44 protein-coding genes and 1 tRNA gene (1 of these 45 only partly in view) are annotated in these 42,497 nt (G+C 69.7%); 25 read left to right on the top strand and 20 right to left on the bottom strand.

From position 1 onward, the window contains the following. Positions 1 to 118: 118 nt before the first annotated feature. Entirely contained in the window at positions 119 to 1,117 is a 999-nt protein-coding gene (locus tag BMY74_RS30935; RefSeq protein WP_143091745.1) for an IS481 family transposase, read from the top strand. On the opposite strand, the gene BMY74_RS30930 is transcribed toward BMY74_RS30935, so the two are convergent. Next, positions 1,114 to 1,740 carry a TetR/AcrR family transcriptional regulator C-terminal domain-containing protein gene (locus tag BMY74_RS30930; RefSeq protein ID WP_089922007.1) on the bottom strand — a complete coding sequence of 209 codons (627 nt, stop codon included), beginning with the start codon at positions 1,738 to 1,740 and terminating at the stop codon, positions 1,114 to 1,116. The two genes, BMY74_RS30935 and BMY74_RS30930, sit on opposite strands and share 4 nt — an antisense overlap. 68 nt (positions 1,741 to 1,808) lie before the next feature. Here BMY74_RS30930 and BMY74_RS30925 point away from each other — a divergent pair, with 68 nt between their 5' ends. Then, a complete protein-coding gene (locus BMY74_RS30925; RefSeq protein ID WP_089922006.1) occupies positions 1,809 to 2,249 on the top strand; it encodes an ester cyclase in 441 nt (146 codons plus the stop codon). On the opposite strand, the gene BMY74_RS30920 is transcribed toward BMY74_RS30925, so the two are convergent. The 5 genes from BMY74_RS30920 to BMY74_RS30900 form a co-directional block, all read right to left on the bottom strand. Then, a complete protein-coding gene (locus tag BMY74_RS30920; protein ID WP_089922005.1) occupies positions 2,246 to 3,145 on the bottom strand; it encodes an asparaginase in 900 nt (299 codons plus the stop codon). The genes BMY74_RS30925 and BMY74_RS30920 overlap by 4 nt on opposite strands. After that, a complete protein-coding gene (locus BMY74_RS30915; RefSeq protein ID WP_089922004.1) occupies positions 3,126 to 3,893 on the bottom strand; it encodes an amino acid ABC transporter permease in 768 nt (255 codons plus the stop codon). The genes BMY74_RS30920 and BMY74_RS30915 overlap by 20 nt, the downstream gene beginning before the upstream one ends. After that, complete coding sequence (locus tag BMY74_RS30910) at positions 3,893 to 4,507, bottom strand: amino acid ABC transporter permease (protein WP_089922003.1); 615 nt, start codon at positions 4,505 to 4,507, stop codon at positions 3,893 to 3,895. Before BMY74_RS30910 ends, BMY74_RS30915 begins: the two co-directional genes overlap by 1 nt. Next, positions 4,504 to 5,382 carry a glutamate ABC transporter substrate-binding protein gene (locus BMY74_RS30905; RefSeq protein WP_089922002.1) on the bottom strand — a complete coding sequence of 293 codons (879 nt, stop codon included), beginning with the start codon at positions 5,380 to 5,382 and terminating at the stop codon, positions 4,504 to 4,506. Before BMY74_RS30905 ends, BMY74_RS30910 begins: the two co-directional genes overlap by 4 nt. 110 nt (positions 5,383 to 5,492) lie before the next feature. Further along, positions 5,493 to 5,699: a cold-shock protein gene (locus BMY74_RS30900; RefSeq protein ID WP_030468404.1), complete on the bottom strand. Its 207-nt coding sequence runs from the start codon at positions 5,697 to 5,699 to the stop codon at positions 5,493 to 5,495. A 363-nt stretch (positions 5,700 to 6,062) separates the two neighbouring features. On the opposite strand from BMY74_RS30900, the gene BMY74_RS30895 reads away from it, so the two are divergent. Then, positions 6,063 to 6,815 (top strand): hypothetical protein, encoded by a 753-nt coding sequence (locus tag BMY74_RS30895; RefSeq protein ID WP_089922001.1) that lies wholly within the window; start codon positions 6,063 to 6,065, stop codon positions 6,813 to 6,815. 16 nt (positions 6,816 to 6,831) lie between these two features. Here BMY74_RS30895 and BMY74_RS30890 read toward each other — a convergent pair whose 3' ends face one another. Next, positions 6,832 to 7,914 carry a sugar ABC transporter substrate-binding protein gene (locus BMY74_RS30890; RefSeq protein WP_342718250.1) on the bottom strand — a complete coding sequence of 361 codons (1,083 nt, stop codon included), beginning with the start codon at positions 7,912 to 7,914 and terminating at the stop codon, positions 6,832 to 6,834. A gap of 244 nt (positions 7,915 to 8,158) precedes the next feature. On the opposite strand from BMY74_RS30890, the gene BMY74_RS30885 reads away from it, so the two are divergent. From BMY74_RS30885 to BMY74_RS30870, 4 genes are all read left to right on the top strand, one after another. Then, positions 8,159 to 9,862, top strand: coding sequence for a S8 family serine peptidase (locus tag BMY74_RS30885; RefSeq protein WP_089921999.1), 1,704 nt, complete (start codon positions 8,159 to 8,161; stop codon positions 9,860 to 9,862). A 171-nt stretch (positions 9,863 to 10,033) separates the two neighbouring features. After that, positions 10,034 to 10,750 carry a MerR family transcriptional regulator gene (locus BMY74_RS30880; protein ID WP_089921998.1) on the top strand — a complete coding sequence of 239 codons (717 nt, stop codon included), beginning with the start codon at positions 10,034 to 10,036 and terminating at the stop codon, positions 10,748 to 10,750. A gap of 54 nt (positions 10,751 to 10,804) precedes the next feature. After that, positions 10,805 to 12,265, top strand: a complete 1,461-nt coding sequence (locus BMY74_RS30875; RefSeq protein WP_089921997.1) for an alpha/beta hydrolase — start codon at positions 10,805 to 10,807, stop codon at positions 12,263 to 12,265. 222 nt (positions 12,266 to 12,487) lie between these two features. Then, positions 12,488 to 13,258: a chitosanase gene (locus BMY74_RS30870; protein WP_425434871.1), complete on the top strand. Its 771-nt coding sequence runs from the start codon at positions 12,488 to 12,490 to the stop codon at positions 13,256 to 13,258. 63 nt (positions 13,259 to 13,321) lie between these two features. On the opposite strand, the gene BMY74_RS30865 is transcribed toward BMY74_RS30870, so the two are convergent. Further along, complete coding sequence (locus BMY74_RS30865) at positions 13,322 to 16,252, bottom strand: glycine--tRNA ligase (protein WP_089922042.1); 2,931 nt, start codon at positions 16,250 to 16,252, stop codon at positions 13,322 to 13,324. 152 nt (positions 16,253 to 16,404) lie between these two features. Here BMY74_RS30865 and BMY74_RS30860 point away from each other — a divergent pair, with 152 nt between their 5' ends. From BMY74_RS30860 to BMY74_RS30845, 4 genes are all read left to right on the top strand, one after another. Beyond that, positions 16,405 to 18,366 (top strand): LCP family protein, encoded by a 1,962-nt coding sequence (locus BMY74_RS30860; protein WP_245786452.1) that lies wholly within the window; start codon positions 16,405 to 16,407, stop codon positions 18,364 to 18,366. 116 nt (positions 18,367 to 18,482) lie between these two features. After that, positions 18,483 to 18,968, top strand: coding sequence for a helix-turn-helix domain-containing protein (locus BMY74_RS30855; protein WP_245786451.1), 486 nt, complete (start codon positions 18,483 to 18,485; stop codon positions 18,966 to 18,968). A 90-nt stretch (positions 18,969 to 19,058) separates the two neighbouring features. Beyond that, a complete protein-coding gene (locus BMY74_RS30850) occupies positions 19,059 to 20,306 on the top strand; it encodes a MurT ligase domain-containing protein (RefSeq protein WP_245786450.1) in 1,248 nt (415 codons plus the stop codon). Further along, entirely contained in the window at positions 20,299 to 21,006 is a 708-nt protein-coding gene (locus BMY74_RS30845; protein WP_089922038.1) for a type 1 glutamine amidotransferase, read from the top strand. Before BMY74_RS30850 ends, BMY74_RS30845 begins: the two co-directional genes overlap by 8 nt. Here the strand turns inward: BMY74_RS30845 and BMY74_RS30840 are convergent. Beyond that, entirely contained in the window at positions 20,972 to 21,565 is a 594-nt protein-coding gene (locus BMY74_RS30840) for a TetR/AcrR family transcriptional regulator (RefSeq protein WP_089921996.1), read from the bottom strand. The genes BMY74_RS30845 and BMY74_RS30840 overlap by 35 nt on opposite strands. 97 nt (positions 21,566 to 21,662) lie before the next feature. Here BMY74_RS30840 and BMY74_RS30835 point away from each other — a divergent pair, with 97 nt between their 5' ends. Continuing rightward, positions 21,663 to 23,135 (top strand): flavin-containing monooxygenase, encoded by a 1,473-nt coding sequence (locus tag BMY74_RS30835; protein WP_089921995.1) that lies wholly within the window; start codon positions 21,663 to 21,665, stop codon positions 23,133 to 23,135. Here the strand turns inward: BMY74_RS30835 and BMY74_RS30830 are convergent. Then, the gene (locus tag BMY74_RS30830; RefSeq protein WP_089921994.1) at positions 23,119 to 24,153 is read right to left on the bottom strand and encodes a zinc-dependent alcohol dehydrogenase family protein; all 1,035 of its coding nucleotides are present in this window, start codon (positions 24,151 to 24,153) and stop codon (positions 23,119 to 23,121) included. The two genes, BMY74_RS30835 and BMY74_RS30830, sit on opposite strands and share 17 nt — an antisense overlap. A 109-nt stretch (positions 24,154 to 24,262) precedes the next feature. On the opposite strand from BMY74_RS30830, the gene BMY74_RS30825 reads away from it, so the two are divergent. The 3 genes from BMY74_RS30825 to BMY74_RS30815 all read left to right on the top strand — a co-directional run bounded on the left by BMY74_RS30825 (position 24,263) and on the right by BMY74_RS30815 (position 26,908). Then, complete coding sequence (locus tag BMY74_RS30825; RefSeq protein ID WP_089921993.1) at positions 24,263 to 25,399, top strand: carboxylesterase family protein; 1,137 nt, start codon at positions 24,263 to 24,265, stop codon at positions 25,397 to 25,399. Then, on the top strand, positions 25,396 to 26,148 hold the full coding sequence (locus tag BMY74_RS30820) for a class I SAM-dependent methyltransferase (RefSeq protein ID WP_089921992.1): 753 nt from the start codon (positions 25,396 to 25,398) through the stop codon (positions 26,146 to 26,148). The genes BMY74_RS30825 and BMY74_RS30820 overlap by 4 nt, the downstream gene beginning before the upstream one ends. Positions 26,149 to 26,293: 145 nt before the next feature. After that, entirely contained in the window at positions 26,294 to 26,908 is a 615-nt protein-coding gene (locus BMY74_RS30815) for a TetR/AcrR family transcriptional regulator (protein ID WP_245786449.1), read from the top strand. Here the strand turns inward: BMY74_RS30815 and BMY74_RS30810 are convergent. Beyond that, positions 26,905 to 27,126 (bottom strand): DUF3618 domain-containing protein, encoded by a 222-nt coding sequence (locus BMY74_RS30810; RefSeq protein ID WP_030469566.1) that lies wholly within the window; start codon positions 27,124 to 27,126, stop codon positions 26,905 to 26,907. The genes BMY74_RS30815 and BMY74_RS30810 overlap by 4 nt on opposite strands. 109 nt (positions 27,127 to 27,235) lie before the next feature. Here BMY74_RS30810 and BMY74_RS30805 point away from each other — a divergent pair. Continuing rightward, a tRNA-Leu gene (locus tag BMY74_RS30805) sits at positions 27,236 to 27,309 on the top strand. 13 nt (positions 27,310 to 27,322) lie between these two features. Here BMY74_RS30805 and BMY74_RS30800 read toward each other — a convergent pair. Next, a complete protein-coding gene (locus tag BMY74_RS30800; RefSeq protein ID WP_089921991.1) occupies positions 27,323 to 28,390 on the bottom strand; it encodes an ATP-binding protein in 1,068 nt (355 codons plus the stop codon). Between the two features lie 222 nt (positions 28,391 to 28,612). Here BMY74_RS30800 and BMY74_RS30795 point away from each other — a divergent pair, with 222 nt between their 5' ends. Further along, a complete protein-coding gene (locus BMY74_RS30795; RefSeq protein ID WP_245786448.1) occupies positions 28,613 to 29,227 on the top strand; it encodes a DedA family protein in 615 nt (204 codons plus the stop codon). A gap of 7 nt (positions 29,228 to 29,234) precedes the next feature. Here the strand turns inward: BMY74_RS30795 and BMY74_RS30790 are convergent, their stop codons facing one another. Beyond that, on the bottom strand, positions 29,235 to 30,281 hold the full coding sequence (locus BMY74_RS30790) for an FAD-dependent oxidoreductase (protein WP_245786447.1): 1,047 nt from the start codon (positions 30,279 to 30,281) through the stop codon (positions 29,235 to 29,237). A 94-nt stretch (positions 30,282 to 30,375) separates the two neighbouring features. Between BMY74_RS30790 and BMY74_RS30785 the strand changes: the two genes are divergently transcribed. From BMY74_RS30785 to BMY74_RS30760, 6 genes are all read left to right on the top strand, one after another. Beyond that, a complete protein-coding gene (locus tag BMY74_RS30785; RefSeq protein WP_245786446.1) occupies positions 30,376 to 31,125 on the top strand; it encodes a hypothetical protein in 750 nt (249 codons plus the stop codon). A 7-nt stretch (positions 31,126 to 31,132) separates the two neighbouring features. After that, the gene (locus BMY74_RS30780; protein WP_089921987.1) at positions 31,133 to 32,161 is read left to right on the top strand and encodes an LLM class flavin-dependent oxidoreductase; all 1,029 of its coding nucleotides are present in this window, start codon (positions 31,133 to 31,135) and stop codon (positions 32,159 to 32,161) included. A gap of 337 nt (positions 32,162 to 32,498) precedes the next feature. Further along, positions 32,499 to 33,026 (top strand): hypothetical protein, encoded by a 528-nt coding sequence (locus tag BMY74_RS30775; RefSeq protein ID WP_089921986.1) that lies wholly within the window; start codon positions 32,499 to 32,501, stop codon positions 33,024 to 33,026. Between the two features lie 22 nt (positions 33,027 to 33,048). Next, positions 33,049 to 33,516 carry a thioredoxin-dependent thiol peroxidase gene (gene bcp / locus BMY74_RS30770; protein WP_177229999.1) on the top strand — a complete coding sequence of 156 codons (468 nt, stop codon included), beginning with the start codon at positions 33,049 to 33,051 and terminating at the stop codon, positions 33,514 to 33,516. Between the two features lie 284 nt (positions 33,517 to 33,800). Beyond that, positions 33,801 to 34,139, top strand: coding sequence for a DMT family transporter (locus BMY74_RS30765; protein WP_089921984.1), 339 nt, complete (start codon positions 33,801 to 33,803; stop codon positions 34,137 to 34,139). Between the two features lie 10 nt (positions 34,140 to 34,149). Next, the gene (locus tag BMY74_RS30760; RefSeq protein WP_089921983.1) at positions 34,150 to 37,002 is read left to right on the top strand and encodes an NACHT domain-containing protein; all 2,853 of its coding nucleotides are present in this window, start codon (positions 34,150 to 34,152) and stop codon (positions 37,000 to 37,002) included. Here the strand turns inward: BMY74_RS30760 and rdgB are convergent. Together rdgB and rph are read right to left on the bottom strand one after the other, a co-directional pair. After that, a complete protein-coding gene (rdgB, locus tag BMY74_RS30755; RefSeq protein WP_089921982.1) occupies positions 36,999 to 37,598 on the bottom strand; it encodes an RdgB/HAM1 family non-canonical purine NTP pyrophosphatase in 600 nt (199 codons plus the stop codon). The genes BMY74_RS30760 and rdgB overlap by 4 nt on opposite strands. After that, positions 37,595 to 38,359, bottom strand: coding sequence for a ribonuclease PH (gene rph, locus BMY74_RS30750; protein WP_089921981.1), 765 nt, complete (start codon positions 38,357 to 38,359; stop codon positions 37,595 to 37,597). The genes rdgB and rph overlap by 4 nt, the downstream gene beginning before the upstream one ends. Before the next feature lie 49 nt (positions 38,360 to 38,408). On the opposite strand from rph, the gene BMY74_RS30745 reads away from it, so the two are divergent. Beyond that, on the top strand, positions 38,409 to 38,903 hold the full coding sequence (locus BMY74_RS30745; RefSeq protein ID WP_245786445.1) for a DUF2231 domain-containing protein: 495 nt from the start codon (positions 38,409 to 38,411) through the stop codon (positions 38,901 to 38,903). Here the strand turns inward: BMY74_RS30745 and BMY74_RS30740 are convergent. The 4 genes from BMY74_RS30740 to BMY74_RS30725 are packed head-to-tail and all read right to left on the bottom strand — an operon-like array spanning position 38,861 to position 41,415. Continuing rightward, positions 38,861 to 39,277 carry an OsmC family protein gene (locus tag BMY74_RS30740; RefSeq protein WP_089921979.1) on the bottom strand — a complete coding sequence of 139 codons (417 nt, stop codon included), beginning with the start codon at positions 39,275 to 39,277 and terminating at the stop codon, positions 38,861 to 38,863. The genes BMY74_RS30745 and BMY74_RS30740 overlap by 43 nt on opposite strands. Then, positions 39,274 to 40,041, bottom strand: a complete 768-nt coding sequence (locus BMY74_RS30735; RefSeq protein ID WP_089921978.1) for an MBL fold metallo-hydrolase — start codon at positions 40,039 to 40,041, stop codon at positions 39,274 to 39,276. Before BMY74_RS30735 ends, BMY74_RS30740 begins: the two co-directional genes overlap by 4 nt. 1 nt (position 40,042) lies before the next feature. Beyond that, positions 40,043 to 40,792, bottom strand: coding sequence for a glutamate racemase (gene murI / locus BMY74_RS30730; protein WP_218159796.1), 750 nt, complete (start codon positions 40,790 to 40,792; stop codon positions 40,043 to 40,045). Between the two features lie 11 nt (positions 40,793 to 40,803). Beyond that, positions 40,804 to 41,415 carry a rhomboid family intramembrane serine protease gene (locus tag BMY74_RS30725; RefSeq protein ID WP_089921976.1) on the bottom strand — a complete coding sequence of 204 codons (612 nt, stop codon included), beginning with the start codon at positions 41,413 to 41,415 and terminating at the stop codon, positions 40,804 to 40,806. 33 nt (positions 41,416 to 41,448) lie between these two features. Here BMY74_RS30725 and BMY74_RS30720 point away from each other — a divergent pair, with 33 nt between their 5' ends. After that, complete coding sequence (locus BMY74_RS30720; RefSeq protein ID WP_089921975.1) at positions 41,449 to 42,309, top strand: SMP-30/gluconolactonase/LRE family protein; 861 nt, start codon at positions 41,449 to 41,451, stop codon at positions 42,307 to 42,309. A gap of 3 nt (positions 42,310 to 42,312) precedes the next feature. Here the strand turns inward: BMY74_RS30720 and BMY74_RS30715 are convergent, their stop codons facing one another. Beyond that, a protein-coding gene (locus BMY74_RS30715; RefSeq protein WP_089921974.1) for a maleylpyruvate isomerase N-terminal domain-containing protein crosses the window boundary here: on the bottom strand, positions 42,313 to 42,497 show its 3' portion. Its footprint extends 394 nt past the window's final position; only the last 185 of its 579 coding nucleotides appear in the window; its start codon lies off the right edge, out of view — the gene reads right to left on this strand; its stop codon occupies positions 42,313 to 42,315.

Below are 42,497 nucleotides of genomic sequence, written 5' to 3'. Positions count from 1 at the left end.
CTAGGTGTGATGTCCAGGGACGTTGTTCCGGATGTGATGGCCTGTCGTGAAGACAGGTGAAGGCCTCCGGGTGTGAAGTGGAACTGCTGAGGAACCGCTTCACGGCCTGGAGGCCTTCGTGTCCCACCCTAACGCGACGCTGACCCCACGCACCCGGTTACGACTGGCACGTCTGATCGTCGAACAGAACTGGCGCCCGGCCGAGGCGGCGAAGATGTTCATGGTCGCCGAGAGAACCGCCCGGAAATGGGCCCAGCGCTACCGCGACGAAGGCCCGGCGGGCATGACCGACCGGAGTTCCCGCCCGCACCACAGCCCGGCCCGCACCACCGAACCTGTCGTGCGGCGAATCGTGACCCTGCGATGGAGGCATCGGCTGGGACCGGTCCAGATCGCGGGCCAGCCCGGAATCGCGGCCTCGACCGTGCACGCCGTCCTGGTCCGCTGCCGAATCAACCGCCTGTCCCACATCGACCGCGTCACCGCCGAACCGTTACGCCGCTACGAACACCCGCATCCCGGTTCGCTGATCCACGTCGACGTCACCAAGTTCGGCAACATCCCCGACGGCGGCGGACACCGCTTCGTCGGCCGCCAGCAAGGCAAACGCAACCGCGAGGCCACCGCCACCCGCACCGGCCGGCGCCACGCCCACTACCGGCCCGCCGTCGGCACCGCGGTCCTGCACACCGTGATCGACGACCACTCCCGCGTCGCCTACGCCGAAATCCACACCGACGAAACCGCGGCCACGGCCATCGCGGTCCTAAGACGAGCCGTCGCCTGGTTCACCGACCGCGGAGTGACCGTCGAGCGAGTCCTGTCCGACAACGGCGCCTGCTACAAGTCCCACGCCTGGCGAGACGCCTGCACCGAACTCGGCATCCGGCACAAACGCACGCGTCCTTACCGGCCCCAGACCAACGGCAAGATCGAACGCTTCCACCGCACACTCGCCGACGGCTGGGCCTACGCACGCCACTACACCTCAGAAACCCAACGCCGAACCGCCCTACCCGGCTGGATCCATTTCTACAATCACCACCGAGCCCACTCCGCCCCCGCAGGCCAGCCACCCATCACCCGGCTGACCAACCTCCCCGGACATCACACCTAGGACTGGTAGCGCTCCAACGCCGCGATCATGAGTTCGAGCCCGAACTCGAACTCGTGATCGTGGTCGTAGGTCCCCAGCTCGTCCATCACCTCCGCGGACAGCGGGAACGCCGACACGTCGACGTCGGAGTACGGCGACAACGCGATCCCGCCGAGCTCCGGCGACGTCGCGACCTCCCGCATCAACGTACCGAGCAGGTACGACACCATCGCCCGCATCATCCCGACGGCGATCTCGCCCCGGAACCCCGCGCGGTCGAAGTTCACCAACGCCGCCTCGATCGTCCGGAACCCCGCCTCGCTGCTCAGCCGCCGCGTCGCCAGCATCACGAACGCGCGGGGGTGCCGGCGGGCCAGTTCCCGCACCGCACGGGCGTGCGCCCGGATGTGGTCACGCCAGTCGTCGCTGTCCACGTGGTACGGACGCGCCTCGGCCATGATCCGCTCGGCCGCGAGGTCGACCAGCACGGCCTTGTTCGGCACGTGGTTGTACAACGACATCGTGCCCGCGCCCAGCTCGGCCGCGAGGCGCCGCATCGAGACGGCCTCGACGCCTTCTCGCTCGATCAACCGCACCGCCGCATCCACGATGCGGGTGCGGGTCAGCGGTTCACGGGACGACACTGGCGAAGACCCCGTGACGTGGAGTAGCTTCCCTGCGACGTACGGCGTACGTAGGAGGGTCGGCCGGAATGACCGAGTCCAAGGCGCTCAGAGCGCTGCGTGAAGCGATCGTCTTGGAGCACATGGAGTCGCAGAACGAGCACGACTTCGACACCTCTCTGAACACGTTTCCGCACCCCCGTTACGAGATCATGGCGTCCGGCCAGGTCTTCGAAGGCGTGGACGCCGTGCGCGGCTACTGGCAGCGCACCCGCGCGGCGTTCCCCGACCAGCGCAACAAGGTCATGGACGTCCACCACGCGGACGACGCCGTGATCCTCGAGTTCGAGCTGGAGGGCACCCACCTCGGCAGCCTCACCGGCGAAGAGGTCACCGGACGGTCGTTCAAGGTGAGGATGGTCGGTTTCTTCCTGTTCGACAAGGACGTCCTCACCTGTCAGCGCGTCTACGGCGACACGGCGACCGTGATGGCCCAGCTCGGCCTGCTCGACGTCCCCGAGAAGTTCTAGATCACCACCCGGACCTCTCCGACGACCTGCCCGCCGCCGAGCACGGGCACCGAGAGCAGCTCCTTCGCGGGCGACACGTCGTACCCCATCGCCGCCAGCGCGGTCAGCCCCACGGCCGTGGTGGCGCGGGGGTTCCCGTCGAGCACCTTCACCGCGACGGCGTGCCCGGCGGCGGACGCAAGCACCAGCACGCCCTCAGCGCCACCCTTCGCCACGACCCCCGGCAACCGCTGCATGACCAGGGTGTTCACGTGCCCGGTCCCGCCGACGTACTCGGGGAACTCCCGCATGGCCTCGGCCACCGGAGTGCGCACCAACCCCTGCATCGCGCGCGCCAGGCCGTGCAACGACAACCCGTACACGGGGGCACCACAGCCGTCGATCGCCGTGTGCGCAACGGACTCAAAGGACAAATCCTCCACCGTGCGCATCACCGCCTGCTGCAACGGATGCGAAACCTCCAGATAGGTCTCCACGGGCCACCCCGCCGCCACACACGCCGCCAGCATCGCCGCGTGTTTGCCGGAACAGTTCATCCGCACCCGAGACGGCTTCTCGAGCCGTGCACGCGTCTCCTCGTCCTCAGGCCAGGAGGCAGGGCACCGCAACGAGTCCGGGGACAGCCCGCCGAGCAGCCGCGACACCACCTCGACGTGCCGGTCCTCCCCCGTGTGCGACCCGGCCGCGATCGCCAGGCCGGGCCCGGCCAACGGGGCGCCCGCCGACAGGCACGCCAGCGCCTGGAACGGTTTCATGCACGACCGCGGCAGCACCACGTCCCGCACGGAGCCGAGGGAGACGCCCACCTCACCGGACGGCAGCAGGCCGACGACGCTGCCGTGGTGCAGGCTCTCGACGAACCCCGACCGGGTCACCTCAGCGAGCAGTGCGGGCACGGGCGGCCTCCAGCCGGTGGGCCAGCCTGGACAGCCCCAGGTTGACCACGAGGTAGACGAACGCGACGACGATGAAGGTCTGGATCAGCAGACCGTTGTAGTTGGCGAGCACACGGCCGTTGAACAACAACTCCGTGTAGGACACGACATACCCCAGCGAGGTGTCCTTCAACAGGCTCACGGCCTGAGTGACGAGCAACGGCGTCATGTGCCGCACGGCCTGTGGCAGCACCACGAACCGCGTCACCACCCCGTCCGGCATCCCGAGCGACAACCCGGCCTCGCGCTGACCCGGATCGACCGACGAGACACCGGCCCGGAAGATCACCGCGTAGGACGCCGCGTGCGACAGCGCCAGCGGCACCACGAGCTTCCAGAACAGCGGCAGGTTCACACCGAACGACGGCAGCACGAACAGCATCACGTACACGAGCAGCAGCACCGGGACTGTGCGCATGACCTCGGCGTAGGCACGGGTGAACCGGTTGGGCCGCAACGCGAGCACCAGCCCTCCCGCCGCCGCGAGCACGCCCGTCGCACACGCCGCCAGCACCGTCGACCCCAGACCGTCCAGCAGGTAACGCCACACGGGCCAGGTCAGGTAGGGCCTCCACCGCGCGGGGTCCAGCTGCCCGTTCAGCGCGAACTGCCGCAACCCCAGCGCCACCAGCCCGGCCAGCACCGAGGCGGACACCGCGGAGACCCAGAAGACCCTGCGGCGGGACCGGGGGCCGGGAGCGTCGAACATCAGGCCAGCCGCCGTTCCAGCGCACGGGCCCCGAACCCGATCCCGGCCGCCATCACCAGGTAGCAGAGCCCGACACCGGTGAAGACCAGCAACGGCTGCGCGAGCTCCAGGTTGATCCGTTGCGCCGCACGGGTCATGTCCACCACGCCGACCACACCGGCCAGCGCAGTGGCCATCGTCAACGCGATCGCGATGTTCGCCAGCGGCTGCACGACGCGCCGCGAGGCCTGGGGCAGGACCACGTGCCGCAACGACTGCCGCAACGACAGCCCCAGCGCCCGCGCGGCCTCGCCCTGACCGGACGCCACCGAGTTCACGCCCGAGCGCAGCGCCTCCGCCACGAAAGCCGCCTCGTACAGCGAGATCGCCAGGAAAGCGGTCCAGAACAACGGCATCGTCACGCCCACCTCGGGCAGCCCGAACACGAACAGCACCAGCCACGCGAGCAGCGGGATGTTCCGCCACACCTCGACGTAGACGGCTCCGATGGCCCTCAACAGGGGCACGGGCACGATCCTCAGCACGGCTACGAGCAGGCCGACCAGCAACGCGCCGCAGAACGACAGCAGGGTCAGCGCCACGGTGTTCAGAAAGCCTTCGAGGACGAGGCTCATGAGGCGATCGCGGGTGGCGCCGGCGCGTCGCCGGTGACCACGGTGCCGATCGTCTGCTTCCAGACCTCCTGCCAGAGGCCGGACTCACCGATCTCGCGCAGCCAGTCGTTGACGAACGCCGTGAACTCGGCGTCGCCGTGCCTGATCCCGATGCCGTACAGGTCCTCGGTGAACGGCTCGCCGACGAGCTGCAGCTCGCCGTCCTTCGACGCGTCGGCCACCAGGATCGCCTGGTCCTGCACGTAGGCCTCGCCGCGGCCCTGCTTCAACGCCGTCACGCACTCGGGGTCGGAGCCGAACTCGACGACCTCCGCGGTGGGCGCCGCGTCCCGCACCGCCTTCACACCCGGCGTGTTCGCGCCGACGATGACGGTCCTGCCGACGAGGTCGGCGGGTTTCGCGATGCCGGACGTGCCCTTGCGGACCGCGATCGACTGTCCGGACCGGTAATAGGGCCCGGCGAACGACACGCGCTCCTGGCGAGCCGGCGTGATCGTGTAGGTCTGGATGATCACGTCGACCGTGCCGTTGGCCAGCAACGGTTCGCGCGTCTCGGAGGTCGCGGTGAGCAGCTCCGTCGAGGGCTTGCCGACGACGTAGTGCGCGAGCAGCTTGCCGAGGTAGGCGTCGAAGCCGGTGAGCTCACCGCTGATCGGGTCGAGCTGCGAGAGCAGCGGGGCGTCCTGGGAGCCGCCGATGAGCAGCTCGCCGCGCTTCCTGATGCGGTCGACGGCCGAACCAGGAGTGACCTCACCTGCGTAAACAGGGGCTTTGGCCAGCAGCGCGTCGATCTTGCCCGCGCCGGGAACGGCCTCGGTACCGCCGGAGCACCCGGCCACGAAGAGCAACAGAGCGGCTACGAACAGTCTCCCCATGCGCCGAAGCTACTGATCGTGTTCGGCCCGGCACAAGACGCACCGAAGCCGTCTGTCCGATACAGGACAGACGGCTTCGGTGTCAGATCAGATGTGCTGACCAGTCAGACTCAGACGGCGCGAACGCCCTGGGCCTGCGGGCCCTTCTGGCCCTGACCGATCTCGAACTCGACCCGCTGGTTCTCCTCGAGAGCCTTGTAGCCGTTCATCTGGATCTCGGAGTAGTGGACGAACACGTCGGCGCCACCGTTGTCGGGGGAGATGAAGCCGAAGCCCTTCTCCGCGTTGAACCACTTGACGGTGCCCTGTACTGCCATCTTGCTACTTCTCCTCTAACAGGTGCCGGATCGCGCTCGCGACCACCGGGTCAAGTCGAAGCAGCGTGAACTCCGGAACCTGGAGAACCCGCACACTCGCGACCTCGTTCCGCGAGCGGGGTGATTCCACGAACACGAAACGTACGACCGAAGACAGTCAACCACGGCTCCCCGCCCTCAGTCGAGCCATCGATTTCGCTGCTGCCGTGAGATCCCGAACGCCCCGCGGAAGGGCCGCGGCGAGGGGCCGTGGTCAACGAGTCCACGGGCGACGTTCACGGCACCCCGTACCAGATCGGCCACGTGCACAACATGAACCCGCGGGACGGCCGGTAACCTGGAGGGTCGTAAACCCAGGGGGCCGTGGCTTTGACCGGCAGCGAACGACTGCTCTTCTTCTTCATCGGCTTGGTGACCACGTTCGTGTTCATCCGCATCAGCGTGCGCATGATCAGGGCGAAGGTGCGCTGGTGGCCGGGCAACATCGTGGCCGGCGACACGCACGTGCACCACGTCGTGTTCGGCACGGTGCTGCTGCTCCTGTCGAGCGTCACGAGCCTCGTCATCCCGGACGACCTGCACGGCGCGCGGCTGGCCGCCGCGGCCGGGCTCGGGGTGGGCGCGGCGCTCGTGCTGGACGAGTTCGCGCTGATCCTGCACCTGAGGGACGTGTACTGGACCAAGGCGGGCCGGCTGTCCGTCGACGCCGTGTTCCTCGCCGTGGGTCTCACCGGGACGTTCCTGCTGGGCGCACGCCCGTTCGGCTACGACGAGGTGCTCTCGCTCAACCCGGACACCACCCCCGCGTCCACGTTCACGCTCCGGGTGATCACCATCGGCGTGAACCTGTGCTTCGCGATAGTGGCGCTGCTCAAGGGCAAGATCTGGACCGGTCTGCTGGGCCTGCTGGTACCGGTGGTGCCCGCCGTGGGCGCCGTGCGGCTGGCCAGGCCCGGCTCACCGTGGGCGCGCTGGCGCTACCCGGAGGGCTCGCGCAAGCTGAGCCGCGCCTACCGCCGGGAGGCGCGAATCCGGCAGCCGATCATCCGGGCGAAGATCGCCGTGCAGGAGTTCATCTCGGGGCGTCACGACCTGCCTGATCAAGACAGGCCGTGACGGGTCCGAGCGTCGGCTAACCGCCGACGATGTCCTGCTGGGCGCAGACCGGGGCGAGCTCACCGGCGCACAGCTCCGCCGGCTTGACGATGCCCTCCGTGACCAGCGTCCGGACGGTGTCCTTCTTGATGAGCGTCGCGCCGAGCAGCACCGACTTGATGTCGCGCCGCGCGACGGGGTCCCTGAGGTTGCCGGTGGCGAGGTCGTCGGCACCCTCGAGGTCTCCGCGGGCGATGGCGATCGCCAGCCTGGCGGCGGCCTCGGCCTCGTCGCGCACCGGCTTGTAGACGGTGACGCACTGGTCGCCGCCGAGCACGGCCCGCAGACCGTCCACAGTGGCGTCCTGGCCGGTGACCGGGACCCTGATGCCCTTCTTCTTGAGCACGCCGATGACCGCGCCCGCGAGACCGTCGTTGGCCGCGACGACGCCGTCGACCTTGCCGCCGTTCTCGGTGAGGATCTGCTCGAACAGCTTGCCGCCGAGCTCGTTGTTCCAGTCGGCGACCGGCTGCGTCTTCACGAGCTTCAGCGAACCGCTGTCGTACTTCGGCGCGAGCCTCGACTTCTGGCCCTGGGCGAAGAGCGTGGCGTTGTGGTCCGTCGGCGCGCCCTGGATCTCGATGATCTGGGCACCCGGCTTCTCACCGAGGCAGCCGAGCAGGCCGTCCGCCTGCAGCTGGCCGACGTTCACGCTGTCGAAACCGACGTGGTACTCCGCCTGGCCGCCGAGCGTCACGCGGTCGTAGTCGATGACCGGGATGCCCGCGGCCTTCGCCTTCTTCTGCACCGCGAGCCCGCCCGCCGCCGACAACGGGGTGATCATCATGACCTTCACCTTGCGGCGGATCATCTCGTCGGCGATCTGCGCGAACTTCGCCTCGTCGCCCTCGGCGTTCTCCATGAACGGTTCGATGTCCGCGTAGTTGAACGCCTGTGTGAGCAGGGGGCGGTCTTGCTCTTCCCAACGCGCGGATGTCGTTCGGTCGGGAAGGATTACCCCGACGATTGGTTTGGGACCGCGCGTAGGCAGCGTCGGAGAGCCCTGACCAGCATCACCACAAGCAGTCAGGAGAAAGAGCAGGCACGCCGACGATGCCATTACCCGTCTTCGCATAAACGCGGAGTTCAGTCCTTGAATCTTGTTAAGTCAAGATTTCTTCTCATAACATCACGCTCCGCTTCCGTTCGGCTACAGTTCGATTCCGTACGAAAGGCGCTGATGCAGGGCGCTTTTTCGTGTCAGTGTGTCGGACTTGGGCGGCGAACGGGGGCCGTTCCGTGTTGTTGGATCCAGCCCTGACCGGGTGTGAGGAGACAGCTAGGTGAGAACGCGCAGAACCGTGATGGCGGTGGCGGCAACGGTGTCGCTGATCGCGGCGGGCACATCGGCGGCGGGGGCCGCTCCGGCCTCCACGGGGCCGACCACGGAGTACACCGTCCTCCTGGAGGAACCCGGAAACCGCGACTTCGCGATCGACGCCGTGGAGGCGGCGGGTGGCGAGGTCGTGCGGAGCAACGACGCCGTCGGCCTGCTGACGGTCAAGGCGCCCGCGACCGGCTTCGCGGAGAAGGTCTCCGCTTCGAGCGCGATCGTCGGTGCCGCTCGGTCCAAGCCGATCGGGCACGCGCCCGCGGCGAAGAAGGCCGAGAAGACCAAGCGCGACAACGTCGAGAAGGAGAACAAGGGCGAGAAGCCGAACAAGGCTCCCGCCCAGCAGGGGTCGACCGCCGGCATGGACCCGCTCGACGGGGACCTGTGGGGCCTGAACCTCGTCCGCTCCAACATCGCGCGGGCCAAGCAGGCCGGCGACAAGCGCGTGTACGTCGGAATCCTCGACACCGGTGTGGACGGTTCCCACCCGGACATCGCGCCGAACTTCAACAACGAGCTCTCGCGCAACTTCACCGTCGACATCCCGAACGACTCCGACGGTGGCGAGTTCGACGGCCCGTGTGAGTTCCGCGGTTGCGTCGACCCGGCCAACTGGGACGACGGCGGCCACGGCACGCACGTGGCCGGCACCATCGGCGCCGCTGCCAACGGCTTCGGCATCTCCGGTGTCGCACCGGGCGTGTCACTGGTCAACATCCGCGGCGGCCAGGACGCGGGCTCGTTCTTCCTGACGCCCGTCGTCGACGCGCTCACCTACGGCGCCGACATCGGCCTGGACGTCATCAACATGTCGTTCTACGTCGACCCCTGGTACATGAACTGCGCCAACGACCCCACGGCCTCGGCCGAGGAGCAGCTGGAGCAGCGCACGATCATCGCGACCGTGCAGCGCGCGCTGAACTACGCGCACCGCAAGGGCGTCACGCTGATCGGTGCCGGTGGCAACAACCACGAGGACCTGGGCAAGCCGCGCCAGGACACCGTGAGCCCGAACTACCCGCCGGGCCACAACCGTCCGCGGCCGGTCGACAACGCGACCTGCCTCAACCTGCCGACCGAGGGAAACCACGTCATCTCCGTGTCGTCCCTCGGCCCGTCGACCAACAAGGCCGACTACTCGAACTACGGCGTCGAGCAGACCGCGCTCTCGGCTCCCGGTGGTTACTTCCGCGACTACTTCGGCACGCCGTGGTACCGCACCAACGAGAACATGATCCTGTCGACCTACCCGCGCAACGTCGCTCTCGCCGAAGGCGCGATCGACGAGGCCGGCAACATCACCGACATCGGCCTCGGCGCCGGTGTCAAGAAGGCCGTGCAGGGCGACAAGGTCGGCTACTACCAGTACCTGCAGGGCACCTCGATGGCCGCCCCGCACGCCGCTGGTGTCGCCGCGCTGGTCGTCAGCGAGTACGGCAAGAAGGACAAGAAGAATCCCGGTCTGACCCTCGACCCGGACAAGGTCGAGAAGGTCCTCTACAAGACCGCGATCCAGCGCGCCTGCCCGAACCCGCGCACTGTCTCGTACGTCAACGTGGGCCGCACGCCGGAGTTCGACGCCACCTGTGAGGGTGACGCGAAGTTCAACGGCTTCTACGGTCACGGCATCGTGGACGCCTACGGCGCTGTCACCCGCGGGAAGCAGTTCCTGTAACCCCTGCTCGACGACGAAGGCCCCCGGTGTCTTGCCGGGGGCCTTTCTCGTGCGACGAAAGTGGACTGCCGCGACCACCTTCGTCTGAACTGTTCCGGCGTGCCTTGACCGTGCCGTAGCGGCATGGTTTCCACTGATCGTCGTCAGGGCGGAACGAGAACGGGAGGCGTCGTGGGGTGGAGCACCAGCCAGCTGGCCGACCTCGCCGGCACGACGTTGCGCACGATCCGGCACTACCACGACGTGGGACTGCTGGCCGAGCCCGAACGCAGGGCCAACGGCTACAAGAGCTACGGCGTGCCACACCTGGTGCGGGTGCTCAGGATCAAGCGGCTCACCGACCTCGGGCTGTCGCTCGCGCAGATCGCGGACCTCGGTGACTCCGACGAACACCCGCGCGAGGCGTTGCGGGAGCTCGACGCCGAGTTGGAGGCGCAGATCGAACGCCTGCAACGGGTGCGGGCCGAGCTCGCGCTGGTCCTGCGCCAGGAGACGCCGACCGATCTGCCGCCGGACGTGGCGGTGATGATCGAGGACGCGGACCTCTCACCGCAGGACCGCTCGTTCACGGTCGTGCTGGCCCAGCTGCTCTCACCGGAGACGCTGGTGAAGTACGCCGAGACGCTGAAGGACTACTCGCGGGATCCGGCGGTCATCGAGTTCGACCACCTGCCGGAGGACGCGGACGAGCAGACTCGGCAGCGCCTGGCCGAACGCATGCGCGCCATGCCCTACATGGCCGAGATGCGTGCGGCGTTTCCTGATCCGGCCGGTTTGTGGAGCGACGCGCCCCGCGGCGTGGAGCACGCGAGGCGAACGGTCGTGAAGGTCATGGTCGAGCTCTACAACAAGGCCCAGCTGGACGTTCTCGTCCGCATGAACGGCTGACATCTCATTGGTCTGGCGTGCCGAGGGGGCACGTCGTCGGGGAGGAATTTGCTAATGCGAAAAACGTTGTCTCTGGCCGCGGTCGTGACCGCCGCCGCAGCCCTGGTGGCGGTGCCGGGGGTGTCGTCCGCCGCCACGCCGAAGCCCGAGGTGCAGTGGGTCACCTGCCCCACCGACGTGGGACTGCCGGGCCTGGAATGCGGGAAGCTCCAGCTGCCGCTCGACTACCGCAAGCCGCAGGGGCGCAAGACCGAGGTGATGATCACCCGCCTGGCGAGCAAGAACCCCGCGCAGCGCAAGGGGATCCTGCTGACGAACCCCGGCGGGCCGAGCGAGGGTCTGACGTTCCCGGCCGTGCTGAAGGCGGTGGGACTGCCGCAGAGCGTGCTGGATTCGTACGACGTCATCGGCATGGACCCGCGGGGCATCGGCTACAGCTCACCGTCCACGTGCGACATGACCGAGGAGCAGATGGCGGACGGCAGCGTGCCTCCGTACGCCAACAACTCCGCGGAGGTGCGCCAGCGCGCCGCCGAGGTGAAGAAGATCGCCGAGCAGTGCCTGAAGTCGTCCTCGGCGGACGAACTGCCGTACAACACGACCGCGAACATCGCGCGTGACATGGACTCGGTGCGGGCGGCACTGGGCGAGAAGAAGGCCTCCTTCCTCGGGTACTCCTACGGCTCGTACCTGGGTTCGGTGTTCGCCACGCTGTTCCCGAAGACATCCGACCGCGTCGTGATCGACAGCAACCTGCCGCCGGGCGGCTGGGACGTCGAGGGCGGCCGGCTGATGGGCCGCGGCGTCGAGGACACGTTCCCCGACTTCGCGAAGTGGGCGGCGGCGCACCCCGAGTACGGCCTCGGCACCACGCCGCAGCAGGTGCGCGCCAAGTTCTTCGACCTGGCCGCGCGCCTGGACGAGAAGCCCTCGGTCGAGGGCATCGACGGCAGGCTGTTCCGCTTCCTGAACTTCACCGGCCTCTACGCCACCGGCGACGCGGCGTTCGCGAAGCTCGCCGCCTCCTGGAAGGCGTTCGACACCGGTCAGCCGCAGCCGCCGCAGGAGTACCCGGAGGTCCCCCGCGTCCAGGCCCTGCTGGCGGGCCGCCTGAACGTGATGTGCGGTGACTCGGCCTGGCCGTCGTCGGTCCGCACCTACGAGCGCAACGTGGAGATCGACCGCCTCCGCCACCCGATGTTCGGCGCGGGCGCCGCGAACATCCAGCCGTGCGCGTTCTTCCCGAAGCCGGTGGAGAAGCAGGTCCTGCCGTCCGACCGCGGCCCGCGCAACGTCCTGCTGGTGCAGAACGAACGCGACCCCGCGACGCCGCTGGCCGGCGCCCAGTCGACGCGCCGCGCGTTCGGCGACAGGGCCGCGATGATCACCATCGACCAGGGCGGCCACGGCGCCTACGTGTTCGGCAAGAACACGTGCGCCAACGACAAGGTCACCGAGTACCTGCTCGGCGGCCGGCGGCCGAACGACACGAAGTGCGCGGCCCAGACCGGCTGACGCACGACAGGCCGGCTCGCCTCGGGGCGAGCCGGCCTCGTTTCGTCCACAATGGACCGAGGCGACATGCCCCGGAATGCACCGCCTGGCAACAATTGTCCGTTTCGCGAATTAGTAAAGACCCTTGCCAATAAAGGTCTGCACCCCTTACCGTGGCATTCACGCCGCCCGGGACCCCACCATCCCTGCCCCGGAGGGACAGTCGTGAAAACCACTGGTCGCATCGCGGCCGCACTGCTCACGTGCGCCGCGCTCTTCACCACCACCATCGGCACCGCGTCCGCCGCCGACCTGGACGAACCGCGCCTCAAGGACATCGCGATGCAGATCGTGTCCAGCGCGGAGAACTCCTCCACGGACTGGAAGGCGCAGTTCGGCTACATCGAGGACATCGACGACGGCCGCGGCTACACCGCGGGCATCATCGGTTTCTGCAGCGGCACCGGCGACATGCTCGACCTCGTCGAGCTCTACAAGAACCGCAAACCCGGCAACGTGCTGGAGAAGTACCTCCCCGCGCTGCGCAAGGTGAACGGCAGCGACTCCCACACGGGCCTCGACCCGAACTTCACCAAGGACTGGAAGACCGCCGCCAAGGACTCCGCCTTCAAGGCGGCCCAGGAGTCCGAACGCGACCGCGTCTACTTCAACCCCGCTGTGGCGCAAGGCAAAGCGGACGGCGTGCGAGCCCTCGGCCAGTTCGCCTACTACGACGCGATCGTCGTGCACGGCGACGGCGGCGACAAGACGAGCTTCAGCAACATCCGCAAGCGCGCCCTCGGCAAGGCGAAGCCCCCGTCGCAGGGCGGCAACGAGACCACGTGGCTCAACGCCTTCATGGACGCACGGGTGTGGGCGATGAAGCAGGAGGCGGCCCACGAGGACGTCTCCCGCATCGAGACCGCCCAGCGCGTGTGGCTCAAGGCGGGCAACTTCGACCTGAAGACGCCGCTGAAGTGGAAGGTGTACGGCGACAGCTTCAGCATCAACTAGACCCTGGTGCCACAGCACAAGAGGGGCGCTCCGCGTGGAGCGCCCCTCTTGTGCACGTCGGTCCTACAGCTGGGTCCAGTCCAGCACCGGCGCCGCGAAGTCGCGGATCGACGCCAGCAACCCGAGCCGGGCCGCCTTCACCTCCTCGTCCTCGGCCATCACGAGCACCTCGTCGAAGAACGTGTTGATCGGCCCGGTGAGCCCCTCGGCGGCGGCGAAGAACGCCGCCAGACCGGTGACGTCGCGCGGCACGCCGTCGAACGCCTCGTGCAGCGCCACTTCCGCCGGCTCGGACAGCACCGAGGCGTCGTACGAGGCCTCGACCGCACCCGGCACGATGCGCCGCACGCGCTGCAACGCGGCCGCCAGGGCGTCGAAGGACTCGTTGCCCGCCAACGACTCCAGCTGTGCGAGCGTCTCGTCCGCGAGCACGGGCGAATCGGCCAGCGGCAGCACGGCCTGCACGAACCGGTGCTCGTGCCCGGCGTCGAGCAACGCCTGCTCGTACCGCCGGACGGCGAACTCGCGTGCCGTCTCCAGGGCCTCCGCGGAGACCTCGAGGCCTTCTGCCGCGAGGGACAGCGCCACCGGCAGCGTGATCTCCCGCAGGTCCGGGAAGGCCCGCAGCACCGTCACCGCGCCCAGAGCGGCCCGGCGCAGACCGAACGGGTCCGACGAGCCGGTCGGCTGCGCGCCGATCCCGAACAGGCCGGCCAGCAGGTCGAACCGGTCCGCGAGCGACAGCAGCGCACCCGGCACCGACGACGGCAGCGCGTCACCGGCCGACCGGGGCAGCTCCATCTCCCACAGCGCCAGCGCGACCTCGGGCGTCTCCCCCGCCCGTGCCGCGTACTCCCTCGCCATCACGCCGGCGAGCGACGACAGCTCGATCACCATCTGCGAGCCGAGGTCGAACTTGGCCAGCGCACCGGCCCGGTCCAGGGTCTCGCGGTCCACCTCGACCACCGAGGCGAACCGGCCGGCCAGCGCGGCGATCCGGGCGGCGCGGTCGGCCATCGAGCCGAGCTTGTCCGCGAACGTCAGCTTCGCGAGGCCGGCCTTCATCTCCTCCAGCGGCGTCTTGAGGTCCGCCCGCCAGAAGAACGCCGCGTCCTCGTACCGCGCCCGCAGCACGGCCTCGTTGCCCGCCCGCACCAGGTCGGCGTCCACGGACCCGTTCGCCACGGCCACGAAGTGCGGCAGCAGCGCGCCGTCGGCGGTGCGCACCGGCAGGTAGCGCTGGTGCTTGCGCATCACGGTCGTCAGGATCTGCGCGGGCAGCTCCAGGTACCGCTCCTCGAACGAGCCGAGGATCGGCGTCGGCCACTCGACGAGGTTCGTGACCTCGTCCAGCAGGCCGTCGACCTCGACCACGCCACCGACGGACGCGGCCAGTTCCTGCGCGGCGGCGACGATCGTGGCCGCGCGGGCGGTGCCGTCGACCTGGATGCCGTGCCCCGCCAGGAAGTCCAGGTACCCGTCCGCCGTGGACACCTCGACGACCGGCTCGTCCGCGGTCCGGTGCACGCGGGTCGACGTGCCCGAGGCGAGCGACGACACCGCGACCGGCACCGGGGTCTGCCCGAGCAGCGCGAGCAGCCAGCGGATCGGCCGCGTGAACGACAGCTTCGGGTCGTTCCACTTCATGTTCTTCTCGGCGCGCAGCTCCGCGACGACCTCGCCCAGCAGTCCGCTCAGCACCTCGACGGCACCGCGGCCCGCCTCGGTCTTCGTCGACGCCACGAACTCGACGTCGTTCTCGACCACGCGTCCCAGCGAGGAGACCTCGACGCCCTGGCCGCGCGCGAAGCCCTGCACGGCCTTCGTCGGGTTGCCGTCGGCGTCGAAGGCGGCGGAGACGCGCGGGCCGCGCACGGTGCGTTCGGCGTCCGGCTCCCGCGGGGAGACGGCGGGCACCAGCACCACGATCCGGCGCGGGGTGCCGTGCACGGTCACCTCGCCGGACGTCAGCCTCGTGGCCTCCAGCTTCGCCGTCACGGCCGACCGCACCGCGTCGACGGTCCGCAGCACCTCGTGCGGCGGCAGTTCCTCGGTGCCGATCTCGAACAGCAGCGTCGCGGGCGCGACGACGTCCTCGAAGGACGACGGCTTCTCGACGACGGCCGGGAGTTCGGCGACCCCGAGCGGGTGCCCGAGCTCGGACCGGCGCTCGGCCCACAGCGCGGCCACCTCGCGGGCCAGTCCGCGCATCCGGCCGAACGCACGGGCGCGCTCGGTCGTCGAGATCGAGCCGCGCGCGTCCAGCACGTTGAAGATGTGCGAGCACTTCAGCACGAAGCTGTGCGCGGGAACGGGAAGGCGGGCGTCGAGCATGCGGCGGGCCTCGGTCGCGAACTCCTCGAAGAGGCGCTTGTTCGCCTCCACGTCCGCGTCGTCGAGGTAGTACCGCGACATCTCGTACTCGGCCTGGCCGAACGCCTCGCCGTAGGAGATGCCGGGCGCGTAGGCGATCTTCTTGAAGTGGTCGACGCCCTGCAGCGCCATCATGATCCGCTCGATGCCGTAGGTGATCTCCACCGACACCGGGTCGAGCGTCATGCCACCGGCCTGCTGGAAGTACGTGAACTGGGTGATCTCGAGGCCGTCCAGCCAGACCTCCCAGCCGAGGCCCCAGGCACCCAGCGCGGGCGAGGCCCAGTTGTCCTCGACGAACCGGACGTCGTGCGCGCGCACGTCGATGCCCAGCGCCTCCAGCGAACCGAGGTAGAGCTCCTGCGGGTCGCCCGGGTCGGGCTTGAGGATCACCTGGAACTGGGTGTGGGTCTGCAGCCGGTTCGGGTTCTCGCCGTAACGGGCGTCGTCGGGCCGCACGGACGGCTCCACGTACGCGACGCGCCACGGCTCGGGACCCAGCACCCTCAGCACGGTCGCGGGGTTCAGCGTTCCCGCCCCGACCTCGGTGTTGAACGGCTGCACCACGATGCAACCTCGGTCGGTCCAGTACTTGGTCAGCGCGAGCAGCGCGTCCTGCATCGTCAACACGGCGACGAGTCTACGAAACAGACAAAACCGCTGGTCAAGGGGCCTGAATCGGGTGGCCTCCGCCACTGTGTCACGCTTTGCACAACCGAGTGGACCTCCCGCACGTCTACTTGGAGTACCCGAATGCGCTGAGAGGAGTGGGTGTGGACAACCGGCCGCCGCGGCCGGGAGACCCGAACGGGAATCCCAGGCGACCCTCTGCCACCCCGCGTCCGCAGGCGGGCCGGCCCCGCCGCCCGCAGGTGCCGCCGCGCGGCTCCGACCAGCCCCGCAGGGAGCCGGGCAAGGCCGAACCGCCGAGGCGGGAACCCCCGAAGCGCTCCGAACCCCCGCGCGGCGGGTCGGCGGGCCGCAACGAGCCACCACGTCGTAGCGAGCCCCCACGGCGCGGTGAACCAGCCGGTCGCTCCGAGCCCCCGCGCCGCAGCGAGTCGGTCGGCCGCAGCGAGTCCGCGCGCCGTTCCGAACCGCCCCACCGCGAACCCCCGCGCCGCGTGCCGGGCCGCGAGTCGTCCTCCGCACCGCGCCCGCGTCCGGTCGCCGACCGCCCCACGGTCCGCACGACCCCGGCCAAGGCGAAGGCCGAAGCCCCCGCGCCCCGCCCGCGGCCCAGGCCCGCCGCCGCCCGCCGCCCGAGCAGGGCCGACCGCGGCGCCCCCACCGGCGCCAAGATCTTCATCACCATGCTGTCGGCGACGATCCTGCTGGTCACCGGCATCGCCTGGCAGAACCTGACGGCGTTGACCGACGGCCTGACCAAGCAGGACCTGGACCTGGCCGACGCGGGCGAGAGGCCCGCCGACGGCGCGATCGACATCCTGCTGGTCGGCATGGACAGCCGCACCGACTCCAAGGGCAACCCGCTGCCGCAGAACATCCTCAACGAACTGCAGGCGGGCGGCAGCGACGACGGCGGGTTCAACACCGACACGCTGATCCTGCTGCACATCCCGAACGACAGCGGCAAGGCCTTCGCCGTGTCGTTCCCGCGCGACTCCTACGTGAAGATCGCGGGCGGGTTCGGGCGACACAAGATCAACTCTGCCTACGGCTACGCCAAGGGTCAAGCCGCCGAGAAGCTGCAGGGCAGCGGCAAGACCGGCCCCGAGGTCGAGATGGAGTCGCGCAAGGCCGGTGCGAACAACCTCATCCAGACCGTCCAGGACCTGACCGGCGCCACGATCGACCACTACGCGGAGGTCAACCTCGTCGGCTTCTACGACATCACCAAGGCCATCGGCGGCATCGACGTCTGCCTCAACGCGAAGGTCCGCGACAGCTTCTCCGGCGCGAACTTCCCCGCGGGCCAGCAGACCATCGCGGGCAAGGACGCGCTCGCGTTCGTCCGCCAGCGCCACGGCCTGCCGATGGGCGACCTCGACCGCGTCGTGCGCCAGCAGGTGTTCATGGCGGGCCTGGCGAAGAAGGTGCTGTCCGCGGGCGTGCTCACCGACAGCACCAAGCGCGCCGACCTGATCAAGGCCCTGGGCAGCGCGATCGTGCTCGACGACGGCTGGGACATCACCAACTTCGCCCTGCAGATGAAGGACCTGACGGGCGGAAACCTGACGTTCCAGACGATCCCGACCGGCAACCCCGACCTGCAGACGCCGGAGGACGGCTCCGCGGTCGAGGTGGACGCCGCCGAGGTGAAGTCGTTCGTCAAGAACCTGGGCAAGGCCCCCGCGTCGTCGAACCCCGCCGACCCGAAGTTCGACAAGTCCACGGTGACCGTCGACGTCCGCAACGCCTCCGGTCAGCCGGGTCTCGCGGGCACGGTGCTCCAGTCGCTCGTCGCGAAGGGCTTCAAGGAGGGCCAGACCGGCAACGCCGAGGCCATGGCGAAGTCCGTCGTCCGCTACGGCAAGGGCGGCGAGGCGGGCGCCAACGCGGTCCAGGAGGCCCTCGGCGGCCTCAAGATCGAAGAGGACGTCAACGTGCCGGCCGGCGCCGCCCGCGTCTTCCTCGGCTCGGACTACGCGGGTCCCGGCGCCCAGGGTTTCGCCGGGTCCGGGATGCTCGCCCTGGACGGTGCGCGTCGGCAACCGGCTGACCCCGCGGCCCCTCCGCCCATCTCCGCAGACGGCGTGCGCTGCGTGAACTGATACTCAGAGTAGAGATGTATCCCCCATTCGGGGGGTTCTGCCGGCAAGTTGCGTAAGCGACGAAGCACCAGCGCCTTCCATCACCGTGAGACCCGCTCACGGGGTGGAGGACCAGAGTGCAGACTGCGAACGGCCAAATCGACACAGCGGCGTACCAGCGCGTGCTCGGTGATGAGATCCGCAGCCTTCGCAAGCAGCGCGGATGGACCCGCAAGGAGCTGAACAAGCGCCTGCAGACCGAGATCTCGCTGCAGACGTTGGCGACGTACGAGCTCGGCACGCGGCAGTGCTCCGTCGTGCGCCTCGTCGAGATCTGCCACGCCCTCGACGTCCCGGCGCACGAGGTCCTCGCCCGCGTGCACGAACGCTTCTTCGGCGACACCCCGGCCGGCCACCTGTCGCTCAGCCTCACCGCGGTCGCCGCCACCGACAACCCGCGGATCCTGCCGCTGCGGCGGTGGGCGGCCGGACGGCTGCACGCGCTTCCCCCAGGTGCCTCACCCGAGGTGCACCTCGACCTGCCCGCGCTCGAGAACATGGCACAGCTGTGCCAGCTCCCGACCGTCGAACTCATCCGGATCCTGCGCGGCCTGAGCAGGTGAGCTGAGCCGGTAGTTGTACCGAACCCCGTTCACACCAACGCAACGACCGTCCGGAAAGGGTGGAATCCCACCGCCGGTAGAGTCGCCTGCGTGAACGATTCCCCCGCCCGCCTCCCCCTGCGGACCGCAGCCGCCGTGAAGCTGGGCAACCTGAGCTCCACGTTGTCGCAGAAGATGGGCCTCGGCGCCGGCGGCATGATCGGCGGCCGGGTCGCGCTGAAGCTCGACCCGCAGGCGCTGAACCGCCTCACCCAGGGCCGCAGGGTCGCCGTCGTGACGGGCACCAACGGCAAGACCACCAGCACGATGATGCTGGCACGGGCCGTGGGCGCGCTGGGCGAGGTCGCCACGAACCACAGCGGCGCGAACATGCCCGACGGCCACGTGACGGCGCTCTCGAAGCAGCCGGACGCGCCCTACGCGGTGCTGGAGTGCGACGAGGCCTACTTCCCGGCCGTCGCGGGCGCCAGCAACCCGTCCGTCGCCGTGATCCTGAACCTGAGCCGCGACCAGCTCGACCGCGTCGGCGAGGTCCGCACCATCGAGCGCTCGCTGCGCGACGCGATCAACAAGCTGCAGAACTGCACGATCGTCGCCAACTGCGACGACGTGATGGTGACGAGCGCGGCTTGGAACGCCTCCAAGGTCGTCTGGGTCGCCACCGGCACCGGCTGGCACCACGACTCGGCGAGCTGCCCGCGCTGCGGCAGCCCGATCCAGTGGCAGGGCGAGCACTGGCACTGCACGGGCTGCGACCTCGCGCGCCCGCACCCGAACTGGATCACCGCCGACGAAGCGATGATCACGCCGGAGCACCAGAAGCTCGAGCTGCGCCTCACGCTGCCGGGCAAGTTCAACCAGGCCAACGCCGTCATGGCGTCCGCGGCCGCCCACGCGATGGGCGTCTCCGCGGACGAGGCCGTGCGCAGGCTGCGCGGCGTCTCGAACGTGAGTGGCCGCTACCGCACGATCCAACGCAACGGCCGCAGCGCGCGCCTGTTGCTCAGCAAGAACCCGGCGGGCTGGAGCGAGACCCTCACGGTCGTCAAGGAGGCCAACCACCCGGCCGTCCTGGTGATCAACGCCCAGGAGGCCGACGGCCGCGACCTGAGCTGGCTGTGGGACGTCCCCTTCGAGCGCCTGCAGGGCCGCACGGTCATCGCGTCCGGCGAGCGCGCCACCGACCTGGCCGTCCGCCTGACCTACGCCGAGGTCCAGCACACGATCGTGCCCGACCCGCTGAAGGCCATCGACCAGATGCCGCAGGGCGCGGTCGAGGTCATCGCCAACTACACCGCGTTCCGCGACTTGAATGCCAGGGCTGCCGCTGATGAGTGAGTCGACAATCCAGATCGCGCTCGTGCTGCCGGATCTCCTCGGCACGTACGGCGACTTCGGCAACGCCGTGGTCCTCGAGAAGCGCATGACGTGGCGCGGTATCAAGGCCGAGATCGTGCCGATCAACTACGGCCAGCCGGTGCCGGACTCCTGCGACATCTACGTCGTGGGCGGTGGTGAGGACACCGCGCAGACGCTGGCGGTGAAGCACCTGCGCGAGCACCCCGGCCTGCAGCGCGCCGTCACGAAGAACGCCGTCGTGCTCGGCGTCTGCGCCGGCATCCAGATCTTCGGCGAGAGCTTCACCCGCGCCGACAACGTGACGCACCCCGGCATGGGCCTGATCGACTCGACCTCGCACGCCGGCGGCAGCCGCGCGATCGGCGAGGTCATCGCCGAGCCCGCCGACGGCCTGTTCGCGGGCCCGCTGACCGGGTTCGAGAACCACCAGGGCCGCACGGTGCTGGGCCCGGCCGCGCGCCCGCTGGCGCACGTCAAGGTGGGCACGGGCAACGACGGCAGCGTCGAGGGCGCCGTTCAGGGCCGGATCGTGTGCACGTACCTGCACGGGCCGGTGCTGCCGCGCAACCCGGCGCTCGCGGACATGCTGATCGAGTGGGCGACGGGCACGAAGGTCGCGCCGATCGACCTGCCCGCCGTCACCGCTATGCGTGCGGAACGGGTGAAGGCAGCTTCATAGCGACGCCCGGCCAGATCACGTTCATGACGTAATCGGTTGCGAGCGCAGGTCCCACGGTGGGCCTGCGCTCCATCCACACCGCGAGCCGTTCGGTCGCCCCGACGACCATCTCCGCGAACGCCTCCGCCTCCAGCGGGTCGATCTCCGGCGTGAACGACGCCAGCACGGCCCCGATCATGTCCGTCTGCTGCTGGCGGATGCCCTCGACCTCCTCCTGCGCCGACGGCACGGCCACGGCCGCCTCCTGCCGCAGCAGCGCCCACGACCTGCGGTGCTCGTCGATGAACTCGAAGAACGCGAGCAGCCCGAGCCGGAGGAACTCCTCCGGGGTCGCCGCGCCCGCAATCGCCGCCGCCGTCTTCTCGCGCAGCTCTGTGCGCGCACGGTGGATGCAGCCGATGAGCAGGCCTTCCTTCGAGCCGAAGTACTCGTAGAGCATCGGCTTCGAGACGCCGACGCGTTCGGCGATCTCGTCCATCGACGTGGCCAGATACCCCTGCTCGGCGAAGATCTCCTCGGCGACGGTGAGCATCTGCGCCATGCGCTGGGCCTTGGGCATGCGGCGCCGCGGAGCAGTCACGAACGGAGTCTACCGCTCGTAACTTACTTCGAGTAACCTACTGCGAAGTAGCCACCGCGAGCGGAGGGACCTCCCCATGCACCGAGAGACGAAAGTCCTCGTCATCGGCACCGGATTCTCCGGCCTGGGCATGGCCGTCGAGTTGAAGCGCCGCGGCGAGCACGACTTCGTGGTTCTCGAGAAGGCCGCCGACCTCGGCGGCACGTGGCGGGACAACTCCTACCCGGGCTGCGCGTGTGACGTGCCGTCGCACATGTACTCGTTCTCGTTCGAGATGAACCCGAAGTGGTCGCGGATGTTCGCGCAGCAGGGCGAGATCTTCGACTACCTGCAGCGCGTGGCCGAGAAGTACCGGCTGCGGCCGCACATCCGGTTCAACACCAAGGTCTCCGGCGCGCGCTGGGACGACGAGGCCAAGCGCTGGAACGTCACGACCGAGCAGGGCGACACGTACACCGCGCAGGCCCTGGTGGCGGGCGTCGGCGCGTTGCACATCCCGAACATCCCCGAGCTGCCGGGCATCGAGAACTTCACCGGCAAGGCGTTCCACTCCGCGCAGTGGGACCACGACTACGACCTCACCGGCAAGCGCGTCGCCGTGATCGGCACGGGCGCGTCGGCGATCCAGTTCGTGCCGAAGATCGCGGGCCAGGTCGGGTCGATGAAGATCTTCCAGCGCACGCCGCCGTGGATCATGCCCAAGGCCGACCGGTCGATCAACGGCTGGGAGCAGAAGCTCTTCCGCGCCCTGCCGTTCACGCAGCGGGCCTACCGCAACTTCGTGTACTGGACGCGCGAGTCGTCCGCGCTGGGCTTCGCGGTGAACCCGAAGATCATGCAGTTCGCGCAGGGCATCGCGTTGCGGCACATGAAGAAGCAGGTGCCGGACCCCGCGCTGCGCCGCAAGCTCAAGCCCGACTACACCATGGGCTGCAAGCGCGTGCTGATCTCCAACGACTTCTACCCGGCGCTCGGCTACCCGAACGTCGACCTGGTGACCGACAAGGTCTCCGAGGTGCGCGAGAAGTCCATCGTGGACAGTGCGGGCGTCGAGCACGAGGTCGACGTCATCATCTACGGCACCGGGTTCCACGTCGTCGACTCGTTCGACTACCTGGACATCCAGGGCAAGGACGGTGTCGACCTCGCCAAGAAGTGGCGTCAGCAGGGGATCGAGACCTACTACGGCATCACGGTCTCGGGCTTCCCCAACCTGTTCTTCCTGCTGGGCCCCAACACCGGACTCGGGCACAACTCGGTCGTGTTCATGATCGAGTCCCAGATCCGGTACATCGCGCAGTGCCTCCGGCTCCTCGACCGGCACCGCGCAGCGGAGCTGGACGTGCGGTTGGAGGCCCAGCAGGAGTTCAACACCGAGATCCAGCAGAAGCTCACCAAGGGCGTCTGGACCCAGGGCGGCTGCAAGAGCTGGTACCTCGACGCGCAGGGCGTGAACCGCACCGTGTGGCCGGGCTTCACCTGGCGGTACTGGATGCGGACCAAGCGCGTGCGCGCCGAGGACTACGTTCTGACTACGGCTTCACGATGACCTTCAGGGCGGTCCGCTCGTCCATCGCCTGGTAGCCCTGGGCGACGTCGGCGAGCGAGACCGTCCTGTCGAACACGGGTCCGGGGTCGATGCGACCGGCGAGCACGTCGGCCAGCAGTTCCGGCAGGTACGCCCGCGCGGGCGCGACACCGCCGCCGATGGCGATGTTGCGGCCGAACAGCTTGCCCAGCGGCAGGCCCGGCATCTCGTGCGGCACGCCGACGTACCCGATCCTGCCGCCGTCGCGCACGATGCCCATCGCGGTCTCCCACGACTGCTCGGTGCCGACGCACTCCAGCACCGCCGACGCGCCGAGGCCGCCGGTCATCTCCTTGATGCGCTCGACCGCGGCCTCACCGCGTTCGGCGACCTGGTCCGTGGCGCCGAAGAGCTGCGCGATCTTCGCGCGGTCGTCGTGACGGCCCATCGCGATGATCCGCTCGGCACCGAGCCGCTTGGCCGCCAGCACGCCGCACAGGCCCACGGCGCCGTCACCGACCACGGCGACCGTCGCACCGGGACCGACGCCCGCGCCCACGGCGGCGTGGTGGCCGGTGCCCATGACGTCGCTCAGGCTCAGGAACGCGGGCAGCAGCTCGGCCGGCGCGTCCGCGGGGACCCGCACCAGCGTGCCGTCGGCCTGCGGCACGCGCACGGCCTCGCCCTGGCCGCCGTCACTGCCCTTGCTGCCCCAGAAACCACCGTTGCGGCACGACGTCTGCAGCCCGGCCGCGCAGTACGCGCACGTGCCGTCGCTCCAGACGAACGGCGCGATGACGCGGTCGCCGACCTGGACGCTTTTCACGTCCCCGCCGACCTCCTCGACGATGCCGAGGAACTCGTGCCCGATCCGCTGCCCCTCCTCGCGCTTGGCCACGCCCCGGTACGCCCACAGGTCGCTGCCGCAGATGCACGCGAGCTCGACCCGGACGACGACGTCCGTGGCCTCCTGGACGGCCGCGTCCGGCACCTCCTCGACGCGGATGTCCCGGGTGCCGTAGATCGTCGTAGCCCGCACGGGGCGCCTCCTCTGCCTCGGTGTTCGTCCTTCGCATCGTGCTCCTCGTCGGCGCTTCCCGCCGAATCGAGACGCTGTGGAGTTGGTTACGCGTGCCTAGGATCGGAGCGTGCTGATCAACGATGGTCTCGTCCGGGCGCGCGGTGTCCGTTACGCGACGGCTTCCCGTTTCGCGAAGCCCGAACCGCTCGCCTGGGACGGTGCGCGCCCCTCCGAGCGCGGCCCGGCCTGCCCGCAACCGCCGTCGGCGCTGGCCGCGCTGGTCGGCAACTCGGTCGAGGGGCTGTCGTTCGACGAGCGGTGCCAGGTGCTCTCGGTGACCGCTCCCGCCGACGCCTCCGGACTGCCGGTGATGGTCTGGTTCCACGGCGGCGCCTACGTGACCGGCAGCGGTGAGTCCACGAAGTACGAGGCCTCACTGCTGGCCTCGGAGGGCGTGGTCGTGGTCAGCGTCAGCTACCGCCTCGGCGTCTTCGGCTACCTGCGCGACAACCTGGGGCTGCTCGACCAGCTCACGGCGCTGCGGTGGGTGCGGGACAACATCACCGCGTTCGGCGGCGACCCGGCGAACGTGACGGCGTTCGGGCAGTCGGCGGGCGGCGACTCCGTCTACGCGCTGATGCTCGTCGACACCGAGAACCTCTTCCACCGCGCGATCCTGCAGAGCGCGCCGCTGGGCACGCGGAGCCCGGAGCGCGCGGAGATGACGGCCGCGCTGCGATCGTCCATTTCGGTCGACGAGTCCACGTCGGTCGAGGACGCGCTGGCGGCCCAGACCGCCGCCGTCACCGAGGTGGGGCCGAAGTTCCCGCCGTCGGGCGGCATGCCGTTCGCGCCGGTGCTGGACGACGTCGACCTCACCGCGGCGGCGTCCCGCGTGGAACTGCTCGTCGGGCACACGGCCGACGACGGCAGCCCGTACGTGCCGAGCCGCGAGCACTGGGAGGCCGTGACCGAACTGATCTTCGCGGGCGGTGCCCGCGAGCTGGCGCGGGACTGGGCGGCGGCCTGCGGCCAGGTCGCCACGTACACCTTCAGGTGGGCGCCCGCCGACGCGCCGCTGGGCTCGTGCCACTGCATGGAGCTGCCGTTCCTGTTCGACCCGGACGGCTGGCGCGGCGCCGGCATGCTCGCCGGGCAGGAGCCGGATCCCGTGCTGGCCGGGACGATGCGCTCGCTGTGGGCCGGGTTCGCGCGAAACGGGATGGACGCGCTGCCGTCCCGCTCGCTTGAATTCGGCGGATGAGCGACCGCGAGCACCTGCGCACGACGTTCGGCGGGGACGCCGCCCGCTACCACCGGGCGCGTCCCGGTTACCCCGCCGAGCTGTTCGCCCTGCTGTCCGGTCCCCGGATCCTGGAGATCGGGCCGGGCACCGGGCAGGCCACGCTGCCGCTGACGTCGCTCGGTGATGTGACGGCCGTGGAGCTGAGCCCTGATCTCGCCGCCGTCGCCCGCGCGCACGCGCCGGCCGCCGAGGTGGTCGTGGCGGACTTCGACGTCTGGCCGCTGCCCGCGGAGCCGTTCGACCTCGTGGTGTCCGCGACGGCGTTCCACTGGCTCGACCCGGCCACGCGGATGGCCCGCTGCGCGGCGGCGTTGCGGCCCGGCGGGGTGCTGGCGGTGATCTCGACGCACCACGTCGCGGGCGGGACCGGGCAGTTCTTCGTGGACGTCCAGGAGTGCTACGAGCGCTGGGACCCTTCCACACCACCGGGTCTGCGCCTCTCCCCCGCCGCGGGGATCCCGTTCGAGTTCGACGAGAGCGCGGATTTCGAGCCGCCGGAGTTCTTCCGGTTCGAGTGGGAGCAGGCCTACGACACCGAGCGGTACGCGGACCTGTTGCTCACGTACTCGAACCACATCGCGCTGCCGGACCGCGACTCGCTGATCGCGGACATCCGGCGGTTGATCGACACGCGGCACGGCGGAAGGGTCGTGAAGCGGTACATGACCCAGCTGGCCAGGGCACGAGTCGTTTCCCGGTCCAGCTGAGCGCATCGCGCAAAACCCGACCGACTACAACACGATGCAACATACGGGTGCTGCTCACCCTCAGAGGTGGGCAGGACGCCTAGGATGTTCGGCCAAAGGGGCGGGGAGACACGCGGCGTGCCGTGCCCGTGTACGAGGAGGTGGCATGGCCGTGTCGACAACGGCGTTCAACGAGGGCAGGACCCCGCAACGGGGCCGTCCTCGCGACGCCAGCAGGGACGACGCTTTACGCCAGGCAGCGCTCGAGGTGATGGCCGAGGTCGGGTACCGGGCCCTCACCATGGACGCGGTGGCGGCCCGCGCGCGAGCGGGCAAGGCGACGATCTACCGGCGGTGGGAGTCGAAGCTCGATCTCGTGATCGACACGTGCACCCAGCTCGCCACGCAGAACCTCGCGGCACCGGACACCGGTTCCCTCGCAGGAGACCTGCGGGAGTTCCTCTCGTCGTTCGCCGCGTTCCTCTCGGGACCGATCGGCAAGGCGGCCCAGGCGCTCGTGGGTGAACTCCCGCACGAGCCCGAGCTCGCGACGGCGTTCCGCGAGACGTTCCTGATCTCCCAGCGCGACGTGCTGCGCGGCATCCTGGACCGCGCCGCCGACCGGGGCGAGCTGCGGGCCGACGCCCCGCGCGGCATGGCCGTCGAGATCGCGGGCGCCGCCCTGATCTACCGGCTGATGCTGACCGGGGACCCGCTCGACGAGCCGTTCGTGGAGAAGGTCGTCGAGCAGGTGCTCCTGCCCCTGGTGCGGATCTCCTAGCGGAAGAGCTTGCGCACCAGCGCGAAGCCGACCACCGCGCCGACCGCGATCAGCGTGTACTTGACCTTGGGCTGGCTCAGCACGTCGAGCACGGACGACTTGCCCTGCTCGACGAGCTTCTGCGGGTTGGCCCGCTCGCTGAGCTCGTCCAGGGTGGCGGCCAGCGCGGTGCGAGCCTGCTCGATCTCGCGCTGGATGGTGTCGGGATCGCGAGCCACATGTCCTCCTAGCAGCGGTTCTACCGCCAACCGTAGTGGACGGTCCTCGGCGGGGCTTCGCGCGACCCGCGAGAGCGGGTCCACGGCAGGCGGATAGGCTTTCCCGCGAGGGGTCGTAGCCCAATTGGCAGAGGCACTGGGTTTAGGTCCCAGCCAGTGGGGGTTCGAGTCCCCCCGACCTCATTGATCAGCGGTTTCAGCGGTTCGCCGCGGTGCTCTGACCGCGGCGGGCCTGCTCCGCCAGCCGTTCCCGGCCGTAGAGCCTGATCGACTCCAGCTGCTCGAACCGGCCGGTGCCGGTGGACGTGAGCAACGACTTGGCCACGAGCGCGGACAGCAGCACCAGCACCCGGTCCGTCGGCAGGTCGCACGCCTGCACGGCGCCGTCGAGCCCGAAGTCCTCCGCTCCCTGCGAGATGCACCGGAACACGTGCTGCTCCTCGGCACTGAGGTGGTCGTAGCTCCAGCCGATCGCGGCGCGCAGGCTCTGGTGGCGTTCGGCGGCGGTGCGGTTGCCGCGGTTGAGCAGCTCCAGCCGGTCGTCGAGCCGGTTCAGCAGCTCGTCGACGGGCAGCACGGTCACGAGCCGTGCCGCGAGCTCGATGGCCAGCGGCAGGCGGTCGAGCTTGGCGCACAGGGCGGCGAGCGCGTCCCGTCCGCCGAGCCGCAGGCCCACCTGGTTCGCACTGGCCCGGTCGGCGAACAGCTCCACGGCGTTCGTGATCGACAGCGGCCGCACGGGGAACAGCACCTCGCCCGGCACCCGCAGCGGTTCCCTGCTGGTGGCGACGACCTTCAGGGCCGGGCAGCCGAGCAGCAGCGGTTCGAGCAACGCCGCGCAGTCCGCCGCGACGCGTTCGCAGTTGTCCAGCACCAGCAGCGGTTTCTCGTCGAGCGCGCGGACCAGGGTGCCGAGAACGGGTTCCTCGGCGGGCCGGCCGAGCGCCGCCGCGCACGCCTTCGCCACCTCCGACGTGCCGGCGAGGTCGACCCACGCCGCCCGGTCCCGCGCGAACTCCTTGGCCAGCCTGCTCTTCCCGACGCCGGCGGGCCCGACGAGGGTGAGCACGCGGGCGTCGCTTCGCGTGAGGTGCGCCAGTTCGGCGTCGCGGCCGATGAAGCTGTCCAGCGCCGGGCCCGGTTCGTTCACGCGCTGCCGGTAGGCCCGCTGGCGGCACGCGTTCGAGCAGTACCGCGCGCGCCTGCGCCGGGAGGCGGCGGTCGCGGTGCCGCAGGTCGAGCACGTCCCCACCTGGTCAGCCATCGAAATGATCGTAGTCAAACGAATCCCGTCCGGAAAAGCCTTTCCCGCGCGATGTGCACCAACGGACCGGAAGTCGTCCTTTGTAGACCCTCTATTGTGAATAATGTTCGGATCCGCCTGTCCACTAGTGGACTTCCCCGAGGACGGAGTGGGGTGAACCCCACCCCAAGTGTGCGGTTCACCCCAATGTCACCAGCCGATCCCGTCCGTAACGTGGAAGGCATGAACCTGGTCGACTGGGTCACCGACCTGATGCACGCGCTCGGCGCACCCGGAGCGGCACTGGCGATCGCGCTGGAGAACCTGTTCCCGCCCCTGCCCAGCGAGGTGTTCCTGCCGCTGGCCGGCTTCACGGCGGCCCAGGGCAAGATGTCGCTCTTCGACGCCATCGCCTGGACCACCTTAGGCTCCGTGGCCGGCGCGCTCCTGCTCTACTGGGTGGGCGCGTCGCTGGGCCGCGAACGGGTTCGCCGCATCGCCGCCCGGATGCCACTGGTCCGTGTGTCCGATGTGGACAGAACAGAGGCCTGGTTCCTGCGCAACGGTTACCGCGCGGTCTTCTTCGGCCGCATGATCCCGGTCTTCCGCAGCCTGGTCTCGATCCCGGCCGGCGTTGAACGCATGCGCCTGGCGCCGTTCCTCGCCTACACCGCCGCGGGCAGCCTGCTCTGGAACACGGCCCTGATCCTCGCGGGCTACCTGCTGGGCGACAACTGGCACCTGGTCGAGCAGTACGTGGGCCTCGGCTCGAAGGTGGTCCTGGGCCTCGCGGCCGTGGCCGTCGTCGTCTTCGTGGTCACCCGCGTCTCGAAACGCCGGGCCGACACCAACGCCTGAGCGCGACCTACCCGACGACCTTCGCGCCGTCCAGGTGCGCCGTCAGCTCCCGGACGGCGGCCCGCCCGGCCCGGTTGGCCCCGATGGTGCTGGCCGAAGGCCCGTACCCCACCAGGTGGATCCGCGGGTCCGACACCACCCGCGTGCCGTCGACCTGGATCCCACCCCCGGCCGCACGCAGGTGCAACGGCGCGAGGTGCTCGAGGTCGTGCCGGAACCCGGTCGCCCACAGGATCACGTCGGCGTCGAACCTCTCCCCGGAGGCCCACTGCACACCGGACGGCGTGATCCGTTCGAACATCGGCCACCGGTCCAGCACGCCGGACTCCAGCCCGGCGCGGGTCTCGGCGTTCAGGGCGAGCCCGGTGACGCTGACGACGCTGCGCGGGATCAGGCCCGCCCGCACGCGTTCGTCGACCATGCCGACCACCCAGCGGCCGTAGTCCTCGGTGAACGGGCCCTCCCGCCAGACCGGTTCGTGCCGGGTGACCCAGCGGGTCTCCGCTGCGAGAGGAGCGAGTTCCAGCAACTGCTGCGTGGCCGAGGCACCCCCGCCGACGACCACGACGCGCTTGCCGGCGAACGAGGCCGGGCCCTGGTAGTCGGCGGTGTGGAGCTGGCGGCCCCGGAACGTCTCCTGGCCGGGGTAGTGCGGCCAGAACGGGCGGCGCCAGGTGCCCGTCGCGTTGATCAGGCCGCGGGTGGTCCAGACGCCGTCACCGGTCTCGACCTTGAGCAGCGCACCGTCGTTGACGACCTGTGTGACGTTCACCGGCCGCACGACGGGCAGGTCGAAGAGCTGTTCGTAGCGGGCGAAGTAGGACGGGATCGCCTCGTTCGCGGGTTCGTCGGGTGCGGGCTGCTCGAACGGCATGCCCGGCAGTTCGTGGATGCCGTGCACGGTCCGCATGCGCAGGCTCGGCCAGCGGTGCAGCCACGCGCCACCGGGAGCGGGGTTCGCGTCCAGCACGACGTGGTCCACACCGCGCCGCCGCAGGAAGTAGGAGGCGGACAGGCCCGCCTGTCCGGCACCGATCACCACCACGTCCGTCACACCACGAACAACCAACCGGGACAACCGGTCCGTCTCACGTGTGAGCTACGAAACATCGGGCGAAAGGTCCGAGACCTCGCTAGCTTCCGGGGCCGTGCACCTACTTCTGACGATGGCGTTGCTCGCGGCACCGACGACCCCGGCCCCGGTCCCCGCACCGACGGCCTCCTACGCGGTCTACGACCGGATCACGCACCAGGTGACCGGCCGGGACGTGCACAAGAAGATCAGGTCCGCCTCCCTGGTGAAGATCCTGATCGCGATCGAACAGCTGGAGACGCGCGGCGACGACCCGCGCATCGAACCCATGCTGCGGGTCAGCGACGACAACGCGGCCAGTGAGCTGTGGGTGGAGAACGGCTGGGAGCAGCTCGTCGTGCGCACGGCCGAGCGGTTGAAGCTCAAGGACACGCTGCCGCCCGAGAACCGGGGCATGTGGGGCTACACGGCCGTGAGTGCGCATGACGTCGTGAAGATCTACAAGTACCTCCTGGAGGACGCCAGGCCACACGTGCGCCGCACGATCATGGGGCACCTGCAACGGGCCGAGAAGTGCGCGTCGGACGGGTTCGACCAGTCGTTCGGGCTGCCGTCGGTGACGTGGAACCCCGCGTTCAAGCAGGGCTGGTCCGGGTTCGGCGACCCGGCGAAGCCGTGCGTCGACCGGCCGCGGCCGCGCATCCAGTGGGAACTCGACACGAAGTCACCGGCCCTGCACACCTCCGGCACGTGCTGGTTCAGCGTCGTCGCGGTGCTGACCCTGCACCCCGAGGGCACCAGCTACGAGAAGGCGGCGAAACGAGTTACCCGGCTCACGGAAGAAGTGACGAAGTATCGGTGTTGATCGATGTATGAGCCGTCTGAGTGAGATCCCGCTGTCCGTACTCGACCTCGCGCCCATCACGGCGGGGTCCGACGCGACGACCGCCCTGCGGAACTCGCGGGAACTCGCTCAGCAGGCAGAACGCCTCGGCTACCACCGCTACTGGTTCGCCGAGCACCACAACATGCCCGGCATCGCCTCGTCGGCGCCCGCCGTGCTCATCGGGCACGTCGCGGACGCCACCGAGACGATCCGCGTCGGTTCGGGCGGCGTCATGCTGCCCAACCACGCCCCGCTCGTCGTCGCCGAGCAGTTCGGCATGCTGGAGGCGCTGCACCCCGGCCGCATCGACCTGGGCATCGGCCGCGCCCCCGGCACCGACCAGAAGACGGCGCGGGCGTTGCGGCGCACGGAGGCCGGTCTGTCCGCGGAGAACTTCCCGCAGGAGCTGACCGAGCTGATCAAGTACTTCGAGGGCACCGCCGAGCTCAACGCCGTGCCGGCCGCGGGCAACAAGCCGCCGATCTGGCTGCTGGGTTCGTCCGGCTACAGCGCGCAGGCCGCCGGACTGCTGGGCCTGCCGTTCGCGTTCGCCCACCACTTCAGCGCCCAGAACACGTTGCCGGCGCTGGAGCTGTACCGGCGGAACTTCCGGCCGTCCGAGACGCTCGACGCGCCGTACGCGATGGTGTGCGCCTCGGTCCTCATCGCCGACGACGACGAGCAGGCGCGGTACCTGGCGGGCCCGGGAGCGCTCTCCTTCGTGAAGCTGCGCCAGGGCCGGCCCGGTCCGCTGGCGACGCCGCAGGAGGCCGCGGACTACCCGTACACCGAGATCGACCAGCTGGTGGTGGAGGACCGCATGTCCACCCAGATCATCGGATCCCCCTCAACGGTCCGCGCCGGGCTGGACGAGTTGATGGAGTCGACGGCGGCCGACGAGCTCATGGTGACGACCATCGTCCACGGGCACGATGACCGTCTGCGTTCGTTCCAACTGCTCAGCGAAGTGGCCGAACGGACGCCGTCGCTGGGCCGTTCAGCCGCACATACGTGAGTCGCCCAGGCGTGAGCTTCACGTTTTGTACGACTGGCGTTGCTCTGAACGGGTGAAAACCGGCTCCGCTTGTAGCGCGTGGCACACAGTGGGCGATGATCGGAGTGAGCGCGCACGCCCCCCGACGCGCTCCCTAGCTTCACCCAGTGGTCTCGACCACTAGGACGGCGTGGGGCCGGTGCCACTGTGGCGCCGCCCACGCCGCCCATCACGAGTCGGCCACGGCCCGGCACCAGGTCCGCTTCTTCAGGCCTCTTTCGTTCGCACTCCCCCTTCGGCACCGTCACAGTTGACGGGAGTCGCTCACACCCACCGCCGGGGTGGGAAAGGGGAGTTCGTGAAGTTCGCCAACACGGCCGCGGGCCTGTGCCTGCTGCTGGCCGTGGCGGGATGTGCGGGCCCCAGTGTCGCCGTCACCCCCGACGAGAACCTGACCGTCGAACAGCGGGCCGAGACGCCGAGCGCGTCCGGTGCCGCCGCGTTCGGCACGCAACGCGTGTGGGCGTCGGGTCTGTCCGTTGTGGTCTCCGCGCCCCGCTCGCTCAAGCCGTCCGAGACGGCCGTTCCCCCGGCCGGGCGCACGGCGGTCTTCACGATCACCGTCTACAACGGCTCCAAGACGTCCTACCGCCCCTCCCAGCTCGCCGTCAGGGCACTGGCGAACGGCCAGCCCGCTCCCGAGCTCGTCGACTCCGTGCAGGGCCTCAACGGCCTCGCCACGGCCGTGGCGGAGCTCCCGCCGGGCCGCGACACGCAGCTCCAGCTGGCGTTCGTGGTGCCGGAGTCGCCGGCGCAGGTGGAACTGACCATCAAGCCGGGCGGGCAGGACCAGGACGCGCCCACCGTCTTCGAGGGCCAGGCGTAGCTCCTCGGAATAGTCTCTGGCCATGACCAGTCGTCTCGAACCTGGTGACACCGCGCCCGCGTTCACGCTGCCCGACAGCGAGGGCAAGCCGGTGTCCCTGTCCGACTACCTCGGCAAGTCCGTGGTCGTGTACTTCTACCCGGCCGCGAGCACGCCGGGCTGCACGAAGCAGGCCTGCGACTTCCGCGACAACCTCGGCGTGCTCGCCGACTCGGGCTACGAGGTCGTCGGCATCTCGCCCGACAAGCAGGAGAAGCTCGCGAAGTTCCGCGACAGCGAGGGCCTGAACTTCCCGCTCCTCGGCGACCCGGACAAGAAGGTCCTCACCGAGTGGGGCGCGTTCGGCGAGAAGCAGAACTACGGCAGGACCGTCCAGGGCGTCATCCGCTCGACGTTCCTCGTCGGCCCCGACGGCAAGATCGTCAAGGCCATGTACAACGTCCGCGCCACCGGCCACGTCGCCAAGCTCCTGCGCGAACTCCCCGCCTGAATTTCCACCCGATGTGAGGCCGCCGTCGCAATGGTTGCGACGGCGGCCCTTTTTTCAGGTATGGTCGGGTGGAGGGCGTGCAACAAAGCCGCCCCTGTTCCGGTGAGGGTGATACACCGTGTGTCGTTTGACGGCACCTAACGGCCCCGACATCCCGTCTGATTTCACCTTGCGAGTCCACTTCCCCGCACGTGGCGGCTGACCAGGGCTTTTCGCCTCGACGTCACCCGTTGTCTTCAACGCGCACGCCTCACGCTGCGCGCATTTCGTGCTGGGAAAATTCAATGCTCAAGTGGATGTTGCTCGCCCTCGCCGTGGGCGCGGAGGTTTTCGCGACCCTCTGCCTCAAATACTCCGAGGGCTTCACAAAACCGTGGCCCGTCGCCGGTCTGGCCGCGGGCTTCCTCACCGCGCTGTACCTGGAATCGCTCGTGATCAGAATGGGCCTGCCCGTCGCCATCACCTACGCGATCTGGGCGGGCGCCGGCATCGCTCTCGTGGCCATCACGAGCCGAGTCCTGTTCGCCGACCCGCTGAACCTCGCGATGCTGGGCGGCATGGCCCTGATCGCCGCGGGCGTCTGCGTCGTGTCGGTGGCCTCGCACGCCCAGGCGGCCGTCTAACCTCGTTTGGGTGGGCTTAGAAATCGCCGCCGTCTCCAAGCTGGGCCAGTCCGTCGCCCTGCGCGCCGCCACCGAGTGGCTCGCCGCCAACACCGACGAACGAACCCTGTCGCTGACCGAGATCGCTGCGGCCGAACTCTCCAAGCCCACCCAGCAGGCCAAGCTCAAGACCCTGGTCGACCACATCGGCCACCAGGTCACCGAGCAGCTCGAGACCGCGCTGGAACGCTTCTCCGACGCCGACATCGCCTCCTCCCTCACCGCGGTGGAGGAGGCGCTGTCGTCCGCGGACCTCTCCGACGCGGCACTGCTGGCGGCCGACGCGGACCCGGAAGTCCTGGCCCAGCAGATCCGCCGCTCACTGCCGCGGGCCGATCTGGGCCGCTGCCACGAGATCGCACTGGACCAGTCCTGCCGCTACCTGGTACAGATCATCCGGAACCTGCCCTCGTTCCAGCCCCGCGCGCTGGCCGAGGTGTTGTCCCGTGCCACGGCCCAGGCCGCGATGCTGGACGACGTCCTGTCCCGCCTCCCCCGAACCTCGCTCTACGCCCCGCAGGGCACCGACAACGACGACGAGTTCCGCGACGAGTACCTCCGCTACATCGGCGCCACCCTCGACCGCCTCGAACTCCTCGGCCTGACCATGAAGGACCGCCCCCGCCTGGCGCTGAGCGTCGCCTACCTGAGCCTCACCGTCTCCGGCGAGAAACGGGCACGCGACAACTGGTTCGCCGAACCCGACCAGCACGCCTACTCCGGCATGCGAGTCGAGTCGGCGTTGGTGAGACGCACCTACGTGCGGGGCGAAGCTGGTTCGGGCAAGACGACGCTGCTCGACTGGCTGGCCGTCACCGCGGCCCGCAGCGGCTTCACGGGCAGACTCCAGCGGTGGAACGGCATGGTCCCGTTCCCGATCCGCCTGCGCTCCTACGCCGACAAGCCCCTCCCGACCAAGCCGGAGGAGTTCGTCACCGGCTGGCTCGCCGGCATCATGCCGGCGGGTTGGGTGCACCGAGTTCTCCGCGCGGGCAAAGGACTTCTGCTGGTCGACGGCGTCGACGAGGTGCCGCCGGACAAGCGCTCCAAGGTCCGCGAGTGGCTGCGCGACCTGTTGCAGGCCTTCCCCGACGCACGGGCCGTCGTGACCGCACGCCCGGCCGCCACGGACGACAAGTGGTTGGCAGACCTCAACTTCTCCGCGGTCTCACTGGAGCAGATGAGCCCCGCCGACGTGAAGGCCTTCCTGCAACGCTGGCACGAGGCGGCCGAGGCACCCGAGGAAGCCCAGCGGCGTCTGGTCACCCAGATCGAAAGCCGCCAGCACCTCCAGGGCCTGGCCTCTTCTCCTTTGCTGTGCGCGATGTTGTGCGCGCTGAACCTCGGTCGCGTGTCCGACCTCCCGCACAACCGCATGGAGTTGTACGCGGCGGCGTTGACGATGCTGCTCGACCTGCGCGACGCGGAACGCGGCATCGCCCGAATCCTCACCACGTCGGACAAGACGGTGTTGCTGCGCGACCTGGCCTGGCGCCTGACCCTGGGTGGCCTGTCGCAGCTGCCGACCGCCAAAGTGCACGAGCACGTCGCCCGCAAGATCCGCTCCATGCCCAACGTGGACGAGGAACCTGGTGTCGTCGTCGCGCACCTGTTGGAGCGCAGCGGTGTGATCCGCGAGCCCGTTCCGGGGCAGGTCGACTTCGTGCACAGGACCTTCCAGGAGTACCTGGCGGGTGAGGAGGCGATGCAGGACGGCCAGGTGGAAACCCTGGTCGCGCACGCCCATCAGGACTCGTGGACGCAGACGATCGTGCTGGCGTGCGGGCACGGGCAGCGCTCCCAGGTGAACGAACTGCTGACGTCGCTGCTGGACCTCGCCGACCGTCAGCCGGAGGACGCCCGCCGGTTGCACCTGCTCGCGGCCGCATGCCTGGAGACGGTCCGCGACGTCGACGCCGACCTGTGCGACCGGATCGACGCGATCATCAGGGACCAGCTCGTGCCGCCACGCGATGCCGAGGAAACCGCGTCACTCGCGACCATCGGCCACCGCGTGCTCCGCTACCTGCCGGACACACTCGATGAACTCCACAAGGCCGCCGCGGTGGAGACGGTGCGCAGTGCTGCGCTGGTCGCGTCGCCTGAAGCCATGGCCAAGCTCGCCGGGTACGCACGTGACCGACGGATCCAGCGTGAACTGGTGGAGGCATGGGAGAACTTCGATGTCGAGCGGTACGCGGACGAGGTCCTCGCGGACGCACCGCTGGAAGAGGGGATCGCCAGGATCGAGTCGACCCGGCTGGTGCCGCATCTGAACCGTCTCCGGCATCTGACCGGCGTGGGCTTCTGGTTGTCACCGGACGAGTGGCTGCCGGACCTGCGGATCATCGAGGACCTACCGCGGATCGCCTACTTCTACGCGGGAGTCGAAGGCGAGATCGACCTCAGTCCCTCGGAGCACACGGCACCGCGATTGATCTATCTGACAGGCGCCCAGCGCTACACGAACACCGACAAGATCCCGGACGTCCCAGCGCTCGGACTGAATCAGGCAGAGCCCTGGCGCAGTCTCGACTTCCTCCGCGGCAGATCGCTGAGAAGCTTGCACCTCAGCACAGTGGCCCCTGATTGCGATCTGAGCGCGCTCGCCGAGATGCCGACTTTGAAGAGCTTGTACTGCCGGGGTTGGTGCGACGCCGAGGCAGTCGCTCGGTCGGTGAAGGTGCTGGGGATCAGCGGCGTGAACCAGTTCGACGTTCGCCCGCTGCGCGATCTGTCGCTGACTCTGCGGTTGAGTCGGCGCAGCACCTACGTCGGGGTCGATGAACTCGGCCCCGACGTCGCAGTCGACTGGGAGTTCTAGACCAGCTTGCGGAGGTGCGGCACCAACAGCTTCAGGGCGCGTCCCCGGTGCGACTCCGCGTCCTTCTCCTCCGCCGTCATCTCAGCTGAAGTGACCTCGTAACCCTCAGGCACGAAGATCGGGTCGTACCCGAACCCGTTGGTCCCACGACGAGCCCGCAACAACGTCCCGCGCCACTCCCCGCGAACGACAACCTCTTCGCCGCCAGGAACAACGAGAGCCACCACGGACACGAAGGCCGCACCACGCCGCTCGTCAGGCACGTCGCCCAACTGCCCCAGCAACAGGTCCAGGTTGGCCTCGTCGTCACCGTGCCGACCCGACCACCGCGCGGACAACACGCCGGGCATGCCGTTCAACTCGTCCACGGCCAGCCCGGAGTCGTCCGCGACGGACACCAGACCGGTGGCCGCGGCGGCGTCGCGGGCCTTGGCCAGGGCGTTGCCCTCGAAGTCGGGCGCGGTCTCGGGCGCCTCGGGGAACTCGGGCACGTCCGCCAGCGACAGCACCTCGATGCCGTCCAACGACTCCGCCACGACGATGCGCTGGAGTTCGCGGAGCTTCTTCGCGTTGCGCGAAGCCAGCAACAGCTTCATCGCTTGCTCGCCTTGGGCTCGGGCAGGACGCCGGGGTACGGAGCGGAGAGCGCCTCGGCCTGGAGGCGGTTCAGCTCGGCACAGCCCTGCAGGGCGACGTCGAGCATGCGGTCCAAAGTGGACCGGGCGAAGGTGGCGCCCTCGCCGGTGCCCTGCACCTCGATCAGGGTGCCGGCGTCGGTGGCGACGACGTTCATGTCGACCTCAGCGCGCGAGTCCTCCTCGTAGGGCAGGTCGAGGCGCACGCGACCGTCGACGACGCCCACCGACACAGCGGACACGGCGCAGGACAGGGGTGACGGGTCGGCCAGGCGGCCGGCCGCGCCGAGGTACGTCACGGCGTCGGCCAGGGCCACGTAGGCGCCGGTGATCGCGGCCGTGCGGGTGCCGCCGTCGGCCTGGATGACGTCGCAGTCGATGACGATCGTGTTCTCGCCCAGAGCCGCCAGGTCGATGCAGGCGCGCAGCGAACGGCCGATGAGGCGCGAGATCTCGTGCGTGCGGCCGCCGATGCGGCCCTTCACGGACTCGCGGTCGCTGCGGCTGTGCGTGGCGGAGGGGAGCATCGCGTACTCGGCGGTCACCCAGCCGAGGCCGGAGCCCTGGCGCCACCGGGGGACGCCTTCGGTGACACTCGCGGCGCAGAGCACGCGGGTGTTCCCGAACTCGATCAGGACCGAGCCCGCGGGCCAGGTCTGGTATCCACGCGTGATCCGGATGTCACGCAACACGTCGTCGTTTCGCCCGTCGCTTCGCACCACGGCGCCTACCCTAATGAACCCTGCGGAGCGCCATGGCGTAGGGAGAGACATGCTGACGATCGACGGTATTCCGCTTCACCCGTTGCTGGTGCACGCGGTGGTCGTGCTGCTGCCCCTCGCGGCGCTCAGCTCGATCGCGATCGCCCTGGTCCCGGCCTGGCGGCGCAGGTACGCGTGGCCCGTCCTGGGCGTCACGCTGGCCGGTGTCGCGGCCGTTCCCGTCGCCAAGCAGGCCGGTGAGGACCTCCAGGCCGCGCTCGAGTCCAGGGTCGGGCCCAACCCCGCCATCCAGACCCACGCGGACCTCGGCGACATGCTGCTGCCCATCGCGCTCGGCTTCGGCGTGGCGGTGATCGCGCTGCTCGTGGCCGGGCGGCTCGCGGACCGCGAACGCCAGGCCGAGGCACCCACCACGAAGACGTGGCGGGTGGTCTCAGTCGTGGTGTCCGTGCTGGTGGTGCTGCTCGCGATCGGGACGACGGTCCAGACCGTGCGCGCCGGTCACAGCGGGTCGGAGGCGGTCTGGAGCGGTGTCGGGAGCTGAAGCGGCGCCGTCGCCGACTGCTTCAGCGTCCGCGTGACCGTGCAGAACTGCTCCACGGCGCGCCGCACGACGACTTCGAGCGCCTCCGGGTCGTCGACGGCGGACAGGTCGTACGAGAGCGTCACCGGGATGGAGATCACCTCGTTGCCGCTCTCGGACTGCACCGCGTCCGCCACGGCTGTCAGCTCCTCGCCGCCCGTTCGCCGCAGGATCAGCGTCTCCGACGTCACCGCCGCGCAGCCCGCGGCGGCCGCGACCAGCAGTTCGACCGGGCTGAACGAGCCGTCCTGGCCCTTGCGCCCGATCCGCACCGACGCGCCTCTGTCGTTCGTCGCGACGAACTCGTGCTCGCCGACGCGCTCCAGGTTGATCATGTCCGCTCCCCCACCTCGTACCGGCCGCCCTGCACGACCAGCTCACTGGGCCCGCCGAACGCCGCACGGGCCTCTTGCAGCACGGCCTCGCGGGACGTCCACGGCGGCACGTGCGTGATCAGCAGCCGGCCGGCTCCCGCCCGCGCGGCCAGTTCGCCCGCCTCGCGCCCGGACAGGTGCAGGTCCGCCTGGCGGCCGGGGGCGTGCGTCCAGCTCGCCTCGCTCAGCAGCACGTCGACGCCGTCGGCCAGCGAGTCCAGCGCCGCGCACGGCCCGCTGTCGCCGGTGTAGGCGAGCGTCACCCCGCCGCACGAGATGCGGAACCCGTAGGCCTCGCAAGGATGTGCGACCACGGCGGAGTCCACGGTGAACGGCCCGATCTCGACCTTCGCGCCCAGGCCGTGGAACGAGAACACGTCGGTGAAGTCCAGTGAGGACCGTTCGTCGGCGTTCGGTGCGTAGGCGGCGACGAACCGCGACGGCGCCTCGGCGGGCGCGTAGACCGGCAACGGTTCCGCGGGCGGCTCCGGGTGGTACTTGCGCGCCACGTAGAGGGAGGACACGTCGACGCAGTGGTCGGGGTGCAGGTGCGAGAGCACCAGGGCGTCCATCGAGAACAGCGGCCGTTCCTCCTGGAACCGCGACAGCACGCCGTTGCCGAACTCCAGCACCAGCGTGAACCCGTCGGCCTCCAGCAGGTAGCCCGACGCGGCCTCGCCCGGTCCGGGGATGCTGCCGGAGCAGCCGAGCACGGTCAGCAGCACGTCAGCCCCACTGTTCGAAGGTCGGCAGGAACCGGGCGGCGAGCTTCGCGAACCGCTCGGGCGGACCGGTGCACGTCACGCGGTGCACGGCGGGTTCGGTGGCGAACTCGTCCCGCTCGGTCAGCAGCCGCACGACGTCCTTGACCGTCTCCTCGGCGCTCGACACCAGCGTCACGTGCTCGCCCATCACGATCTGGATCACGCCCGTCAGCAACGGGTAGTGCGTGCAGCCCAGGACGACTGTGTCGACGTCGGCGCGTTGCAACGGCTCCAGGTACGCCTGCGCCAGCCCGAGCACCTGCCGGCCGGAGGTGATGCCGCGTTCCACGAAGTCGACGAACCGCGGGCACGGCGCCGCCGTCACCGTCACGTCGCGCGCGGCCTGGAACGAGTCCTGGTAGGCGTGCGAGTTGATCGTGCCGACCGTCGCGATCACGCCGACGCGGCCGGAGCGGGTCGTCATCACCGCGCGCCGCACGGCCGGGAGGATCACCTCGACCACCGGCACGTCGTAGCGCTCGCGGGCGTCGCGGAAGCAGGCGGCGGACGCGGTGTTGCACGCGATCACCAGCATCTTCGCGCCCTCGTCCACGAGCCGGTCGCAGACCTCCAGCGCGTGCTTGCGCGCCTGCGCGATCGGGAGCGGCCCATAGGGACCGTGCGCCGTGTCGCCGATGTAGTGGATCGACTCGCCCGGCAACTGGTCCATGATCGCGCGGGCGACCGTGAGGCCGCCGACGCCCGAGTCCATGATCCCGATCGTCACGCGGTGAATGTAGCCGGTGTTGTACTGCGGCGGTGGTCACGAGCCACGCCCCACGCGGCCAGAACGCCACCGATTGCGCCGAACAGGTGGCCTTCCCACGACACACCCGGCTGCCCGGGCAGCACGCCCCACAGCGCGGCCCCGTACAGCGCGAACACGCCGACCGCGATCACGAGTTGCAGCCACGACCGCGCGAAGACACCGCGCACCAGCAGGAACGCGAGGAACCCGAACACCAGCCCGGACGCGCCGATGTGGCTGCCGGGACTGCCGAACACCCACACGCCGAGCGCGCTGCTGAGCCAGATGACCGCGGTGATCTGGAAGAACTGCTTCAACCCGCCCGACGTCGCGAGGAACCCGAGCAGCAGCAACGGAACGGCGTTGCCGGTGAGGTGGCTCCAGTCGCCGTGGACGAGCGGCATCCAGAGCAGGTTGTCCCATTCGCTGAAGTCGCGCGGCCGCACGCCGTCGTCCTCCAGCGAGCCGCCGGTCGCCACGTCGAAGGCCTCGACGACGTAGAGGAAGCCGACGAACCCGGCCACGACGAGCAACGACAGCACGGGGTGCGGCGGGATGACCCGTTTCGCGAGCGCGGTGCGGTCCACATGACCAGGGTACGTGCAGTTTAGGGTGGTTGGGTGTCGATCGAAGTAGCGGTGCGCGCGTCCGCCCAGCTGGGCGAAGGCCCGACGTGGGACCACAGCAGTTCCACGTTGCTGTGGGTGGACATCCTCGCCTCCGAGGTGCACCGGTACGCACCGGCGCGCGACGACGACGCGGTGCTGACCGTGCCGCAGCACGTCGGCGCCGCCAAGCCGCGCGCGCAGGGCGGCATCGTCTGCAACCTGCGCGACGGCATCGCGCTCATCGACCGCGACGGCACCAAGTCCTGGCTCGTCTACTGGGCACGCGAGGGCGTGCGCGGCAACGACGCGGGCATCGACCCGTCGGGCCGCCTGTGGGCCGGCACGATGCGCTACGACCAGGCCGCCGACGAGGGCTGGCTCGCCAGGGTCACCGGCGAGGGCGCGGCGAAGGTCATGCTGGACAAGGTGAACACGAGCAACGGCGTCGGCTGGAGCCCGGACGCGAAGCTCATGTACTTCATCGACACGCCGACCCGGCGCATCGACGTCCTCGACTTCGACAACGCCTCCGGCACGATCGCGCACCGGCGTCCGTTCGCGCACGTCGGCAACACCGAGGGCTGGCCGGACGGACTGACCGTGGACGCCGACGGGTGCGTGTGGGTCGCGTTGTGGGGCGGGCACGCGGTGCGCCGGTACACGCCCGGCGGGGAGCTGGACCGGGAGATCGAGCTGCCGGTCGACAACCCGACGGCGTGCTGCTTCGGCGGAGCGGACTTCACCGACCTGTACGTGACCTCGGCGCGGTCGGGGCTGTCCGACCAGGCGTTGATGGACCGGCAGCTCAACGGGTCCGTGCTGGTGCTGCCGGGTGTGGGCCAGGGCGTGCCGGGCACCGCGTTCAACGGCTGAGGCTCACTCCGGCGGGCCCTGCCAGCGCCAGCCCGTCTGCGACTCGCGGCCGGGCAGGCTGACGCGGTCGGTCGCCCACAGCAGACCGGTCCAGGGATCCACGTCGAGGTCGTCGTGGGGGAACATCGCGGCGAGCACGCGGGCGCAGACGTCGCGGGGCGGGTCGAGCGCCAGTCCGAGGCCGCGGG

This window comes from Lentzea albida, from assembly GCF_900111005.1.
Taxonomy (GTDB): domain Bacteria; phylum Actinomycetota; class Actinomycetes; order Mycobacteriales; family Pseudonocardiaceae; genus Lentzea; species Lentzea albida.
Note: the sequence above shows the minus strand (reverse complement) of the source record. Positions and strands in the feature narration are given on the sequence as shown.

Coding starts and splice junctions, on each gene's coding strand:
- BMY74_RS30820 (WP_089921992.1), top strand. CDS start 25,396: ATGAGCGACCGCGAGCACCTGCGCACGACGTTCGGCGGGGACGCCGCC.
- BMY74_RS30885 (WP_089921999.1), top strand. CDS start 8,159: ATGGCGGTGGCGGCAACGGTGTCGCTGATCGCGGCGGGCACATCGGCG.
- bcp (WP_177229999.1), top strand. CDS start 33,049: ATGACCAGTCGTCTCGAACCTGGTGACACCGCGCCCGCGTTCACGCTG.
- rdgB (WP_089921982.1), bottom strand. CDS start 37,598: ATGAAGCTGTTGCTGGCTTCGCGCAACGCGAAGAAGCTCCGCGAACTC.
- BMY74_RS30745 (WP_245786445.1), top strand. CDS start 38,409: ATGCTGACGATCGACGGTATTCCGCTTCACCCGTTGCTGGTGCACGCG.
- BMY74_RS30865 (WP_089922042.1), bottom strand. CDS start 16,252: ATGCAGGACGCGCTGCTCGCGCTGACCAAGTACTGGACCGACCGAGGT.
- BMY74_RS30835 (WP_089921995.1), top strand. CDS start 21,663: ATGCACCGAGAGACGAAAGTCCTCGTCATCGGCACCGGATTCTCCGGC.
- BMY74_RS30740 (WP_089921979.1), bottom strand. CDS start 39,277: ATGATCAACCTGGAGCGCGTCGGCGAGCACGAGTTCGTCGCGACGAAC.
- BMY74_RS30765 (WP_089921984.1), top strand. CDS start 33,801: ATGCTCAAGTGGATGTTGCTCGCCCTCGCCGTGGGCGCGGAGGTTTTC.
- BMY74_RS30845 (WP_089922038.1), top strand. CDS start 20,299: ATGAGTGAGTCGACAATCCAGATCGCGCTCGTGCTGCCGGATCTCCTC.
- BMY74_RS30795 (WP_245786448.1), top strand. CDS start 28,613: ATGAACCTGGTCGACTGGGTCACCGACCTGATGCACGCGCTCGGCGCA.
- BMY74_RS30900 (WP_030468404.1), bottom strand. CDS start 5,699: ATGGCAGTACAGGGCACCGTCAAGTGGTTCAACGCGGAGAAGGGCTTC.
- BMY74_RS30840 (WP_089921996.1), bottom strand. CDS start 21,565: ATGCCCAAGGCCCAGCGCATGGCGCAGATGCTCACCGTCGCCGAGGAG.
- murI (WP_218159796.1), bottom strand. CDS start 40,792: ATGGACTCGGGCGTCGGCGGCCTCACGGTCGCCCGCGCGATCATGGAC.
- BMY74_RS30890 (WP_342718250.1), bottom strand. CDS start 7,914: ATGGCATCGTCGGCGTGCCTGCTCTTTCTCCTGACTGCTTGTGGTGAT.
- BMY74_RS30905 (WP_089922002.1), bottom strand. CDS start 5,382: ATGGGGAGACTGTTCGTAGCCGCTCTGTTGCTCTTCGTGGCCGGGTGC.
- BMY74_RS30780 (WP_089921987.1), top strand. CDS start 31,133: ATGAGCCGTCTGAGTGAGATCCCGCTGTCCGTACTCGACCTCGCGCCC.
- BMY74_RS30875 (WP_089921997.1), top strand. CDS start 10,805: ATGCGAAAAACGTTGTCTCTGGCCGCGGTCGTGACCGCCGCCGCAGCC.
- BMY74_RS30815 (WP_245786449.1), top strand. CDS start 26,294: ATGGCCGTGTCGACAACGGCGTTCAACGAGGGCAGGACCCCGCAACGG.
- BMY74_RS30915 (WP_089922004.1), bottom strand. CDS start 3,893: ATGTTCGACGCTCCCGGCCCCCGGTCCCGCCGCAGGGTCTTCTGGGTC.
- BMY74_RS30910 (WP_089922003.1), bottom strand. CDS start 4,507: ATGAGCCTCGTCCTCGAAGGCTTTCTGAACACCGTGGCGCTGACCCTG.
- BMY74_RS30800 (WP_089921991.1), bottom strand. CDS start 28,390: ATGGCTGACCAGGTGGGGACGTGCTCGACCTGCGGCACCGCGACCGCC.
- BMY74_RS30925 (WP_089922006.1), top strand. CDS start 1,809: ATGACCGAGTCCAAGGCGCTCAGAGCGCTGCGTGAAGCGATCGTCTTG.